The organism is Marseilla massiliensis, assembly GCF_023336985.1.
GTDB lineage: Bacteria > Bacteroidota > Bacteroidia > Bacteroidales > Bacteroidaceae > Prevotella > Prevotella intestinigallinarum.
On the sequence record NZ_JAMBLP010000015.1, the window covers coordinates 1 to 57,671 of the forward strand.

General features: G+C 57.4%; 36 protein-coding genes and 1 pseudogene (1 of these 37 running past the window's edge). 16 read left to right on the forward strand and 21 right to left on the reverse strand.

Annotated elements, in window-relative coordinates; genetic code table 11:
- The 3 genes from M3089_RS10740 to M3089_RS10750 all read left to right on the forward strand — a co-directional run.
- The coding region (locus M3089_RS10740) for a hypothetical protein (protein WP_249084059.1) at positions 1–354 on the forward strand (354 nt) is incomplete at its 5' end.
- 550 nt (positions 355–904) lie between these two features.
- Positions 905–2,398, forward strand: a complete 1,494-nt coding sequence (locus tag M3089_RS10745) for an endonuclease (RefSeq protein WP_249084063.1) — start codon at positions 905–907, stop codon at positions 2,396–2,398.
- 494 nt (positions 2,399–2,892) lie between these two features.
- Positions 2,893–4,473 carry a hypothetical protein gene (locus M3089_RS10750; protein ID WP_249084064.1) on the forward strand — a complete coding sequence of 527 codons (1,581 nt, stop codon included), beginning with the start codon at positions 2,893–2,895 and terminating at the stop codon, positions 4,471–4,473.
- A gap of 356 nt (positions 4,474–4,829) precedes the next feature.
- Here M3089_RS10750 and M3089_RS10755 read toward each other — a convergent pair whose 3' ends face one another.
- The 4 genes from M3089_RS10755 to M3089_RS10770 form a co-directional block, all read right to left on the reverse strand.
- Entirely contained in the window at positions 4,830–7,136 is a 2,307-nt protein-coding gene (locus M3089_RS10755; RefSeq protein WP_249084065.1) for an outer membrane beta-barrel family protein, read from the reverse strand.
- A gap of 247 nt (positions 7,137–7,383) precedes the next feature.
- Positions 7,384–8,139, reverse strand: coding sequence for a helix-turn-helix transcriptional regulator (locus tag M3089_RS10760; protein WP_249084066.1), 756 nt, complete (start codon positions 8,137–8,139; stop codon positions 7,384–7,386).
- Positions 8,140–8,551: 412 nt separating this feature from the next.
- Positions 8,552–9,424, reverse strand: coding sequence for an OmpA/MotB family protein (locus M3089_RS10765; RefSeq protein WP_249084067.1), 873 nt, complete (start codon positions 9,422–9,424; stop codon positions 8,552–8,554).
- Positions 9,425–9,655: 231 nt separating this feature from the next.
- Positions 9,656–9,943: a hypothetical protein gene (locus M3089_RS10770; RefSeq protein ID WP_205107878.1), complete on the reverse strand. Its 288-nt coding sequence runs from the start codon at positions 9,941–9,943 to the stop codon at positions 9,656–9,658.
- A 758-nt stretch (positions 9,944–10,701) separates the two neighbouring features.
- On the opposite strand from M3089_RS10770, the gene M3089_RS10775 reads away from it, so the two are divergent.
- Complete coding sequence (locus M3089_RS10775) at positions 10,702–11,976, forward strand: glycosyltransferase family 4 protein (RefSeq protein WP_249084068.1); 1,275 nt, start codon at positions 10,702–10,704, stop codon at positions 11,974–11,976.
- The gene (locus M3089_RS10780) at positions 11,973–12,791 is read left to right on the forward strand and encodes a glycosyltransferase family 2 protein (RefSeq protein WP_249084069.1); all 819 of its coding nucleotides are present in this window, start codon (positions 11,973–11,975) and stop codon (positions 12,789–12,791) included. Before M3089_RS10775 ends, M3089_RS10780 begins: the two co-directional genes overlap by 4 nt.
- 53 nt (positions 12,792–12,844) lie before the next feature.
- On the opposite strand, the gene M3089_RS10785 is transcribed toward M3089_RS10780, so the two are convergent.
- Positions 12,845–13,792: an alpha/beta hydrolase gene (locus tag M3089_RS10785; RefSeq protein WP_249084071.1), complete on the reverse strand. Its 948-nt coding sequence runs from the start codon at positions 13,790–13,792 to the stop codon at positions 12,845–12,847.
- Positions 13,793–14,101: 309 nt separating this feature from the next.
- Between M3089_RS10785 and M3089_RS10790 the strand changes: the two genes are divergently transcribed.
- Positions 14,102–14,665: a phosphatase PAP2 family protein gene (locus M3089_RS10790; protein ID WP_205107886.1), complete on the forward strand. Its 564-nt coding sequence runs from the start codon at positions 14,102–14,104 to the stop codon at positions 14,663–14,665.
- A 338-nt stretch (positions 14,666–15,003) separates the two neighbouring features.
- Positions 15,004–17,700, forward strand: coding sequence for a 4-alpha-glucanotransferase (locus M3089_RS10795; protein ID WP_205107888.1), 2,697 nt, complete (start codon positions 15,004–15,006; stop codon positions 17,698–17,700).
- A 467-nt stretch (positions 17,701–18,167) separates the two neighbouring features.
- Here M3089_RS10795 and M3089_RS10800 read toward each other — a convergent pair whose 3' ends face one another.
- On the reverse strand, positions 18,168–18,794 hold the full coding sequence (locus tag M3089_RS10800; protein ID WP_249084072.1) for a hypothetical protein: 627 nt from the start codon (positions 18,792–18,794) through the stop codon (positions 18,168–18,170).
- A 246-nt stretch (positions 18,795–19,040) separates the two neighbouring features.
- Between M3089_RS10800 and M3089_RS10805 the strand changes: the two genes are divergently transcribed.
- From M3089_RS10805 to M3089_RS10820, 4 genes are all read left to right on the forward strand, one after another.
- Positions 19,041–19,715 carry a SprT-like domain-containing protein gene (locus M3089_RS10805; protein WP_205107893.1) on the forward strand — a complete coding sequence of 225 codons (675 nt, stop codon included), beginning with the start codon at positions 19,041–19,043 and terminating at the stop codon, positions 19,713–19,715.
- A 256-nt stretch (positions 19,716–19,971) separates the two neighbouring features.
- The gene (locus M3089_RS10810) at positions 19,972–22,413 is read left to right on the forward strand and encodes a rhamnogalacturonan lyase (protein ID WP_249084074.1); all 2,442 of its coding nucleotides are present in this window, start codon (positions 19,972–19,974) and stop codon (positions 22,411–22,413) included.
- Between the two features lie 13 nt (positions 22,414–22,426).
- A complete protein-coding gene (locus tag M3089_RS10815; protein WP_249084076.1) occupies positions 22,427–25,366 on the forward strand; it encodes a glycoside hydrolase family 2 TIM barrel-domain containing protein in 2,940 nt (979 codons plus the stop codon).
- A gap of 116 nt (positions 25,367–25,482) precedes the next feature.
- Positions 25,483–27,942, forward strand: coding sequence for a carbohydrate binding domain-containing protein (locus M3089_RS10820; RefSeq protein ID WP_249084079.1), 2,460 nt, complete (start codon positions 25,483–25,485; stop codon positions 27,940–27,942).
- A 218-nt stretch (positions 27,943–28,160) separates the two neighbouring features.
- On the opposite strand, the gene M3089_RS10825 is transcribed toward M3089_RS10820, so the two are convergent.
- Entirely contained in the window at positions 28,161–31,775 is a 3,615-nt protein-coding gene (locus tag M3089_RS10825; RefSeq protein WP_249084080.1) for a hybrid sensor histidine kinase/response regulator transcription factor, read from the reverse strand.
- 199 nt (positions 31,776–31,974) lie between these two features.
- Between M3089_RS10825 and M3089_RS10830 the strand changes: the two genes are divergently transcribed.
- Together M3089_RS10830 and M3089_RS10835 are read left to right on the forward strand one after the other, a co-directional pair.
- Entirely contained in the window at positions 31,975–32,445 is a 471-nt protein-coding gene (locus tag M3089_RS10830) for a T9SS type A sorting domain-containing protein (RefSeq protein ID WP_249084081.1), read from the forward strand.
- A gap of 117 nt (positions 32,446–32,562) precedes the next feature.
- Positions 32,563–34,173: pseudogene (locus M3089_RS10835) on the forward strand (arabinan endo-1,5-alpha-L-arabinosidase); the annotation flags it as partial.
- Positions 34,174–35,244: 1,071 nt separating this feature from the next.
- Here M3089_RS10835 and M3089_RS10840 read toward each other — a convergent pair.
- The 4 genes from M3089_RS10840 to purL form a co-directional block, all read right to left on the reverse strand.
- Positions 35,245–36,222 (reverse strand): family 43 glycosylhydrolase, encoded by a 978-nt coding sequence (locus M3089_RS10840; protein WP_249084082.1) that lies wholly within the window; start codon positions 36,220–36,222, stop codon positions 35,245–35,247.
- A 355-nt stretch (positions 36,223–36,577) separates the two neighbouring features.
- Positions 36,578–37,153, reverse strand: coding sequence for a chromate transporter (locus M3089_RS10845; RefSeq protein WP_205108173.1), 576 nt, complete (start codon positions 37,151–37,153; stop codon positions 36,578–36,580).
- Positions 37,153–37,698, reverse strand: a complete 546-nt coding sequence (locus tag M3089_RS10850; protein ID WP_205107908.1) for a chromate transporter — start codon at positions 37,696–37,698, stop codon at positions 37,153–37,155. The genes M3089_RS10845 and M3089_RS10850 overlap by 1 nt, the downstream gene beginning before the upstream one ends.
- A gap of 127 nt (positions 37,699–37,825) precedes the next feature.
- The gene (purL, locus tag M3089_RS10855) at positions 37,826–41,557 is read right to left on the reverse strand and encodes a phosphoribosylformylglycinamidine synthase (RefSeq protein ID WP_249084083.1); all 3,732 of its coding nucleotides are present in this window, start codon (positions 41,555–41,557) and stop codon (positions 37,826–37,828) included.
- A 221-nt stretch (positions 41,558–41,778) separates the two neighbouring features.
- On the opposite strand from purL, the gene M3089_RS10860 reads away from it, so the two are divergent.
- Positions 41,779–42,312 carry a hypothetical protein gene (locus M3089_RS10860; RefSeq protein ID WP_249084084.1) on the forward strand — a complete coding sequence of 178 codons (534 nt, stop codon included), beginning with the start codon at positions 41,779–41,781 and terminating at the stop codon, positions 42,310–42,312.
- 424 nt (positions 42,313–42,736) lie between these two features.
- Entirely contained in the window at positions 42,737–43,204 is a 468-nt protein-coding gene (locus tag M3089_RS10865) for a nucleoside deaminase (RefSeq protein ID WP_249084085.1), read from the forward strand.
- 700 nt (positions 43,205–43,904) lie between these two features.
- Here M3089_RS10865 and ispF read toward each other — a convergent pair.
- The 10 genes from ispF to argS all read right to left on the reverse strand — a co-directional run bounded on the left by ispF (position 43,905) and on the right by argS (position 57,008).
- On the reverse strand, positions 43,905–44,384 hold the full coding sequence (ispF, locus tag M3089_RS10870) for a 2-C-methyl-D-erythritol 2,4-cyclodiphosphate synthase (RefSeq protein WP_205107916.1): 480 nt from the start codon (positions 44,382–44,384) through the stop codon (positions 43,905–43,907).
- A gap of 141 nt (positions 44,385–44,525) precedes the next feature.
- Positions 44,526–45,647 (reverse strand): type IX secretion system outer membrane channel protein PorV, encoded by a 1,122-nt coding sequence (gene porV, locus M3089_RS10875; protein ID WP_239483527.1) that lies wholly within the window; start codon positions 45,645–45,647, stop codon positions 44,526–44,528.
- Between the two features lie 126 nt (positions 45,648–45,773).
- The gene (gene porU, locus M3089_RS10880) at positions 45,774–49,346 is read right to left on the reverse strand and encodes a type IX secretion system sortase PorU (protein ID WP_249084087.1); all 3,573 of its coding nucleotides are present in this window, start codon (positions 49,344–49,346) and stop codon (positions 45,774–45,776) included.
- A 4-nt stretch (positions 49,347–49,350) separates the two neighbouring features.
- Entirely contained in the window at positions 49,351–49,968 is a 618-nt protein-coding gene (locus M3089_RS10885) for a fumarylacetoacetate hydrolase family protein (RefSeq protein ID WP_249084089.1), read from the reverse strand.
- A 719-nt stretch (positions 49,969–50,687) separates the two neighbouring features.
- A complete protein-coding gene (tsf, locus tag M3089_RS10890; RefSeq protein WP_205107924.1) occupies positions 50,688–51,680 on the reverse strand; it encodes a translation elongation factor Ts in 993 nt (330 codons plus the stop codon).
- 134 nt (positions 51,681–51,814) lie between these two features.
- Positions 51,815–52,672 carry a 30S ribosomal protein S2 gene (rpsB, locus tag M3089_RS10895; RefSeq protein WP_249084092.1) on the reverse strand — a complete coding sequence of 286 codons (858 nt, stop codon included), beginning with the start codon at positions 52,670–52,672 and terminating at the stop codon, positions 51,815–51,817.
- 291 nt (positions 52,673–52,963) lie between these two features.
- The gene (gene rpsI, locus M3089_RS10900) at positions 52,964–53,350 is read right to left on the reverse strand and encodes a 30S ribosomal protein S9 (protein WP_205107929.1); all 387 of its coding nucleotides are present in this window, start codon (positions 53,348–53,350) and stop codon (positions 52,964–52,966) included.
- A gap of 11 nt (positions 53,351–53,361) precedes the next feature.
- Positions 53,362–53,823 (reverse strand): 50S ribosomal protein L13, encoded by a 462-nt coding sequence (rplM, locus tag M3089_RS10905; protein WP_205107931.1) that lies wholly within the window; start codon positions 53,821–53,823, stop codon positions 53,362–53,364.
- A gap of 578 nt (positions 53,824–54,401) precedes the next feature.
- Positions 54,402–54,866 carry an RNase H family protein gene (locus M3089_RS10910; RefSeq protein WP_249084093.1) on the reverse strand — a complete coding sequence of 155 codons (465 nt, stop codon included), beginning with the start codon at positions 54,864–54,866 and terminating at the stop codon, positions 54,402–54,404.
- Positions 54,867–55,187: 321 nt separating this feature from the next.
- Positions 55,188–57,008, reverse strand: coding sequence for an arginine--tRNA ligase (argS, locus tag M3089_RS10915; RefSeq protein ID WP_249084096.1), 1,821 nt, complete (start codon positions 57,006–57,008; stop codon positions 55,188–55,190).
- A 646-nt stretch (positions 57,009–57,654) separates the two neighbouring features.
- Between argS and M3089_RS10920 the strand changes: the two genes are divergently transcribed.
- On the forward strand, positions 57,655–57,671 hold the beginning of the coding sequence (locus M3089_RS10920; protein WP_249084099.1) for a glycoside hydrolase family 28 protein. Its footprint extends 1,330 nt past the window's final position; 17 of the gene's 1,347 nt are visible here — the first part of the coding sequence; the start codon lies at positions 57,655–57,657; its stop codon lies off the right edge, out of view.

Genomic DNA, 57,671 nt, shown 5'->3' on the forward strand with positions numbered 1-57,671 from the left:
GGCATTTTTCTGACACCAACAAAGAATTGGCAAAGAAATCTTCATGTATTTAACTTTCGTTTGCATTTAACCAGCGTTACATCAAGCAAATGTGTGCGCACACATTATAATATAAATGCGAGTCAGACGAACCAGGCAACACATACATCTACGCTCCAGCATGCGCTGTGCATCGATGCGCGGCTTTTGTTGAAACCAACAACAAGCAGTTGCGGCACCTGGCTGGCACGAATTTTCAAAAAAACGGCAACCAGACCCGCCGGGCATGCTCCAAGGTTGCCTATGCAGGCTTACCTTGGGCTTCGCCATGCTGCGGGCATCCTGCCGGCCGACCACAGAGCCAAACCACTTTGACATATAACGACCGGCATGGGCCAAAGACACGGCGGGATGCAGGCATAAGAAGCCGTGGGGCGCGATGCAGGCCGTATAGCGTGGCGAAACGGCACATAACGCCGCGCCATACGCGCCCTCTTGCAAGCCGAAATGGCATATAGGGCAACCCCGCTGACAGACAATGACTTACAGACACGCGCCGCTGCCCTGCAAACATCACCCGGATTTTACGCCACAATGCGGCCAAACAACATTTAAACGCCTCGGCCACGGCTTGCCGCGGCGGCCGGAGGCAGAAGCCCAACCACTGCCGCAAGGGCGCCATCAGCCGGGCACGCATGGCCCGGGCTTGGGCCAAGGGAACATTAAGCACCACATCATACAGATGCGCCAACAACCGCCGGCATATAAGTAGCTGTTCAAAATTAACCAAAACACATCACCAACCGGCACCACCCCAATCGCGGGCGTACCCGCGTTATGTCGACACAAAGCATTGCCACATGGATAAAAATGACTATCTTTGCAAAATATATCAAACGGACATTACATAACAACATATTTACTAATGAAGAAAACTACCATTTCCAGAGCCATCGCAGCCATTGCGGTGGCCATGAACACAGCTCCTTCGGCGGCACAGATACCGGCCGGATATTACGATAACCTGAAAGGGAAAAGCGGGGCTGAGCTTAAGAATGCCGTGCACGAAACAATAAAAGACGCCAACGTGCTCGACTACGGCAAGGGCAAGGGCCACACTTGGGAGGGATTCTACACCACCGACCGCACAGCCGACAACCAAGTGATTGACAGATACAGCAACGACACGAGGTACTTCGGCTCAAAGGGAAGCTCGGTGGGCGGCATGAACATAGAGCACTCGTTTCCGAAAAGCTGGTGGGGAGGCTCAGAAAACCAAGCCTACAAAGACCTTTACAACCTGATGCCGAGCGAGCAGAAAATAAACTCGGCCAAATCGAACTACCCGATGGGCGAGGTAAGCAAGGCCACAACAGACAACGGATGCACAAAGGTGGGAACCGGCAGCAAAGGCTACAAGCTATGGGAACCGGCAGACAAATGGAAAGGTGACTTTGCCCGGGCCTACATGTACATGGCCACCACTTACCAGAACTTCACTTGGAAGGGCACGCAAGCCTTGCAGATACTTCAAAAGGGCGACTACCCCACGCTGCAGCCATGGGCATACAAACTGTATATAAGCTGGGCCAAGACCGACGCCCCCGACGAGACGGAGACATCGCGCAACGAGGCCGTAAGCCGCATACAGGGCAACCGCAACCCCTTTGTAGACTTCCCTAACCTGATGGAATACATCTGGGGCGACAGCACCGACTATGCCTTCGACCCCGGGACGACGCTGTGCACATCGGAATATACACCCGGCGGCGAAGCATCGGAACAAGGCACCATTTACATCGCCATATTCACAGACGGCACAGGCGGATGCACAATAAGCAACAAGGAGGTGCCACAAGACGGCTTCGAGGTTTGGAGGCTTGACAACAAATACGGCTGGAAGGGCACAGCCTTCGCAAACAACACCAACAATGCAGCCGACGCATCGGTGGTGACACCCGAACTGGACCTGACCGGATATGCCACCGCCACGCTCACATTCAGCCATGCTGCCAACTTCTTCGCTTCGCCGGCCGACGCTCTGGCGGTCGAGGTCATCTGCGACGGAGTGGCCACGCCGCTCAACGGCATCAACTGGCCGCGAGGCAACAGCTGGACATTCAACGAGTCGGGCGACATAAGCCTCAACGCCTTCGCCGGCAAGAAGATAAAGATTGCATTCCACTATACCAGCACCAGCCAAGAGGCCGGCACTTGGGAGATAAAGTCGATGACGGTAAGCGGCGAAAGACTGCCAAGCGACATATCGGCGCCATCAACCGGAAAGGCGGCTTTCGACCCGTCGGAACCATACGAGACATACACCATCGACGGCAGGAAAACAACAAATGCCGACCATGACGGCGTGACAATAATACGCCAAGGCGGAAACACATGGAAAGTGGCACCCCGCAAATAAACATCATGCAGGCTGACAGCCTTGCACCACACACACATTGAACGTGGATTACCGCTTGCCGCGCCGTGCGTTATGCACGGCGCGGCAAGTATTTTCCAGGGGCAGGCAATAAGGGAGGAGAGACGGAAACGCCCACGCCGGCAACCATGTCCCAACCGGCAACAAGACCGCACTGTGCCCGTCAAGCCGCCTGGCCCCATGCAACCCATAGGCCAACAGGCCCACCGAGGTACCTTGCGCCGACGCAAACAGCCGCCCATCAGGCAATGACGGCAAGCAACACGAACGGCAACAACATGCGATTGTTGCCCGACAATGGCCCCAAAATGGAAGAAACAGACAAAGCGACTGTTTTTATCGTTATGTGGAACACAGGGGTTTGACATATATTATATATATTTGCAGGCATAAACAAAGATATTTGGCAGCGGCATTGAAAACTTCCGCAGCATAGATACAGAACCATATCATTCACTTAATAAAAAGAAAAAGCTATGCAACAAATTCATTACTCATTTCTACAAGGCTTTATGCTTGCCGCCCTGGCCTTGCCAGCCCATGGCCAGCAAGCCCCGGTGAGCCCACAGACGCTGCCAGTCAAACACAAGTTGACCGCCGCCCCCAAAGTGATAATCTCAACGATTCCCGATGTGATACGCACACCGGAAGGCCAGAGGCACGACAACTGCATCAGGGCCGCACACGGTTTTTATGACAGCTACTACGACCTGAACGAATACGACAACACGGAGGCCGTGGGCAGCTATGTGACCGGGAGCGACGGAACGGTGTACATGCTCAACCCCATATCGTATATGGTGAGCAACACTTACATGAAGCTTGACCCGTACAACGGCGACACGCTGGTGGCACGCCTGCCACAAATCGTGGTGGCAGAAAGCTACGGCAACAGTTTTGTGGCAAAGATGAAGCAGAACGGCCAGGACAACTGGACGCTTAACGCAGACCAAAACATGTACTTCGTGCTGCGCAACGACACGCTGAAAGCCCTCGACGACACACGAGAGACGCCGCTGGGCTTCATCGACGAGTCGGAGTCTTGGTACGCCGTTGAATACGGCCACGTCTTTACCAAGAACCCCTACATAGCCGTGACTGTGCCTGAAGGGGCCCGCGACCAGAAGTACTCGCTCAACAGGCGCCTCGTGGTAAGCGCACGCCTCACCGACGACGCCCTGTTCATCAACGACCCGTCGACACCCGGACTATGGATGAAAGGCACCAAGGATGCAGAGGGCAACTACCACTTTGCAGCCAAAGAGTATATGGGAGTGAACGAGAGGTTCATTTCGCACCAGTTCCAGATGCCCGCCTGCTACGTGGTCAAGAGCGATGAATACGGCAATTACAACGACTACACCTACATGGACGAACTGGTGATGCGCCCTTCCGGCACCGACGGCATGCTGACAAGCGTAGGCAACGTGTCGCTGCTGAGCAGCCTGTCAACCACCAAGATAAACCCCGTTGGCATCATAGACAACCCGGTACTGATACCATACAATGAAGTAGCAGCCGAACCGGTGGCACCCAAGATAGAGAAAGTGGGTAGGTACATCGAGGATTACGGTGCAGAGATAATATTCACAATGGAGTTGGAGAGCACCGACGGCAAGTTTATCGACCCCGACAAGCTGTTCTATGAAGTATATGTAGACGACAACACCGAGCCCATACGGTTTGTGCCGGAGGAAGAGGGCGGCCCGTACCACCGCCTGGACTCTGCGATGACGCAGGTGCCCTATGCTTACTCCGACAACAACTACGACTTCATCTTCAATTACGGACAAGTGAAATTCTACATCTATGACTCCGAGATGCAGAAGGTTGGCATACGCACCGTGTACAAAGGTGGCGGCGAGGAGCATGCCTCTCCCATCGTATGGCAACCGACACCGGCCTCCATTGCCGGCGTTGGGGCCGACAGCCAAACGCGCACCGAATACACGACACTTTCCGGCATGCGCGTAGAGAAGCCCGCGAAAGGCATTAACATAAGGAAGGTGACAGACGCCAATGGCAATGTCAAGGTAGAGAAAATATTGGTGAAATAGTCCATTCGACAGAATGACGCATCACCGCTCAACCAAGTGTAAATAACCATAGATTCATTTTCAGACGATCAAGTAGCTGTTGAAAATTAACGGAAACCAAACCAATTTAGATGGTTATCTAATCTTTTCCATCATATTGCACGCTCTTCCGCGTTGTTTTCCAACGCCTCATCGGTCGTATAGCCCGCTACACTTCCACCTCGAACGTTGAAAAACATGCACGGAACTGCGCACAATCTGATGACAATAAATTTTAAACAGCAACTTATGAGCAGACGCAAAGATAGCCGCCCGGGTTCCGGACGGCTATCTTTATTTTACGACCCGCCATTGAATTGGCCATCTTCCGGTTCGGGTCAAAAACGGTTCAGCTCGTTTTTACCTGCCCCTTGGCCGCGATACCTGTCGCGCGTGGCGTTGAAAGTATATTGCAGGGTGAGCATGAAAGTGCGGTTGCTGATTGTGTTGAACCTCTGTATGGTGACGTCTTTGCTCATCATGGTCACGTCGCGGTTGCTTTTGTTGAATATGTCATTGGCCTCAAGGGTAAGGCTGAAACGGTTGTTGAAAAACGCCTTGTACAGCTTTGCGTTGAGATATGACGACTGCTCCTGATACGTGTTGTCGTCGTTGCCGGCGCTCATCCATTGCATGTCTACATTCATCCAGATGTCATAAGGCAAGTGGATGGCATTCTGCAATTGCACAAGGGCGACAGGCTTGCCCATGCTCTTGCGTGCGTCTGAATAGTCGATGGTGAGCCACTGCTTCATTATCCCCACGTTTACCCTCGGCTGCCATATACCGGCCTTGAACTGCCCGCCTACAAAAGCCTGCAGCCCCTGGACCTCAGGAAGATTGTCTTTCGTAACGAGCTTCACCTCGCCATCATCGCCATAAGGGCGTGCAATGTACATTATCGGGTCTTTTTTATAGGTATATGCAACCTGGGCGAAGAACTGGCGCCATGCTCCCATCAGCTCCAGCGAATGTATTTTCTCGTGCTTCAGAAACGGGTTGCCGCCCTCAAGGGTAAACCGGTTGATATAGTCTACCGTGCCGTCAAGGTCTTCATATCCTGGCCGTTGCGTCTTGTGTGTGTAGCTCAGCGACAGTTGCACATCCTTAATCGCCGCAGACAGCGACAACGAAGGGAAAAGATTGTTGTAACTGCGGCTTTGGTCTTCTTTCTTCCGGCCGTTTTCCAGATAATCGAAATTCACATGCTCATATCGCAAACCCACGCTGACATTGAGCTTGCCGAAAGACTGCCCTATCTCAAAAAAGCCGGCAATGTTGTTCTCATCCACCCTCGACGCGGAGCCGCCGACAATAGATGCGTCAGTGATGTAGTCTGACGAAAAGCGCGACGATGTGTATTCCTCGCCTATCTCTATGCCTCCTCTCCAGAACGGATAGCTGAAAACAAGGCGCTCGGCAAACAGCCTGCTCCTGTTGGAACCGCTGGAGCAGACCACAGCATTGTCATGGTTGGCGCTTGTCTCGTCGTTCCACATGTCGGTATTGTTCTTGCGCCACATGTAGTCCACGTTGAAATCCACTCCAAGTTTGCCCACTTCGCCATTGTAATAGACATTTGCATGGTGCTTGGGCAGGGAGTTGGTATTGGTGCGCTCGACAATTGTCAGGTTGTCATAAAGCACGCCGTCGGCAAACATCTGGCTTACGCCATTGTTGACAGCCTTTTGTTTCATGAGGCCATTGGAGTAATAAGCCCCTATTGAATGGTTTTCGTTGAACAGGTATGAAAAGCCCGCCTTGCCGAAAAACTCATTGGTACGCATGCTTCCTTCCTGCGCAATTACCTGGTTCCACAGCACAGACGACTGTGTGAGCATTTCCACTTTGTTGCCGCCTTCAAACTTGCCGCCGATATAGCCGAAGTTGCCAAACACCTCAAGTCCGCCCGTACGGTATTTGAAGTTGGCATGGTCGACGGTACGAAAATACTTTTGCACGACGCCCTGCGCGCGTATGTTGCCGCTGAATCCGTCGCCCTGCGGTCGCTTGGTCTTGATGCGGATTACCGACTTTACCGTAGCGCCATACCTTGCACCCGGGTTTGTTATCACCTCAATATTCTTGATGTCTGCCGAACTCAGCTGCGAAAGCTGCGTGATGTCCATAACCTCGCGCCCGTTGATGTATATGGCCGGAGAGCCTTTTCCAAACACCTCGAAGTTTCCGTCGCGCCCAAGCACCATCGGAACTTGCGCAAGGACATCGTTTGCCGTGCCTGCATGTTCAAGCTGCGAGCCTACCACATTGGTCACAAGGGCGTCGCCCTTGACTGTGGTCAGAGGGCGTTTTGACTTCACCACCACTTCACCCAGCATCACATCCTTTGCCTTCATGGTTATCACGCCCAAGTTGCCTGTAGCCGGAATGCCTATGGTCTGGTCTGCGTAACCTACAGAAGACAACCTTATTGATTTGGCGTCAACATGCTCTTCGCCGAACAGGAACGTTCCCGTTCCGTCAGTGACAGTGCCCGTTATGTATGTAGAGTCTGCCTTCTGCAATACAACATTGACAAACTCCATGGGCAAATTGCTTTCGTCTACCACCTTGCCTGTGATGCTTTGAGCCATGGCCTCGACCGACGCCAAGGCCATAATAACCGCATAGAATATGGCTTTCATATAGTTGATTTTATGATTTCCTGCTGCAAAGACAATGCAAACGAGCTCGATGTGAGCTTGCCCACTGATTGCCGAATGCAGCTTTTCTTATGCAAAGTTACGGTCTTTTTGTATTTTTAACCGTACCCAAAAGTGTACAAATGGGCATCGGAACATAAAAATACCCTTGTGGGTATGGTGCCGTGCAGGGGATAGACATACCTCCGCAAGGTAAAACCATCTCCAAAGACTTTACCTTTGCGGCAACTCAGAGTAGCTTGCTGTTCGTGGCCGCCACTATGGCTTCGGAGACATTGCGCACATTGAGCTTCACAAATATGCGCTGGCGGTATTTCTTGACCGTATCGGGAGAAAGACATATCCTGTCTGCAATCTCGGCCATGGTATATCCCTGGATTGAAAGCATAAGCACCGACTTCTCCCCGTCGGTGAGCACAGGCATCCGCTTCTTTTTCCATTTGCGGGAAACGACACTATATTCATAGAAGTCGGATGTGCCTGCATGGTGCATCTCTATGTGCCCGGCATCCGCATGTGTAGCCGCCGTCACTACGCACAACGCCAGCCATATACGGCCATCGGAAGTGAGCTCAAGCGGCGTCATCTTATGGTTGACAAGCGTTTTCCGCCCGTTATCCAGAATGTGAAAGTCGTATGAGATATACCATTCCTTGCGTTCCTTGACCGGAATGCCCTCGTAGAAAGCGAAACCAGCCCTGTTGATGGTCAGCAACAGCGGCAGTTCGCCCTCCGGGGCATAATCCAGATAAAACCGATAGCCCAGCTCCCTGACACGCTCTTGCGACAGTCCGCACAGAAAAAATCGGTTTGGCGACACATACAGGAAATCCCGTTTGAAATAGTCAATGATATATACACTTTGACAAGATGTCCGCGAAAGAGCATCCACTGCGCTGATATACAAATCCGCCCGGCCGTAATCAAGCTCCCCGGAGAGCTTTACCTCGTTGTCGGGTATGAAAAATTCGTCCGGCCTATTCATCTTATTATGCAGCTTGTGCCAGCCATCCCGATTCTTATCCGATGCCCCAATTGAAGTCGGCAACCTCTTGAACACATCGGGAATTTACCGAAATCGGTCTTGACCAGCTTGGTCATGATTGTTGATTGAATGACGATTAATTATCGTTTTCAAGCACAAATATATCAATAATAAGTTGAATTATAGCAACTGAAGCACACTTATTTTCTACCGAAAAGCCACATTGGCAAGGCGTCAGACACTTTGCCTGCCTACAAAACGAATAAAACAAAAGGCTACGACAAGACATGCCGCCGCCACACTCATGCCCCCCGGAAAACACACTGCGGGCCGCCCACAGTGCAGAGCAGAAGCCATCGGCTTCGCGCCCCACCCGGTTGGCGGCCCGCAGACATATCGGTACAGACAAATATCACTCCGTCTCGGGAGCCTGCCCTATAAGGTCCATGAACTGGTCGAGTTTCGGTGTGATGATAATCTGCGTGCGGCGGTTGCGCTGCTTGCCCACCTCTGTGTCATTAGACGTCACAGGGTTGTATTCGCCACGGCCTCCGGCAGTGAGCCTCTTCGGGTCGACGCCATACTGGTTTTGCAGTGCCTGTACCACGCTCGAAGCCCTGAGGCACGACAAGTCCCAGTTGTTGCGGATGTTCTTCATCGACGCAGCCGATGCGTTCACGGGCACATTGTCGGTATTTCCCTCTATGAGCACGTCATAGTCCTTGTAGTCCTTAATGATCTTGGCAATCTTGCTGAGCGTCTCTGCAGCCCTGTCGTTGATTTCATAGCTGCCGCTCTTGTAGAGCATGTTGTCGGCCAGCGAGATGTAAACCACGCCCTTGAGCACCTGCACGTCTACCTCCTTGAGCTCCTCCTTGCTCAGCGAGCGGGTCAGGTTGTTGGTAAGCACAAGGTTGAGCGAGTCGCTCTTGCTCTTCACCTCTACGAGATGGCGGATATACTGGTTCGACTCGTTGATCTGGTCAACCAGCTTCTCGATGCTGATGTTGTTCTGCCCGGCGTTGGCAAGACTCTTGTCGAGCGAGCCCTGCAGCGCTGCATAGTCTTTTTTCTGCTGTGCCAGTTGGTCTTCCAGGCTCGTCATGCGGGCTGTGCTGGCAGCCAGTTGCTCCTTGGCGTTCTGGTAGTTCTTGGCCATGTCGCGGAAATTCTCCGACAGTTTCTGGTTTTCCTCCTGACAGTTTTCCAACGACTTCTTGCTCACGCAGCTGCTCATAAGCACACAGCCGGCAATCACTGAAAACATTACTAAATTTTTCTTCATATTCTTTCTGTTTAATTGATATTCCGTGCAAAGTTATCTATATGACACATAACGCCGCCGAAAGTGACATCGGGTTAAGTTATTTTAACCCATATCGGCCGTCTTTGATGTTATTTCAGAAAAAAAACCTGCGCAGATGGCCATCTATCAAGACCATCTGCGCAGGCTGTTCCACTTGTGCCCTCGGACTCTGCCCCACCCCGTGAGCCATAATCCCCAAGCCCAATCAGCTCAATACTGGAATATCATGCGTACCTTAGCGATTGTCTTGGAATGCTTGATTTTCCAGGTTCCATACAGCTGACGAACGCCTTGTGGCAACAGATTCATGTCGCGCAGCCTGCCAAGCAGCAACTCCAATGGTTTACCCGGATGCGTCTGGTCATCCTTTAACAGGCCTTTGCGATCCAACTCTCGATTGGCTTCGATCGCGTCTATCTCCAATCTTCCCGTGCTAAGCATGTAATCATCCAGATCACTGAATATAGCACCTACGTTGAAGCTAAGATAATTAGTCATAAGCCCTGTATTTTAAGAATTAATGAATGGATGAATTAGTCTCTCTTTCAATCACAAAGATAGTAAATTTAGGAATACATTGTTACCAAAAGGAGCATTATTTGCATCAAATTAACACTATTAAAGCAGCGTAAACAAAAATCAATGAGACGCGCCTTAAAAACGGCACAAACAGCCCCGTATGTGCAACCCCCAACCGGCATGCAGGCAGCACGGGCGACACCGCTGCGGCACGGGCTGCCCGCCGGAAAGCCGACGGGCCGGATGCGACCCCACAGCGGTGGGCCCCGGCGCAACGGCCTGTGCGGCAACACCTTGCAAGGGCCACGCCGGCACCGCCAGCCGGGGTCACTCCCTTGGCCACAACCAAGCCACTCGGGCCACGCCAGGCGGCTGTGCTACAACAGGCCACAGCCGCGACACACACATCGCTGTCCGCCGCCACAGCCCCAACAGCGGCAGGCAAGCCGCCACCGCAGTTGCCGAAAGACAGCATTCAGGCATAAGTAGCTGCTCAAAATTAACCTATACAATAGCCCTTGCAGGTGTCTTCCATTATCTTTGCCACCATCTTGTGTGCTATTTGACGGCAATTGATTGTGAACACCTACTTAAAAATGGTGAAAATAATAGTCACATGGGGCTTCGGATTCAGAAATTTTAATTACATTTGCATCAACAACGGGCGGCCTCCGACCCCGACGCCGGCACGGCCTCGGCATGCGCCGGCCGCCCGCGAGCCACATTACCACACAGCCATGAGAGTTCTTATAGTAAACACAAGCGAGAAGACGGGCGGTGCAGCCGTGGCTGCCAACCGCCTGATGGAAGCCCTGAAAAACAACGGGGTAAAGGCCAAGATGCTGGTGCGCGACAAGGAGACAGACCTGATAACCGTCGTGGCCACGCCACACCAGCTGCTCATGCAGTGGCGGTTTCTGTGGGAGCGCCTCGTCATATTCCTCCACACCCACTTCTCGCGCAAGCATCTCTTCGAGATAGACATAGCCAACGCCGGTGCCGACATAACCGGCCTGCGCGAGTTTAAGGAGGCCGATGTAATACACCTGCACTGGGTCAACCAGGGAATGCTGTCGCTGTCAGACATCAGGAAGATACTCGACAGCGGCAAGCCCGTGGTCTGGACCATGCACGACATGTGGCCCGCCACGGCCATTTGCCACCTCACGCTGGGCTGCCGCAAGTTTACCACAGGCTGCTCGGCGTGCCCCCTGCTGCCGGCCGGGCTGTTTGGCGACACAGCCCGCCACGTATGGCGCAAGAAGCAGCGGCTGCTCAAAGGCGGCGGCAGGCTTATCTTCGTGGCCTGCAGCAAGTGGCTGGCCTCGGAGGCCAGGCAGAGCAAGCTGCTCGAGGGCAAGAGCGTGGTGTCGATACCCAACCCAATAGACCGCCGCGTGTTCTGCCCGGGCGACAAGGCCGAGGCCCGCCGGATGCTCGGGCTGCCCGAAGGGCGCCGCCTCATGCTGTTTGTGGCCCAGCGGGTGTCGAGCGGCAACAAGGGCGCCGCCTACCTCATTGAAGCCTGCAGGCTGCTTTCCGAGCGCCACCCCGACATTGCCGCCAACATGGGCATAGTGATGCTGGGCGGCAGCGGCATCGAACTGGCATGTCAGTTTGCCATACCGGCCTATCCGCTGGGCTATGTGTCGGACACAGGGAGGATTGTGGCGGCCTACCGCGCCGCCGACCTGTTTGTCATGCCGTCGCTGTCTGAAAACCTGCCAAACACGATAATGGAAGCCATGGCCTGCGGTGTGCCGTGCGTGGGGTTCAACACCGGCGGCATACCCGAGATGATAGACCACAGGCGCAACGGGTATGTAGCTGCCTACAAAGACGCCGCCGACCTGGCGGCAGGCATACGCTGGGCCCTGGCCGACGCCGATGCCGAAGAGCTGGGGCGCAACGCCGTCCACAAGGTCTCGGTGTCTTACTCACAGCAAAGCGTGGCCATCAAGTACATAGAGGTGTACAACCAAGCCGTGGCTTACAAACGCTACAGCCTATGATCAAGTTCAGCATAGTGACAATAACGTTCAATGCCGAGGGCGCCTTGCCCCGAACCCTCGAGAGCGTGCTGCGCCAAGGCTACCCGGCAATAGAGCACCTGATTGTCGACGGGGCGTCGGCAGACGGCACGCTGGGCGTGGCCGAAGACTACAAGAGGCGCTCCGACAGCGCCGCCAACGGCCATGCCGTGGCCATAAGCTCAGAGCCCGACCGCGGACTTTACGACGCCATGAACAAAGGGCTGGCCCGGGCCACGGGCGACTACGTGTGCTTTCTCAACGCAGGCGACTACCTGCCCGCTACCGACACCATAGGGCTGCTGGCCCGCACCGCCGCGTCGGCCGTGGCCGCCGGGGGCGGACTGCCTGCCGTGATCTACGGCGACACAGACATAGTTGACGACGCAGGCCGCTACCTCGGCCCCCGCCGCCTGCGCCCTCCGCGCAACCTGTCGTGGCGTTCGTTCCGCCATGGCATGCTGGTGTGCCACCAAGCCTTCTACGCCCGCACCGACATTGCCCGCCGCACGCCCTACGACTTGAAGTACAAATACTCGGCCGACGTCGACTGGTGCATCAGGGTGATGAAAGAAGCCGCCCGCCAAAGGCTGCCGCTGGCCAACGCCCGCGCCACCATAGCCTGCTACACGCAGGAGGGGCAGACCACGCTCCACCACCGCGAGTCGCTGCGCGAGCGCTTCAGCGTGATGGCCTGCCACTATGGGGTGGTCCCGACCACCATCATGCACGCTTGGTTTGTGGTGAGGGAGCTGCTGCGCCGACTCCGACCCCGCGCCGGCCGACAGCGCCGCTGAGAGGGCGCGGCCGGCTGCCGCCCGTGGCCCCGGGGCGCAGGGCGGCCACAGCGTCAGCGGCCAACGAAGTCGGCCACCACCCGCGTATACTCCACGGGGTGGTCGGCATACGACATGGCATGGGCCGAACCGCGCCCTATCCACAGCCGCTTGGGCCCCGGCTTGGCCGCATAGAGGCTGTAGACCATCTCTGTGGGCACAAACCTGTCGGCATCGCCATGGATGAAGAGCATGGGCCTGCGGCACCTTGTCACCTGGGCCAGGGGCGACGCCTCGCCGAAACGCCACCCGTTGACGGCGCCGCACAGCGCGCTCGTGGTATACATCAGCGGAAACGGCGGCAGGCCGAACTGCTCGCGCAGCTGGCAGGCAAACTCATCCCAAACCGAAGTGTAGCCGCAGTCTTCGACAAAGCACTTTATGTAAGCCGGCAATGGCTCGCCCGACATGCACATGACCGTGGCTGCACCCATCGACACACCGTGCACAACGACCCTCGACTCATGGCCCGCCACGCGGAACATGCGCTCGGCCACCTCAGCCCAACGCATCACGTCGAACCTGTCGTTCCAGCCCATGCCTATGCTCCCGCCGTCGCTCAGCCCGTGGGCATGCAGGTCGGGAAGCAGTATGTTGTACCCCAGGTCGCGGTGGTACATGCGCCCCAGGTACAGAAACTTGACAGCGCAATCCTTGTAGCCGTGCACTATGACGGCCGTGCGGCCGCATGCCGAGTCGGCCCGGAGCCACAGGGCATGGTGCCGCTCGCCACCGGGCATTGCCACAAACGTGTCGCGCAGCAGTCCGCAGCGGCGCAGGCTGTCGGCCCACGGCCTCATGTCGGGCATCCGGCTGTACAGTTGGGCGTAGGCGCTGTCGGTGTCGGCGCGGTTCGGGTCGGGGTCGAGCGAATAGCCGAGCATATAGAAGCTGCCGCCCGCAAGGGCCAGCACGACAATGGCCGCCAGCGCGGCGGCCGCCATCACAATCCGTCTTTTCATATCATTGAGCTTTGTTTTACATTGTTACAATGGCAGGCCGAGGGCCCCCACGGCCTGCACGGCACAGCGCGCGGCATGGCGCCCGGAACAAGCCGGCACTGCCCATACACACATTCCGGGCATTGGCAACCCAAAATATCGGGCAACCACAGTGGCAACAGCAGCGACAGCCGTAGCAGCCGCCTTCCCTGGACAGCCCGTTCAGACCACAAATTTACTGCAAAAAATCGGAAAGGCAATGACGGCAGGCCAAATCTTTCCGATGTCTACATGGCCAGCGGCCCGAAAAATATGCTTAACTTTGCAGCCATGAACACAAAAACTATGATCATGGCGGCACTGATGGCCGCCCCCGCGCCTGCCCTCGCCGGGGGCATAGGCGGCGAAACGACAGACGACGTGCTGCAACTCACGCCATGGGCGGCAGTGATAGCCCTCAAGGCAAGCGGCATAGACAGCCGCCACGAGTGGCCCAGGCTGGCAGCAACGGCAGCGGCGTCGATGGCCGTTTCGGCAGGGGTGGCCTACACCCTGAAGCACACCGTCAGCGAGCAGCGCCCCGACGGCAGCGACGACCATTCGTTTCCGTCGGGCCACGCCACCATCGCCTTCGCCGGCGCCACCGTGCTGCACAAGGAGTTTGGCAAGGTTTCGCCGTGGATAAGCGTGGCGGGGTATTCCGTGGCCACGCTGACGGCGGCCGACAGGGTGATGCGCGACCGCCACCACTGGTACGACGTGGCCGCCGGGGCCGCCATAGGCATACTGTCGACAGAGCTGTGCTACTTTGTGGGCGGCAAGTTGCTGAAAGACAAGGGTGTGGCCGTGGCTTTCAACGGGCGCGGGTTTGACGTGGCCATAAACATAAGGTGAACGGGCGGCGGGGCAAGCCTGCAGCCGTCGCCAGCGGGCGGAAAGGCCGCATGCGCCCCGGGCCCATACACCGCACAGCCCGTTTCGAGCTGCCAAGCGGCCCTTTTCGCGCTGCCATACAGCCCGTTTTGCGCCTCCATTCGGCATCAACGGCAACACTCTGGTATACAAGTTGTTACACCAACCGACCGGCACCATTGAAACACGGCGCGGCAGAGCAAGTGGCCAACAGCCCCCAACGGATAAAAAACATGCGAAAAAGCAGTGAAGTTTTGTTGGTTTTCCACATTTTATTATTAACTTTACGCCACCAATAACATCAAAGACAACCGAAACCAATGAAGCTTACATTCAACATTGACTACCTGACCGCATACGGCGAGGCACTGGTGCTCAACATCATCAGTGGCGAAGCCACCGCAAAGGCAGAGCGCCACCCCATGGAAACGCTCGACGGACGAAGCTGGACGTGCAGCCTGTCGAGGACGGTGAAGCCTGCAACATACATAGACTATTACTACAGTGTGGAACGGCGAGGCAGCGAGGCCAGGCGCGAATGGGACGCCATGCCCCACCGCCTGGAGTTTGCCAACTCGCGCAGCGCGTGCCACGTGATGTACGACAAGTGGATTGACATGCCCTCCGACGCCCTGCTCTACAGCTCGGCCTTCACCGAGTGCGTTGCAAGGCGCAAGCGTGAGCTGAGCGCCGTGGCCGACTTCGGCAAGATGATACGCCTGAAAGTGCGGGCCCCGCAACTGCGCGCGGGCCAGAGGCTGGCCCTGGCCGGCAGCGGCCCATACCTTGGCAACTGGCTCAAACCGGCGGGGCTGCGCATGGCCGAGCACACGCCCAACGAGTGGGTGGTGAGCCTCGACGCATCGAAGATAGACCGCCCGTTCATGGAGTTTAAGTTTGTCATCGCAGGCAACGACAACGACAATATAATAATGTGGGAAGACGGCGCCAACCGCACGGTCACGCTGCCCGACATGAAGGCCGGCGACGTGGTGACCTACGAGCTGCTGCAGGCCGAGTTCGGCATAAGCCTGTGGCGCGGGGCCGGCACGGTGGTGCCGGTGTTTGCGCTGCGCTCCGGCGGAAGCTACGGCGTTGGCGACTTCGGCGACCTGAAAGCCATGGTGCGCTGGGCAGCGTCGACAGCACAGCACGCGCTGCAGGTGCTGCCCGTCAACGACACCACGGCCACCCACACATGGCGCGACTCCTACCCGTACAGCGCCATCAGCACATACGCCCTGCACCCGCAATACACCGACCTGAGGCAGCTGGCGCCGCTCAAGGACGCCAAACGCCGGGAGCACTACGAAAGGCTGCGCCAAGAACTCAACGCGCTGCCACAGGTGGACTACGAAAGGGTGAATGCAGCCAAGACCGGATACCTGCGCGAACTGTTCGCGCAAGAGTGGCAGGCGGTGAGCCGAAGGGTTACTTACAAGCGGTTTTTCGAGGCCAACAGGCAGTGGCTCGTGCCGTATGCCGCCTTCTGCCACTACCGCGACAAGCACGGCACACCCGACTTCAGCCGCTGGACAGGCCACGAAAGGCCCGACGACGGCGAGCTGAAGGCCATGGCCAACCCGCAGACAAAGCTATACAAGGAGGTGGCTTTCTGGTATTACGTGCAGTACAACCTTGACATGCAGATGCGCGAGGTGCACGAACTGGCACGCGACATGAAGGTGATACTCAAGGGCGACATACCCATCGGGGTGAGCCGCACGAGCGTTGAGACATGGACGCAGCCCCGCTATTTCAACCTAGACGGGCAGGCCGGCGCCCCGCCCGACGCCTTCTCGGCCAACGGGCAGAACTGGGGCTTCCCCACATACAACTGGAACGAAATGATGGCCGACGGCTGCCTATGGTGGACGCAGCGCCTGGGGAAGATGGCCGAATACTTCGACGCATACCGCATAGACCACATTCTGGGCTTCTTCCGAATATGGGAGATACCGGCAGATGCCGTCCACGGACTGCTGGGCCAGTTTGTGCCTGCACTCGGCATGACCCGCGAGGAGATTGCTGCCTACGGACTGCAGGCCGACACCGGCCGGCTGACAAAGCCCTACATCACCGACAGCGTGATCGAGGCGCTATTCGGCGAAAGGGCCGACGAGGTGCGCTCCACCTATGTATGCCCCCTGGACGACGGCTACGCCATGAGGCCCGAATACGACACGCAGCGCAAGGTGGAGGCCGCCTTCGGCGAAAAACCATCGGAAGCCGACACCCGCCTGCGCGACGGCCTGTATGCGCTGATAAGCAATGTGCTCTTCGTGGCCGACCGCACCGACGCCAACAAGCTGCACCCGCGCATAGCCGCACAGACCGACATGGCCTACGCTGCGCTCAGCGACAGAGACAAGACGGCGTTCAACCGCCTCTACGACGATTACTTCTACCGCCGCCACAACCAGTTCTGGTACAACGAGGCCATGCGCAAACTGCCGCTGCTGGGCCGCGCCACGCGCATGCTGATGTGCGCCGAAGACCTGGGCATGGTGCCCGAATGCGTGCCGTGGGTGATGAACAGGCTGAACATCCTGAGCCTGGAAATCCAGACCATGCCCAAAGAGAGCGGCACCCGCTTCGCCCATCTGTCGCACTACCCTTACCTGTCGGTGTGCACCATGTCCACCCACGACACACCCACGATGCGGGCATGGTGGGACGAGGACCACGAGCGAGCCCAAGACTACTTCACAACGATGCTGCACCACGACGGAACGGCCCCCCACCCGATGCCGGGATGGCTCGCCAAGGACATCGTTGAGCGCCAGCTGATGAGCCCCTCGGCACTGTGCATACTCACGCTGCAAGACTGGCTGGCCACCGACGAGAAGCTGAGGCTGGCCGATGCCGGCGCCGAACGCATAAACATTCCGGCCAACCCGCACCACTACTGGCGCTACCGCATGCACCTGGACATAGAAGACATGGCGCAAGACCAGCAGTTCAACGCTTCGCTCAGGGCGCTGATAGACGGAAGCGGCAGGCGGCAGGAAGGCTGAACGCCCCGGCGAGGGCACGCAAGCCAAGCGGGGCACCCGACAAACACAGGGGGCTTAAACGTACAGGGAGTTATGGAGTTAGAGGACAATGGCATTATTCAAGGAATTGTTTTAGGAGTTAAGGAGTTAGGAAGTTAAGAAGTTAAGACAATTGTTGGGGTTTATTTGGGAGGCGGGAGACAGGAGTACAGACAATAGTTATGGAAACATGGGAGCTCTGGCAGCATGGGGAAAGTGTTGCAGGAAGATAGCCAAATACTATTGTCTTAACTTCTTAACTTCCTAACTCCTTAACTCCTAAAAAGCCCAATAGATTTATCCAGTGAGCAGGCCAAACGCGGCAGACATGGCCGCGCCACAATGCACAGCGCCCGCCATCAACCCAACAGGGGTGACGGCGGGCGCTGACGCGCTACGCCTCGGATGCCGGTGCTATGAGGCAGCCCCGCCTCCGGCGCGGCAAAAGGCTATTTCTTGAAATCAAACTTATTGAAAATGATGGTGTCACGCCCCGACTCCAGCCTCCTGTTTGTAAAGTTGAAGTAGGTGAACGTGGTGTCCATGTCCTCTCGGGCCTGCGGCGTGACCAGGTAGGAGGCCGAGCGCGTGGTGCGGTATTCGCCGTCGGCGTCGGCTTTCAGTATGCCCTGGCTCTCGCGGTTTGTAGCCCACGCCAGCATCATGGCGCTGCCATTTGAATACAATGTGTAAATGCCCGAGGTCAGGTCGACGGCAAAGTCATACTCGTTTTGGCTCATCACGGGGCTCTGCTTCGACGCGAAGCGGGCTGCAAGGCCGTATGTCTGCTCCTTGCCGCTGGGCATCACCACCGTCTTCTGCCACTCCTGGCCGTCCATAGTGTCTTCAACCTCCTTGCCTTCGGCGTCGATGTATGTAACAAGCACGTCGGCCACCTCGCGCACATTGGGGTCGGCCAACTTCATGTTATACTGCATCCTGTAGCCCGTGACCACCTTCTCTGTATAGTCAATGCCATCGCCGGTGGGCGGATCGTCGTTGCCGCATGAGGCCACCCCCGACGCCAAAGCCAGCGTGGCTGCGGCCAACAGCACATAACCATTCCTTATCATCATATCAATCTGTTGTTTGTTATCTCGGCTGCAAAGTTACTCCAAATTATCACACCAACCAACCCGAAATGCCGGTTTTATAATATCATAAGCCTTTTTTCCGGAATTTATTGCAATATAAACATATTTTTTTAGCCTTCTGTTGCTTCCGCCCGCCTTTTGTATTAACTTTGCCAAAGATAAGCGGCACTCGGGATATGGCAAGACGGCTTGCTTTACTCTCGCTCGCACTATCGCTGGCAAAAAGCTATGACGCCCACACAAGAATACCTCAGAGAGCAGTTCGGCACATTCAACAATGCTTATTTCGGCGGAAAACTGCCAGAACCGGAGTTTGTCGTCAGCAACGCACGCACCATCCTGGGGCAGTTTTGCTGCAGAAGCAGGCGTTCGGCAATACTGAGACGGCAGAAATTAGACCATTTCACCATCAAGGTGACAAAATACTACGACTTGCCCGAACGTGAATACCAGAACGTGCTGCTGCACGAGATGATTCACTACTACATTGCATACCAGCGCATAAAAGACACGTCGGCCCACGGGCAGGTGTTCAGGGCCATGATGAACGAGCTGAACTCCCGCCACGGCTGGAACATAAAGGTGAGGGTTGACACACGCCAATGGGCCGCCAACGACAAGCGGAAAGGCAAAAGGCGGCTCGTGCTCGCATTCAGGACGCACGACGGCAAGCACTACCTGGCCGTGATCAACGGCAGGTATTTCGACGCAATCGAAAAGCAGGTGAAGCGGTGCAACGCCATTCTCTCGCACCAATGGCTTGCTTCCGACGATGAGTTCTTCAGCAAATTCCCCGTCTCGCGCACACTCAGGGCCATGAAGGTGAGCCCCGAGACGTTTGCCGAAAAGACGTCGGCGACGCCCAAGGCCGACAGCGCCACCGGCACGGCAATCCATGATTGACAGACAAGACACAGCCGCACGACGCGGCAACACACAATCACCCAAAGGAAAAACACAACGAAAGACACAACAGCAGCTGCCCACAAACGGCCAAGGCCGGCCCGCCACGAGGCGACACGCCCATGCGGCGAGGCCGGCACATGCCTGAAACACAACGCCATGCACATATTTGTAATCAATCGTACGAAAGTGTAATGCCTCTCTCTTGCAAGCAAATTAACTTTGCGGCAAGAACAAACCAATAACCAACCTCGACATGAACATAAACAGATTATTACACCTTTTATGCCTCATTGCGGCAACGGCGGCACAGGTGACGACAACCGCAACGGCACAGAACGCCACCCCACGTAGCCAGATGGAAAGGCTCGGGCGCGGCACGGTGGCCATACACCACGACGGGGGCAACTTTGTCGGCTGGCGACTGCTCGGCGACGAGGGCGAAAACGTAACGTTCGACGTAATCAGAGACGGGCAGACAATAGCGCGCGACGTTTACGCCACCAATTACAACGATGCCGGCGGCGAGGCCGGAGCTGTCTACGAGATTGTGAAAAAGACCGGCGGCGAGGCCGGAGAGACATCAGAGCCGGCCACAGCATGGGGCAAGGAGTACAAGACTATGAGGCTTGAGCGCCCGCAGGGAGGCAGTTTCCATTACGCCGAAAACGACAGTACGGACTGCTACGCCTACTATGCGCAGGAGGGAAGCGTGGCCGACGTCGACGGAGATGGCAAGTATGAACTGCTCGTAAAGTGGGCCCCGTCGAATGCCAAGGACAATTCCGCCAGCGGGTTTACCGGCAACGTCTACTACGACTGCTACCACATAGAGCCCGGAACGGCCGACGAGCCTGCCCCGCAACGCTTGTGGCGCATTGACTTGGGCAAAAACATAAGGGCCGGTTCGCACTATTCGCAACCGATGTTTTTCGACTTCGACGGCGACGGCAGGGCCGAACTGATATGCAAGACCGGCCCCGGCACCACCGACGGCACGGGCCGCTACGTGACCGAGGCAGCCGACGACGAGGGCATAAGGGCCACCGACAACCTGGCAGACTACCGCAACGCCAGCGGCCACATACTCGACGGGCCGGAGTTCCTGACCGTTTTCGACGGACAGAGCGGGCGGGCCGTGCACACAATATGGTACAACCCTAACCGCGGCTTCACCTGCGGGCGCACGAGCGGATATGGTGCCTGGGGCGACGATTACGGCAACCGGGGCGAGCGTTTCCTGGCTTGCGTGGCCTATCTCGACGGTGCCGACAAGAACCCGAGCGCCGTGATGTGCCGCGGATACTACACCCAGGCATACTTGTGGGCCGTGGATTTCGACGGCATGAAGCTGCGGCAGAAATGGCTCCACGCCTCGCGCTCGAAGCAAAGGGTGGAGGTAAGCGATGCCAACGACAACAAAAGCATCTACAACTACAGCTCAAACACATCGGGCACAGGCGACAGCTACACTGCCTACGGACAAGGGTGCCACAGCATTGCGGTTGGCGATGTCGACGGCGACGGCTGCGACGAGATAATGTACGGGGCCGCGGCAATAGACAACGACGGCCGGCTGCTATACTCAACCGGCCTCGGCCATGGCGACGCCCACCACCTGGGAGTGTTCATGCCCGACCGACAAGGGCTGCAGTTCATGATGCCCCATGAAGACACACCATACGGATGGCACGTGCGCGACGCCGCCACGGGTGAACTGCTGATACGCCACAGCTCGGCTGGCGACAACGGACGGGGCATGGCTGCCGTCATATCGCCGCAACACAGGGGCGGACTGTTCTGGTCGGCGGCCAACTACGACGTCTACGACATCAACGACCAAGTGGTGGCTTCGGGCGAGGAAGCACGCCCGGCATATTGCTTCCGCATATTCTGGGATGGCGATGCATACGACGAACTGCTCGACGGAGTAAACATAACGAAGTGGAACAACGGACGCAGCACGCGCATTTACCAAGCCCCCAACCACTCGATGAAGAACGGGACAAAGGCATACCCGCTGCTGGCGGCCGACCTTTTCGGCGACTGGAGGGAGGAGGTGGTATGGTGCTGCGCCACCGACTCGGCCACCATCAACATCGCATCGACAACAACCGAGACGGCCCTGAGGGTGCCAACGCTGATGCACGACCACGTGTACCGCATGAGTGTGGCATGGCAAAACGTGGCTTACAACCAACCGCCCCACCTGGGCTACTACCTGCCCGACTCGGTGGCAGCCGGAATCATTGCCGTCGATGGCCTGAAAGAACAGACTGTAGAACTGGGCAACGCTATGAAAGCAGTGACTTGCAGGCTCAAGAACTGCACCGGGGCCATGCCATTCCAAACGTTCCTCAACGGCAAACGCATAAGCTCTTTTTCCGTTCCTGAAGGCTTCAGCTACGAACAAGACAGCAAGACAAGGCTGTTCACACTCAACGGAACGCCGCAGAAAGCCGGGCTGTATGAGTTTGCCATACGCACTACGGGCAGCTTCGACGGAACAAACATCACCGACACCATACGCATAAACGTAACCCAAGCCGACGCCATCGATGCCGCATGGCAGGACGAAGGCCACGGCGACCGAGGGCAGACATACACCATCGGCGGACAGCCGGCGACGGACCTGAGGCCGGGCAATGTGTATATCATAAGGAAAAACGGCAAATACTTAAAGACTACAACCAAATAAACACATGACGAAAATGGACAGAAACATCTTGGGCATGGTGCTCCTGATGGCCTCGACTACGGCCTCGGCGCAAGTGACCCTGCCCACAACAGAGAAGGCAACGTACACAAGGTCGCTGTCGGGGCAATGGGATTTCAAGTACATTGCAGGCAGCTCTGCCGGCAGCGACTCGCTGTTCTTCATGCCGGAATACGACACCGGCGCGTGGAAAACCATCAAAGTGCCGGGCAACTGGGAGCTGCAGGGGTTTGCAGGCATGACCTACGGCAAGAAAGTAAGGGCCGGACTGGGGCTGTACAGGCGCACCATCGACATACCGGCCGAGTGGGACGGGCGCGGCATATACCTGTGCCTCGAAGGCGTCAACTTCGGATATACGCTCTATGTCGACGGGCATGAGGCCGGCTCTTTCAACAGTTCGTACAACCGGCAGACGTTTGACATCACCCGGTTTGCACAACCCGGCCACACACATACGCTGGCAGTGAGGGTAGACACCCGCCCAAGGGGCTTTGAGTTTGACACAAACGACGACTGGTCGCTGTCGGGCATATCGCGCGACGTGCTGCTCTTCGCCCTGCCAAAGGTACACATCGACGACATAACCATACACACGTCGATGGACGGCCGGGTGGACATCGAGGCACTGGTTGCCGGAAAAGGCAAGAAAGGCAAGACCGTGATTGAAGGCGAAATAACCGATGCCGAAGGCAACAGGGTGGCTTCGCTGGCGTCAGCCGCCACCACCTCTGCCCGCCACAGGGCTGCAGCCGGTGTGCCGCAACCGCACCTGTGGACGGCCGAGACGCCCTATCTGTACACCGTGAGCCTGAGGCTGAAGCTCAACGGGCAGACGGTGCAAACCTACAACGGCAAGGTCGGGATACGCGAAATAGCCTGGGACGGAGGCATTTACCGCATCAACGGCCGCCCGGTGAAGTTTCACGGGGCCACACACCACGACCTTTCGCCCGTCAACGGGCGCAGCATCACCGACGAGGAGATGAAGCGCGACCTGCAGATGATGAAGGATGCCAACATGAACTTCCTGCGCACATCCCACTATCCGCCTGCCCCGAGACTGCTGGAGCTTTGCGACTCCATCGGCATGTACGTGATGTGCGAGGTTCCTTTCGGCTTCGGCGAAAGCAACCTGAAAGACTCTACATTCCTCGACGACCTGAAGAACAGGGCCCGCCTGACATTGCGACGCGACAAAAACCACCCCTCGGTAGTGGTATGGAGCGTTGGCAACGAGAACCCCGTGACCGACATAGGGCTCAAGACGGGGCTCTACGTGGCGTCGCTCGACAGCACAAGGCCATTCACATTCCCCATGACGCCCTCCGTCTACAAGGATTGGGCCGAGGGGCACAAGGCTTTCGACCGCGCCAACGGATTCAACAGCCGGAACACTCCATACATTGTCTCACCCCACTACCCTCGCCCGTCGGAAGTGGCGGCGTTCGCCAAGATGTACGACCGCCCCATGGTAGCCACCGAATATGCCCACGCTCTGGGCACCGACTTCGACCAGATGCAAGACATCTACGAGGTGATGGCCACGACACCGGGCATACTCGGCGGGTCGGTATGGGAGTTTTTCGACCAGGGAATACTCGTCGATACCGACAAGAAACCTACCCCCGGAAGCAAGTTTGCCGACTATGTGTGGCCCACGCCCGGCTCTTACTACGACACGTCGGGCAACCAGGGAACCGACGGCATGACGTATGCCGACAGGACACCGCAGACCGATTACTACCAGGCACGCAAGGTTTACTCGAACATCATCATACGCGAGGCTCCGCTGAGGGTGCTCAACAGGTTTGACTTCACCAACCTGTCGGACATCGACTTCGGCTGGCAACTGATGGGCGACGGCAAGGAGCTTGCCTCGGGTAAGCTCGATGTGGAATGCGCCCCCCACGACTCCACGCTGCTGTCGCTGTCGCCCCGGGTTCCGCAGCCGCTCTCGGCAAGCAAGTACTGGATAAGCATCACGGCCAAAGACAGGCAGGGGCGGCAGATATACGAGAAGTCGGTAAGGCTCCGCCCTGACGGTGCACCAGGCTTGGCCCAACGCATTGGCGGCAAGCCCGAAGGCCGCACAAAGGTGAAGAAGGGCGTGGTCACTGCGCCGGGATACACCTTCGACGGCAACACCCTGTCGCTCAAGAACGCCGACGGGGTGGAAATAATCAGTGACATGGCCTTGGCCCGCATAGGCCGCAAGCCCACACTGGCCTCAACGGCCACCCAGGCATCGAGGCGTTCGTCGAAGCTTCACAGCCTGTGGCCTGCCTACATGCCCGGCAAGACCGTCACCACCGTCGAGGCCAACAACCGCAAGGGGTGCACCGCCAGGGTGAGGTTTGACTGCGACTCCACGCGATACATCGACGGCACGGTGGCCATCGAGCACAAGCCCGGCGGCATCATAGGCTACACTTTCGACCTCACGGCCCATGGCAATGGCGAGACCGTCGAGGCGGGGGCCGCCCTGATGCTGCCCAAAGAGCTCACCAACATGCGCTACATGGGCAACGGCCCATACGCGGCCTACCCCGGACGCGACATGCTGAGCGAGTACGGACTGTGGAGCATCACCTCGGGCGACCTTTATTACCCGGGCAACAGGCAGCACGTTGACATAGCCCTGTTCACCGACGATGACGGCAACGGATTCGCCATTGTGGCCGACGACGCCGACATTGCCGTCGAAAACCACGACCGGGGCATCGTGGTGGGGATAAACACCCACGTGGCCTCGGCATACAACAAGTATGAATGGCCTGCCGGAATGACAGAGACCGACGGGCTGAGGATGAAGGGCAGCTTCGACATCATACCGCTGACAGGCCGGTGGAACGAGGCGATGAGGGCCATTTTCGGGCAGCCCGACGGTGAGATACCCACGTTCATGCCCTTCTACCACGCCTACGACCTGTGACGCTGCGGCCCGGCTTGGGCTGTGGCAGCCACATGCCACAACACCCGGCCAACCGGCGGAGCGACGGGCCGACGGCGGCCGGGACTACCAACAACAACCTAAAAACATCCATAAACATGAACAAGCTATTACTTACATTGACCGTGCTGGCCTGCGCAATGGGCTCGCACGCACAAGACGCCGGCGACTTCGTATATACGAAAGACGGGCGCTTCAAGATTACAGACGGCGTAAACATGCTGCAAAACGGCGACTTCGGGCAGGGCACGCAACACTGGACCACCGACGGCCAGACGCCGCTCAACCCCGACACGTTCTATGTAGACAACCTGGGGCCCGACGGAGGCCCCTGCCTGGTGGCCAACAAGAAAGACAACGGCCCCGGGACGGGCTGCTCGCTGATGCAGAAGGTCGAAGTGAAACAGGGCCGCACGTACTACATCACCTACAGCGTGGCGGCCGGCGAAGAGGTGACCACCACGACAACGGGCGGCAGCGGGGTGAAAAACTACCAGAACATTTTCTTCAACACCGACGGTTCGGCCACGCCGCAACAGCCCATAGCCACATCCAAAAGCTACGGGCTCGACTGGACCAAGATTGAATACTCTTTCACCGCGCCCGAAAACGGCTACGTGGTGTTCCACTTCTACGGCTCTTACGTGGGCACGACGTTCGACGACTTCAAGGTGCTGGCCGCCAACAAGGCCGTAGACGACCGCGAGGCCAACGCCATCATCGAGAGCCTCAACGGCTACCTGAGCAACCCGCTGCTGCCCAACGGCCACGACATACTGGAAGGGTTCATCGGCGACCTGAGGCTGTATGTAGAGCAAAACGACCTCGACAGCTACAACGGAATGCTGGGATTCCTCGACGAATGCGTGGCGCTGTTCCTCGACGAGAACTCGGTGAACGTCACCGGACACGTGAAGTGCCCCGACTTCGACGAGACTTCGGTAAGCCTGGGCAAGGATGTGACCAACGTTGGCGGGCCCGACGGATGGCAGGCGTGGGGCGGACGGTGGACGCAACGCGACATCACGGCCCCGTTCACATCCATCTGGATGAAGCGAGAGATTGACGGCAAGTACATACTTGAGCAGGGAGGACTGTACCAGGTGATGGAAAACATGCCTGCGGGCCAATACATGTTCAGCCTGAAAGTGCGCGCGGCAAAATACAAGAACAAGAACAACGACATCGACTACGACTGCGACTTGCGCGGACTCAAGATTTTCATCAACGAAGACTCGGTAGAGATGCACCCCATACACACCGAAAGGCTCACCACCTACTCGGCCTTCCACAAGCTCGACCAGCCCGGGACGGTGACCATAGGCATATACATCCCCGACAGCGTTTGCAACCGGGTAGACCTCGACAACGCCGACTTGCGCATCATCGGGGCCACACAGGAGGACATCGACGACTACTTTGCCCAGCGCGAAACGCAGGCCGCAAGGCAGCAACTGGCCGAGGCCATCGGCACGGCGGGCCAACTGCTCGGCTCTGAGCTATACCTCTATGGCAAAGACAACCTGCGCGACAGCATCGCCGCGGCGCAACAGGCCCACGACACGGCCGCCGACACCGAGACGCTGGTGGCTGCCAAGGCCGACCTCGACAGTGCCATGACCCACTTCAAAGACATCAACAAGGCATACACGGCTCTGGTGGGCGACATCGCCAACGCCGAGGCCCAGCTGTCAGACCCCGCATACACAGAGGGGCGCGACGCCCTGCAGCAGGCCATAAGCCAAGCCAAGGCTTTCGCCGAAGGGCTCACCACCGAGCATTCGGAAGAGACCGACCTGGCCATAGCCGAGCAGGGCAAGGCCCTGAAAGAGGCCGTCAACGGGTTTGTGGTTGCCAACATCCACGCCGACGAAAAATACATCTGGCTCAGCTGGGCCCAAAAAGAAGGGGCCTCATATACGCCGACCCCCGACTGGGGCAACCCGCTCACCACGAGCTCCGGAGCCACGATGTATGCCGAGACGGCCCTGTTCGCCGGCAACGACCTTAGCGGACGCATAGCCTTCAGCGAGAAGGCGCAGCCCACACTCGACCCCAACCATGGCCTGAGCGTGAGCTACCCGGGCAAGAACTCTACGGTGATGTCGGTGCTCAACCTCAAGGAAGGCGACCAAGTGACCATAGACTACAGCATGGGCAACAGCGGCCACAGCGTATATGTAACCTCGGCCAACGCATGGTATTACGATGCCTCCGGCAACAAGAAGCAGCTTGAAAGCGGCGGCAAGGTGGGCGCCAACCAGCTGGACAACTCGCTCAACGCCGACGGACTGGGCGGCAAGGCGCGCTACACGTTCAACATGACGGCCGATGGCACGCTCGACATCTACCTCGGCTCGTCGGCATCGACAATGCGCATATCTTACATAGGCATTACATACGCCGCGAATGTGGCCGACGCCATCAGCGAAATAATGACGGGCGACAACGCAGACGGCCGGATTTACAACCTTAACGGACAGTTAGTGGGCACGCAGGCCGCAGGCCTGCCCAAAGGCATCTACATCTGCAACGGACGCAAGTTTGCAGTAAAGTGAGCCGGACTGCAGCACGCTGTCAAAGCGAAGAGCAAACTGCCTGTATTCCAACAGCTTACAAAACGTGCCGTTTCGCAAGGCGAAACGGCACGTTTCCTTATGCCCAAAGGCTCTCCTTGCTATGCCCAACGGCCGCAACCGCCATTTCTTTTGCGGCCCACCGCCATCCGGGGCTGCAGCCACCACGCTGCCACGGCCACAGGCGGCCACAACCACCGTCAGCCGGCGGCATGGCTGTCGGCCGCAGAGCGCATGCCGGCCTGCCACTGGGCCGGGGTCACCCCGAAGCGTTTCTTGAAGCAGGTAGAGAAATACTGGGGTGTCTTCATTCCCACCTGGTATGCCACCTCGGCAGCAGTCACGGGCCCGGCCGACAGCAACTCGGCTGCACGACTGAGCCTCAGCTCGCGCAGGTACTCATTGGGCGACTTGCCGGTGAGCGACTTGAACTTGGCGAAAAAGGCCGAACGGCCCATGCCCATGCCGTCGGCAAAGCGGTCGGCCGAAAACTCTGCGTCGGCAATGTGGGCCTCGGCGTAAGCCACTATCTGCTCTTTCAACCTGTGGTCGCGCTCGTCGGTTACCACTGCCGCTGCCGGCTGCCCGGCCGGGGGCGCCCCTTGCCCACCAGAGTTGGCCCCGTCTGCCATGCCGCGCTCCATCAGCCGCCGGCACTGGGCCACCAGCAGCCGAAGGCTGAAAGGCTTGGTCACATAGGCATCGGCACCCACATCGTAGCCCTTTGCCTGCGTGCCCACATCGCCGAGGGCCGTAAGCAGTATCACCGGCAGCCCCCTTGTGCGGCTGCATGAGCGTATGTGGCGGCACAGTTCCATGCCGCCCATGCGCGGCATCCTGACATCGCTGACAACCAGGTCGACGGCCTTGCCGGCCCCGCTGTAGTGCCCGCCGCCGCCATCCAGCCCGAGGCGCACCATGGCCTCCTGCCCGTCGGCTGCGGCCACCACCGTGAAGTAGCGCCCGAGCTCGTGGGCAAGATACCCGCGCACGTCGGCATCGTCGTCTACCACAAGCACCGTCTTGTCGTTCATCGGCGGCATCTGCAGCTCGGCCACAGGCTCCACAAAAGCCTTGCCGGCGTTTGCCGGGCCCGGGGCCACCCCGTCAGCCGCCATGAAATCGCCTTCGGCGTAGGCTTCTCTCGCCACAGGCAGGCTCACGGTAAACACGCTCCCGCCCCCGGCATTGTCGTCGAGGCTTATCACTCCGTGGTGGGCTGCCACGAGCCCGGCCACCAGGTTGAGCCCAATGCCGAGGCTGCCGCGGCTTTGGTTGCCCGTGCTGTATCGGTCGAATATGCCTGCCCGCTTGTCGGCAGGCACCCCTACGCCAGTGTCGGCCACCATCACCACCATGCTTCCGCCATCGTTGCGCAGCCTCAGGTCGACGCTGCCGCCGGCCGGGGTATACTTGATGGCGTTGTTGAGCAGTTCATACACTATCTTGTCGAGAAACCCGCGGTCTACAAACACCTCCCATCTCTTGCACTGTGGGGCGAAGCGCAACGCCACGCCCTTGCCCTGGGCCACGTCGTGAAAGGAGTCGGCAATGCCGCGAAGGAAGCCCACCACCTCTGTCAGCTCGAGCGACAGGTGCAGCCGGTCTTCCTGCATGCGCCTGAATTCAAGCAGCTGGTTGACGAGCCTCAGCATGCGGTCGACACTGCGCTGCATCCTGTCGATGGGCATGCGCAGGTCGCCTATGCTGCCGCCCACCTGCCTTATGCGCTCCATGCTGCCGGCTATCAGTGTGAGCGGTGTGCGGAACTCGTGGGAGATGTTGGTGAAAAAGTCGAGCTTAAACTGCGTCAGGCGCTTCTCGACGGCTATGTCGCGCCGCAAGCGGTAGACGGTGTGAAGGTAGCGGTAGGCCACCATGGCTGCCAGAAACAGCACCACGCAGTAGACGGCGAAAGCCGCCGGCGAGGCCCACCACGGCGGTAGCACGGTGAGGGCAAACGCGGCCCGGGGCTCGGTCCACGTGCCGTCGTCGCCGAGGCAGCGCACCCTGAACACGTATTTGCCCGGCGGCAGGTCGTTGTAGGAAGCGAAGTTGAGCTCGGTGGCCGCGCTCCAGCCCTTGTCGCAGCCCTCCAGCATATATGAGTAATGCGTGGGCTGCAGGCGCAGGTAGTTGAAATTGGAAAAACGGAATACCACCGAGCTCTCGTCGTGGCCCACCACCAGGGCCCGCCCGCCGCCGTCGGCGCCGGCACGACCCGTCCGGGGCAGCGTCCACGACGGCACACCGTCGACCGACACCTCGGTCACGTCAACTTGCTGCGGCACCCTCGTCGCGGGCCTGAAGTCGCGGTCTACCACCACAAGCCCGCCCAGGGTGCCGAACAGCATGCGCCCGTCGGCCAGGCGCAAAGCACAGTTTTCGCTGAAGAAGTTGAGCTTGGGGTCGTTGTGGAAGTACAGGTATTCCATCTTGCGGGTAGATGGCGAATAGTAGACGGCGCCGTCTTGGGTGGTTATGCATATCCGTCCGTGGCGGTCTTCGCCCACCGACTGCACCACGTCGCTGGGCAAACCGTCTTTAGCAGTAAGTCGGATGTATCGGCCGCGGGCATCGGTCGTGAGCACGCCATGGCCGTGGGTGCCTATCCACAGTCGGCCCTTGCTGTCGGCGAAAAGGCTGTATACGGGATAAGGCAGCAGCCTTTGGTAGGCCGAGGTGTCGGCCAGCAGGCTGTCGGGCACAAAGCGGTAGAGGCCGGTCTCGGCGCCTACAAGCATGCTCCCGTCTTTGCCGAGGAGCATGGTGTGTGGGGTGAGCCCGCTGTTTCCCAACTGGAACGCACGCTCCGAGTACTCGCCGCCGGCCGTCAGCGCCGACATGGCTACAGCCCCGTGTATGCCGCACTTCCATATTCGGCCGCGGCTGTCGGCCGTCAGGCAGTCTACGCGCCCCGAGCCGTGGCGCACGCCATCGACATACACCCCGTCGAAGCGCGTGCCGAGCCACAAACGGCCCTGCCCGTCGGTGCCCGCCGAGAGCACCCCGCCCAAGGCCGGGCCGCGCTCGCGCAGTGAGCGCAAGTCGGGAGCGGCCTCGAAAAGCTGCCTCTTGTTGGCCACCAGTATGCTCCCGCCAGGCAAGCGGCTCACCATCCTTATGTCGAGGGCCCACTCTTCGGCGCACGCGCCAAGGCCGACGGCGGCATACTGACGGCGCACGGCACGCATGCATACAATCCCGTTGTTGCGTACGGCAAGCCAAATGTTGCCGTCGCGGTCTTCCATCATGTAGACCACGTAGTCGCTCCCGAGCAGTCCGCCAAGGCTTTCACGGGTGATGTGCGTCATTCGGCGGCTTGCCTTGTCGTAGACAAACACCCCGTTGCCATTGACAGAAACCCAGATGCGCCCGTCGCCATCGGTCACTACCTTGCACTTTATGTTGTCGGTCTCGCCAAGGAGCGAGGCATCGAACACCTTCATCCTGATGCGCCCGGAGCCGGCGCGGTCTACATACTCGAGCATCCCGTCAGGCGACACGGTGACGCCGTTGCCCCGGTTGTCGCTGAAATAGCCCCTGCCGAACGACTTGCGCTGCCTGGCCGCCGCCAGCCGCAATGGTTGCACCACCGAGTCGGGCACATAGCTGAATGCATAACCGTCGTAACGGTAAGATGAATAATGCGTGGAGAAATACATGAACCCCACGGAATCCTGGTATATCTCCCTCACATTGTTGTCGGGCAAGCCGCCCTGCGCCCTCGTGATGCGCACGCCCACAATCTCGTCGTCGGACGGACGGGCTGCCAGACTGACCAACGACAAAAGAAAAAACAAGAATTTCCTCATAACGACAACCGGCAGACTGGGCTGCCTCATGCCGCAAATTTACGAATAATATTCCGCAACCAGCAACGCAGAGCGGACAAAGTTGGGCCATGGCATGAAAAATACCAACATTCGGCCCGATTTGTTTTGTGCTTTACAACGATTTGAGTAACTTTGCCATGCAACAACCAAGGAAGTATAACCAACTAACCAAACGAAAATGAAAATGACATTATTGTCTTTGGCCGTCTTGTGTGCCACAGGCAGCCAAGCCCAGGACAACAATCTCAAGTGGGCCCTGGAAGAGCCCAAGAGCGGCGCGACCGTGCTCATGGGCGACGTTAGTTTCTTGCTGGCATCCGACTGGCAGGACACGTTTGCCATCGTATGCAAGGACGGAACGGTGGTGGCCGGCGCAGAAAAGGTGAACGTGGTCAAGGCCGAACCATCGGGGATAAATGGCGTGACCGGCACGGGCGCCACCCCGCAAGTGGCCATCAGCGCCTCGGGAACGCTCACCCTGACCGGCTGCAAGGCCGGCACGGCGGTCGGCATATACGACGCGGCGGGGCGCAAGGCATCAGGCTGCGTGACCGACGGAGGCAGGACCGACATCGACGTGAGCCGGCTCACACCGGGAATATATGTGTTCAAGGCCGGCGACACGGCGGTAAAGTTCATCAAAAAATAAGCGGGAGGAAGGCGTATGACAAGGAAAGCTATACTCTTGGCAGCCGCGATGACATGCATGGCGGCATCGGTGAGCGCCCAGTTCGTGGCCGAGAAGAACAACGGCGAGACGGTGACGATGGGCGGCAACAACATGACGATAACTCAAAAAGGCGACGCCGACGAGTGGACAATAGGCGGGACAGACATCAGCGACATCAAATCGATAAGCATAACACCGCTGTCAGAAAGGCTGGGCAACTACTCGGCGCCCGACTACGCCGACTATTACAGGGCCATATCGTCATGGGAGCAACGCGACAAATGGAACCTGGCCAACGTGCACGACCCCTCGGTGGTGAGGGCCGACGACGGGTATTACTACATGTACACCACCGATGCCAGCTTCGGCAACGTACACCACGGGCACGGGCACTTCATGTGCCGCCGCTCGAGAAACCTCGTCGACTGGGAGTTCATGGGCACCACCATGCCCTCGCTGCCGTCGTGGGTGGAGCCAAAACTGAATGAGATACGCGCCGCCATGGGCCTGGGCAAGAGCACGGCCGACTTCGGCGACGACACTCAGTTTGGCTTCTGGGCGCCCTGTGTGCGCAAAGTGAAAAGCGGGCTCTACCGCATGTACTATGCCATCACATGCCCGGGCACCATCGACGGCGACGGCACATGGACAGAACGGGCCTTCATAGGACTGATGGAGACGGCCACGCCGGGCGACGTGAACAGCTGGGTGGACAAGGGATATGTGGTGACCAACGCATCGGACAGGGGCCTGAACTACCACGTCAAGGCCGACAACTGGGCACAATGCTACTTCAAGTGGAACGCCATCGACCCCTCGTACATCATCACCCCCGAAGGGGAGCACTGGCTGATATACGGCTCATGGCACTCGGGATTTGCCGCCCTGCAGATTGACCCCGACACCGGCAAGCCGCAGAAGGAGCAGGGCAACCCGTGGGGAGGCGACATTTCGGCCTACGGACAGATGGTGAGCACGCGGCAGATGGGCAACCGCTGGCAGGCGTCAGAGGCTCCCGAGGTGGTATACCACGACGGCTACTACTACCTTTTCATGGCTTACGACGAACTGAGCGTGGCTTACAACACGCGGGTGGTGCGCTCGCGCAACATCACAGGGCCCTATGTGGGCATCGACGGCACCGACGTGACCAACCGCGGGGGCGAGGCCTACCCGATAGTGACCCACCCCTACAGTTTCTCCGAGAGCTGCGGATGGGTCGGGATAAGCCATTGCGCGGTGTTCGACGACGGCGAAGGCAACTGGTTTTACTCGTCGCAGGGCCGCCTGCCGGCCAATGTCTACGGCGACGCCTACAGCAACGCCATCATGATGGGGCAGGTACGACGACTGATATGGACTGAAGAGGGATGGCCGGTGGTGCTGCCCGAATGCTACGGGGCCGTGCCACAGGCCGCCATCGACGAGAGCGAGCTGGTGGGGCAGTGGGAAAACATTGCCCTCGACTATGGTTATCAGCACCAGGATGTGGCGACGGCCATCACGCTGAGAGCCGACCACACCGTTGGCGGGGCACCCATGGACGGGCTGCGATGGACTTTCGACGCCCGGGGCAATGTGCTCACCGTGGGCAGCACGAAGCTATATGTGGCGCGCGAGGCCGACTGGGAGACTGCGCCGAGGCGCGCCACGCTGGTGTATGCCGGCCTTGACGGCAAGCAGACGCTGTGGGGCAAGAAGTCGCAAAAGCATACTACGTATGGCGCAACCGACAATACGGCGGCGTTCTGGACGGCGTTCTCGCCGTATTACAGGGCCGACTCGGGCGACTGCACGTTCCACTTTGACTTCACAAACCATACCGACCGGGCCGAGGCATGGAACAACTGGATTCTCGTAATAACCAACGGCAAGGAGCGGGCGGCCAAAGACTACAAGGAGTATGCCGTGATTCGGGCCGACGCCTACGGATGGGGCGACTTTGCCAACGACGCGCAACGCAAGGCGGGCATGGCCAACGACTACGACTGGACTACGTTCAACGACGACATGGACGGCGCAAAGGTCGACCTTACGCTGGGCATCAAGGATGGCAAGATGGACATGACGGCGATAACAACCACGGCCGCCGGCAAGACGTTTACATACACATACACCGTCAGCGGACTGCCCGCCGGGGCCAAAGGGGCGTTCCTCACCATGGAGAAAGCGCACCTGGTGCTCAACACCGACGGATGCTATATGAATTAAAAATTAAGAATCAAGAATTAAGAGAACATGCACGGACGTACTCAAACGAAACGATTCTGAATTAAGAATTGAGAGTTAAGAGTTAAGAAAACATGCCCGGAAGTACTCTGTGGCGGCTATTTTGTCTTTTGCATTGTGCATTATGAATTAGCAAATCGTGTTTTATGAATAAACTCTCTTTGTTATAATATTTCTTGATGATAATCAGGGTATATCTCATTAAGGGTCATTTCAAGCTATGAAATGGCCCTTTTTGTTGTGCCAAAAGGGCCATACGGCAGGCCGTAACGTGCCGTTTTGCACGTCAAGGCACACTGCACAGGGAGACCACTGGCAATCAACGGATTAGCATTTCATACAAAAATCTTGTGCAACAAGCGCATTGTAAAGATTCCAGCAGATGATTAAGGAGTAAGAGCTAAGACTACTTGAAAAGACGACTATATTGAAATGAATAATCCACAATACACAATGGATAATTCATAATGCACAATGCAAAATTCAAAATAGCCGCCACAGAGTACTTCCGTGCATGTTTTCCTAACCCTTAATCCTTAACTCTTAATTCTAAAAAATCTTCGGCCATCCGTCTTCCGTCCATGCCATCGGGCGCTGCACAAGTATCGAGGCGCCACCGCGGGGTATGCTATAGCCGTGGCAGATGAATATGTCGGAATCGCCGAAACGGTAGGCTGCGCTGTGGCCGGCAGCCTCAAACTCCCTCTTGTCGCCCTCGAACACCAGCGTGCCGCCGCCATCGCGCATGTCGCGACCGTCTTTGTCGAGATACGGCCCGGCCACGGTCTTGCTGCGGCCCACGGCCACCCGGTATGTGCTCTCCATGCCGCGGCAACAGTAATCCCACGACACGAAAAGGTAGAAATAGTCGCCGTGGCGGAAGATAAACGGGGCCTCGATGGGGTTGGCGCGTCCCGTGGTGGTGCGGCGCGCTATGGTTTGCGGCCTGGCCCCTGCAGCCACGTGCATCGTAGAGTCGAGCCCGACGAGCTGTATGCCTCCCCAGAATGAGCCGTAGGCAAGCCACGGCCGGCCATTCTCATCGATGACGAAATTCGGGTCGATGGCATTCCAGTTGTCACGGCCCTCACGCGAGCACACCAGCGGCCCCTCGTCGCGCCACCGTGCCCCCACGGCAAGCGTTGGCGACGACGCCAGCCCTATGGCCGAGGTGCGCTTGCCAAACGTTGAGCAGCTGTAGGCCATCCACCAGCGCCCACGGTAGCGTATGACGTCGGGGGCCCACACATGGCGGCGGAAGCCCGGCACGGAGTCGTGCGTCCACTGCGGTATGCTGTCGAGCACAGGCTCAGCGTGCACCGTCCATGTGCGCCTGTCGGCCGAAGTGGCGTGCTGCAGGCCGTTGCCAGTGCTGAACACGTGATAAACGCCGTCTTCAACGGCCATCACGGGGTCGTGTACCATTAGCGTGTCTGTGGTGAATGAGTGCCGCCCGTGCGGCTTACGGTCTTGCGCCACGGCCGCAACAGAGGCAAGCGCAAGCATTGCTATCAATGTATTTCGCATGAAACAGTTTTTTGTTTTGCACCATACATACCGCCTGCCCCCGGCACAATGGCACGCGATTGGCGTGCAGATGGCCTGCCGCCATTGCCCGAGGCGCCGTCGGCCAGGTCGGGGCGAGGCTGCAGGCAAGATGCCGGCAATGGGCCGCTATCGCTTTGAGGGCATAACGCAGATGTCTGAACAAACATCATTCGGTATAATGTACGGTTTGGTTTGAATATGGTCTATAGAAAAGGCAGGGCCACAGCGGATGCCCGCAAGGCCATCGGCCCAACAGCATCCCGGGCGCGGCAGGGCACGACCGGCCGCCGAGGAGCCCCCGGCAACGGCTGTACGGTATTTAGGCCACTGCGTGTCAATACAGCAAGACAAGTCCGGCAACGGCACTGTAGAGTATCATCCGTATCGGGTTTATCTTGAGAATCTTTGTCCCTATGAACGTGGCGGCAAAGAGGGCGACGCTAATCCAGAACTGCCAAGGGTTCTCGTCGGGCGACGAGAAGTTTTCGCGGGTCATCAGCAACAGCGTTGCCGCGCCGAGCAAGCCCACCACCGCAGGGCGCAGACCGGCAAAAACCGACTGCACGGCCTGCGTGTTCATATACTTGATGAACAGCCGGCTGATGAGAATCATCAGTATTATGGACGGCAACATGAGCGCAAAGGTGGCCAAGGCGCTGCCCACAACCGACATGGAATAGCCGTAGCCGGCGTTGTGGACGGCCGTGAAGCCACAATAGGTGGCGCTGTTGATGCCTATCGGGCCGGGCGTCATCTGGCTTATGGCCACTATGTCGGTAAACTCGCTCGTGGTCATCCAATGCCAGTGATGCACCACCTCGCCCTGTATGAGCGACAGCATGCCATAGCCTCCGCCAAAGCCGAAAAGGCCGATAAAGAAAAAGGTGACAAACAAATTGACGAATATCATCATTCTGTGGGTTTGATATACTTGCCGTAAACATAGCCGCCAAGGCCGGCCAGGATAATGATCAGGATGGGCGAAACGCCGAAAGCCCATATCGCCAGCGCCCCGGCGATGGGTATCCAACAGTTGGCCCAGCCCACCTTGGCGCTGCGCGCCAAGTCGAAAGTGGGCACGGCAATGAGCGCAACCACCGCCGGGCGTATGCCGCGGAATATGGCGGCCACCACGGGATTGTCGTCAAACTGATGGAAAAACATGGCTATGAGCAGTATGCAAAGAAACGACGGCATGGCTGTGCCTATCGATGTGCACAGCGCTCCGCGCGTCTTGCGCAGCCTGTATCCTATGAACGTGCTCAGGTTGATGGCAAAAACGCCGGGGCAACTCTGGGAGATGGCTATGAGGTCTATCATCTCTTCCTTGGTCACCCAGCCGCGGCGGGCCACCACCTCCTGCTCTATGAGCGGTATCATGGCGTAGCCTCCGCCCAGGGTAAACATCCCTATCTTGAAGAAAGTGGCAAAACTCTCGATGTAAATGTTGCGCATTGGCTAAGTGAATTTAAGCAAACGCTGAAGCCACGGGCCACCCGGGGCATGGCAAAGCCCCGGGTGCCACATGGTTTCAACGGCCTCCGCAGACATTCATGTCACGAAGGCCACTATATTGTATGCCTCACCCCCTGTGGCTCTCCACCCACTTGCGGGCATTGACGAATGCCTCAATCCAAGGCGTCACCTCGTCGCGGCCGCGGCGGTTGAGCGGATAGTAGGCGTTGTTCCAGGGGAAGCAGGCACGCTCCAGGTGGGGCATCATGGCCAGGTGGCGACCATCCTTTGATGCTATGCCGGCCACGCTGTAGTCTGAACCGTTGGGGTTGCCCGGATATTCGCTGTAGGCATATTTCAGCACCACGTTGTAATGGTCTTCGGGATAGGGCAGCGAGAACTTGCCTTCTCCGTGGGCCACCCATATGCCGAGCTTCGAACCGCTGAGCGAACCGAACATGACGCTGTCGTTGCGGGGCACGTCTACGCCGAGGAAAGCCGACTCAAACTTGTGCGAATCGTTGTGCAGCATCCTGCCCTTCTTGTCGTCGTCGGGCGTTATCAGGCCCAGTTCCATCATCAGCTGGCAGCCGTTGCACACACCGAGCGACAGTGTGTCGGGGCGCGCATAGAACCTGTCGAGAGCCTCCTTTGCCTTGGGGTTGAAGAGGAAAGCGCCCGCCCAGCCCTTTGCCGAGCCCAGTACATCGCTGTTGGAGAAGCCTCCGCAGAACACAATCATGCTGATGTCGTCGAGCGTTTCGCGGCCGCTGATGAGGTCGGTCATCATCACATCCTTGACGTCGAAGCCCGCAAGGTAAAGCGAATAGGCCATCTCGCGCTCGCCGTTGGTGCCTTTCTCGCGTATGATGGCAGCCTTGACGCCGGTCGGCGTGCGCCGGTCGGGGCTGATGCCATACGTCGACATGAGTCCGGTGAAGCTGTGGTTGAAGCGCAACTGCAGCGGTTGCTTCTTGTAGTTGGCGTAACGCCGGTCGGCACAACCGTTCATGCTCTGGTCGCGGTCGAGCAGGTAAGACGTCTTGTACCACACGTCACGCAGGGCGTCGATGTCGAAATCGTGCTCAAAGTCGCCGCAGACAACTGTCAGCTTGCGCTCCTTCGGCATCGGGTAACCAATCTTGGCATACCCAACCCCCATGTCTTCCATGAAGTCGCGGAACTCAAACTTGTGCTCGTCGGACACCTCGATGACCACGCCGGGGTTCTCGGCGAAGAGCGCCTTGACCACGTCGCCGTCGGTGCAAAGGTCGTGCAGGTTGATGTGCAGGCCGCCGGTGGTGTTTGCGAAGCACATCTCGAGCAGCGTGGTGACAAGTCCTCCGGCCGAGATGTCATGGCCGGCCATCACCCATCCGCGCCTTATCAGCTCCTGCACGGCGTTGAACGCATCGCAGAAGTAGTCGGGGTTCTGCACCGTGGGCACGTCGTCGCCCACCCGGCCCAGGCTTTGTGCGAAGGCGCTGCCGCCGAGCCGCTGCCTGTCAAAGGAGAAGTCGATGTGGTAAAGCGACGCGTTCTTGTCGTTGACGAGCACGGGCGACACCACCTTGCGCACGTCGCTGACCTCGCCTCCGGCCGACACGATGACCGTTCCGGGTGCTATCACCTTGGTGCCGTCGGGATATTGCTGGCTCATGGATAGCGAGTCTTTGCCCGTGGGAACGTTGACGTGGATGGCGCAGCAGAAGTCTGACAAGGCCTTTACGGCCGAGTAGAGGCGCGCGTCCTCACCCTTCTGCGAACGGCATGGCCACATCCAGTTGGCCGAAAGGCTGAGGCTCTGCATCCCGTCGGCCAAAGGCGCCCACACGATGTTGGTAAGTGCCTCGGCCACAGAGAGCACACTGCCCGCCTCGGGCGATGCGAGCCCGGCCTGCGGGGCGTGGCCCAGTGCGGTGGCTATGCCGCTGCGGCCGCGGTAGTCGAGCGCAACCACGCCGCAGTCGCTAAGCGGCAGCTGCAGTTCGCCCTGGCATTGCTGGCGCGCAATCTTGCCGGTGACCGACCGGTCGACCTTGTTGGTGAGCCAGTCTTTGCAAGCCACGGCCTCAAGCTGGAGCACACCGTCGAGGTAACTCTCTATGTCGGCGCCGCTGGCATTCTGCTTTTTATATTCAACGTCGGCATAATGGCGCTCTACAGTCTCGTCGACCATCACCGTCTTTGGCGAATGTCCGAACATCTGGGCCACGTCGAGGTCGAACGGCTTGACGCCGTCGCCCTGCACAAACGAGAAGTGTGCGTCGCCGGTGGTCTCGCCAACGACATACATCGGGGCGCGTTCGCGCTCGGCAATGCGGCGTACGTGGTCGATGTGCTTCTCGTCGATGAGCAGTCCCATGCGCTCCTGGCTCTCGTTGGCAATTATTTCTTTCGAGCTTAGAGTCTTGTCGCCGATGGGCAGCTTGGTCATGTCTATGCGGCCGCCGCATTCCTCTACGAGCTCCGAGAGGCAGTTGAGGTGGCCTGCCGAGCCATGGTCGTGGATGCTCACCACGGGGTTCACGTCTTCCTCGCATAGCGCCCTGACCAGGTTGTAGGCCCGTTTCTGCATCTCGGGGTTGGCCCGTTGCACGGCGTTGAGCTCGATGCCGTTGGAGTAGCGGCCTGTGTCTACCGACGACACCGACCCGCCTCCGAGCCCGATGCGGTAGTTGTCGCCACCCACCACAACAATCTTGTTGCCTGCCTGCGGCTCTTTCTTCAGGCAGTCGCGCCGCGTGCCGTAGCCCACGCCGCCGGCGAGCATTATCACTTTGTCGTAAGCGTAGCGCTCATCGCCCTCCTTGTGCTCAAACGTGAGCACGCTACCGCAGATGAGCGGCTGCCCAAACTTGTTGCCGAAGTCGCTCGCTCCGTTCGACGCCTTTATCAGAATCTGCTCCGGTGTCTGGTAAAGCCACTTGCGCACCGGCAGTATCGACTCCCACGAGCGGTCGCCGCCGTCGGCCAGCCTGGGGTAGGCCGTCATGTAGACTGCCGTGCCTGCTATGGGCCACGAGCCCACGCCACCGCCCATGCGGTCGCGAATCTCGCCTCCCGTGCCCGTGGCGGCGCCGTTGAACGGCTCTACGGTTGTCGGGAAATTGTGGGTCTCGGCCTTCAGCGAGATGACGCTCTCGATGTCTTTCACTGCAAAATAGTCGCTCGTCGACTGGTCGCGGGGTGCAAATTGCTCCACCACGGGCCCGCCGGCAAAGGCAACGTTGTCTTTATAAGCAGAGAGAATCTTGTTTGGGTTTTCCTTGGTTGTCTTCTTGATAAGGGCAAAGAGGCTCGACTCCATCTCCTTGCCGTCTATGATAAACGTGCCGCCGAATATCTTGTGGCGGCAGTGCTCCGAGTTGATTTGGGCGAAGCCGAATATCTCGGAGTCGGTAAGCGGGCGCCCCAGCTCGCCTTCAATCTTGTGCAGATACTCAATTTCTTCCTTCGAAAGGGCCAGGCCCTCCTGCTCGTTGTACTCTTCAAGGTTTTCGACGTGCTTTATCGGCTCCGGCTCGTGGTTGACGGTGAATACGGTCTGGTCGAGCCCGTCGTACATCCGCTGCAACATCGGGTCGTGGTCGGCATCCTTGCCCGACACGGGGAAATACTCTTCGATGCGGGATATGCCATGGAGGTTCATGTTTTGCGTTATCTCCACGGCATTGGTACTCCACGGAGTGACCATCTCACGGCGCGGTCCGACGAAGAAGCCTTCAAGACTTGAGGCGCTCTCGAGGGCGGCCCCGCCATAAAGCCAACACAATTCTTTGATTTCGTCCTGACCCAACTGATGGTCAGTCTCTGTTGCAATCACGCTCTGTTGCGGAGTTCTGAAAAAAAGTATCATGCCTTTATATATATAAAATGTTTCAATGCTACGAGTGGCGGACGGCATGGATGCGACCCGCCGGATTGCGCGCGGCCGTGGCTGCGGCGGCCAATGCGCTGACAAGACCGCCCTGCCTTCGTCGGGCCGAGCGCAGATTGCCTTATTAAAAGACAACGCAAGCAAGGGGAAAGCAAGCTGACTTGCTATTTCCCGAGCGCAGCTTATCTTATGCAAAGATAATGCAAGCGAGAGGAAAGCAAGCTGACTTGCTATTTCCCGAGCGCAGCTTATCTTATGCAAAGATAATGCAAGCGAGAGGAAAGCAAGCGGGCTTGCTATTTCCCGAGCGCAGCTTATCTTATGCAAAGATACAACATTTTATTGCGTCAACCAAATGTTTGGCCATTTTTAGAAGTGGCAACACCAAAAAGCTGGTGCACGACGCCGAAGCCAACGCCAACACATGGCATGGCGGCAAGGCCGAGAGCACATATCCGCACACAGGCAGCCGCTCACGAAACAGGCTGGGAACAACCGCCAACCGCCAGACACGCCAGGCCACCATAGGTCTCGCGACAGCACATCGGTGTAAAATCCTTTTACCACCCTGGCCAGTTTCTGCAACAAACTGGCCTTCAACTGATTGCAAGACAACCGAAAACAGATTGCAAAACGGCCCATGCGGGCATGCAGAACGGCAGGTCTTGGCCGGTGAAAAGGGCCGTTTGGCAATGCAAAACGGCATCGACACCAACAACACCGGCCCTCTGTAAGCATATTTCACCACGGTTGCAAGCGCATCACGCGCTGAACATGAAACAGCAACCATACGGCTGCCACTGAGAAGCAATGGCGCGAAACGATTGTTTGAAGAAAACATTTTGAAATTACAACGGTTTGTGCTACCTTTGCATAAGATAAGCTGCGCTCGGCAATCGGCTGGCAAGCCCACATTGCCACCGCACGCATTACATTCAAACAAGATAGAATGCAAGTGGCAACAAACGGGCTGGATTGCCCGGAAAATGGCGGCCAAACTGCCAAAATGGGCAAACCGGGCACGTTGCTGCCATGACTTGGCATGGCGGGAACAGCGGCAACAAAACACTAACGACAGCGCCACGGCTCGCCTCGACAACATCAGGCCAAGGCTACGACGGCGGAACGGGCGGACGAACAAAACAAAAACGAGACAAAATGGACAAGAAAGAACTGATGATGAGGGCCATCAGGCTCTCGGAAGAAAGCGTAAGAAACGGTGGCGGACCGTTCGGCGCAGTGATAGCGCGCAACGGCGAGATTGTGGCTGAAGCCTCAAACAGCGTTACGCCCGACTGCGACCCGACGGCCCATGCCGAGGTGAACGCAATAAGGATGGCTGCACGCAACACCGGCAGCTACGACCTGAGCGGATGCGAGATTTTCACATCGTGCGAACCATGCCCCATGTGCCTCGGGGCCATATACTGGGCTCACCTCGACAAGATTTACTATGCCAACGACAGGAAGGATGCTGCCGGCATAGGATTCGACGACGATTTCATTTACAAAGAACTGGAACTGAAACCGGCCGAGCGCCATAAGCCGTCGGAAATATTCTTGTCCGAAGAGGCCAAACGGGCTTTCGAGATGTGGAAGGAGAAAGACGACAAACGCGAATACTGACATTTGGCCCGGCCCGGAGGCTTTCACCCCGGGGCCGGGCCTTTGCATGGCATAATGACACAAGGGCCATGCAAGCAAATTATATTATATCTGGAAAACACCACCGAAACCTTTTATAACGCAAGCCCATGGCCACGCTACAACGGAGGCGCGGTAGGCCGAAAAGGGCATCAATATGCCTTTTGAAGGCCACGCCATCCATGCCGCCTTCTGGGCTGAACGACATCAAACTTCCATTCTTATCCTGTTTGCGCACACAAAATATTGATTTACGTCAAGAATAACGCAATTAACCAACACTTTCCGCTTCAAAGTGTTGGCCAATCCGCAAAAAGGCAGTACCTTTGCAACGTCAAAAGGTTAATAGATTGTTTTAGGTTAGTAATAATATTTATAGTTTTAGGTTTTTAGTTATTGGTAGAAAGAAAGTTTCAAGTGTGATAACAAAGGTCGTCGTGAGACGCTCTTAACTTTCAAAAGGTTAGTATTAGTATTAGTTATGATTCCTGCTTGCCATTATTATTTAATGGCAGCGGGACTCTGGCTAATAAAGCCGGAGTAACAAAAATGACAAGGATTTTTAGTTAAACATAGGCTTGGACGTCGCTGCCCGTTGATGGGTGGTGACGTTTTTTTTGTGCCGCCCGCGCGCCGGGGCTGCCTCACGGCATAGCCTGCGGCCCACGGGCGACACTGCATTTCATGCTTTCTCTATCAGCACTGTGGCGTAGGCGCTGATGCCTTCCTCACGCCCGGTAAACCCAAGGCGCTCGGTTGTTGTGGCCTTTATCGACACGTCATCCTCGTCAATGCCTATGATGGCGGCCATGCAACGCTTCATCTCGGGTATGTGCGGGTTCATCTTGGGCCTTTCGGCGCATATCGTGGCATCGATGTTGCCCACGGAGTAACCCTTCGTGGCTATCAGTTCCACTGTCTTGCGCAACAGCACCTTGCTGTCAATGCCGTCGGTCTCGGCCGCCGTGTCGGGGAAATGATAGCCTATGTCGCGCATGTTGGCAGCGCCAAGCAGCGCGTCGCAGATGGCATGGATAAGCACATCGGCGTCACTATGCCCCAGCAATCCGAGACTGTGGGCTATCTTTATTCCGCCAATCCAAAGCTCGCGGCCTTCCACCAGGCGATGGACATCATATCCGAACCCTACTCTTATCTTCATATTCCTTATAGTATTGATGAATGTATGTAACTCAAAAAAATTGCCGGAACGGCACGGCAAGCAGCCCGAAGCCACCTTGCCGCACCGTCCCGGCACCAGGCCATGCCTCGCCGAGGGCAACAGGTGCCATACCCGGTGGCATCACCTGCGGAACAGGTCTTTTATCCCGTCCATGTCAAACGCCAGCGAGAAGCGCAGCGTCTGGTCGAGCGGGTTGCTCTGCGCCGTAGATATGACGTAGCCCACGTCAAGCGAGAACACGCTCATGCGGAAGCCGCCGCCCACGGTAAAGTACTTGCGGTTGCCCTTGTTCTCGCTTTCGTGGTGGTAGCCTGCACGCAACGAGAACTGGTCATGGTAGACATACTCGGCTCCAACGCTCCATTGTATCTCCTCAAGCTCTTCCTTGAACCCTCCGGGAGCATCGCCAAAGCTCTTGAAAATGCCCGAGATGGAGCTCACATCGTTGTATTCCTCAATGACGCGGTTCCTGTAGTCGGTGGCCGACTCGCCCTCGTTTTGCAACGGAACGGTGGGCACAAGCAACTTGTTGGCGTCGGCCGATATCGAGAAACGGTTGTACTCGTCGATTGGCACCATCAACGAGGCACCTATGCGGAGGTTGGCCGGCAGGAACTGACTGCGGTTGTCGCCGTAATAAGTTATCTTGCTGCCCACGTTGCTTATGTTCATTCCGAGTCCAATCTGGCACTCGCGGCTGCCCATGGTGAAGTAATTGTTGTAATAAAGCGCCAGGTCGGCGGCGAAAGCCGAGGCCGGCGACGACTCTTCGGTGTAGTCGTAGCGCAGGTCGGAGTATATCCAGCGTATCGCCGCGGCAATTGAGAAGTAGTCGCTGAGCATGAGCGAGTAAGCCACATCGATGGACATCTCATAGGGTTTGACGCTCATGGCGTTCTCCTCGGTCGAGGTCATGACCTCGCCGAGCGAGAAGTAACGCAGCGAACCCGACACGGCGCTGTAGTCGCCTATGCGGTAATAGCCGGCAACGTAAGCCAGGTCGATGTCGTTGACGAGCTGGCGGAGCCACGGGGTGTAGTTGAGCGACACGCCCGCCCGGCTGATGCAAAAAGGATATTTGGCCGGGTTCCAGTACTGCGAATTGACATCCGGGTCGGTGGCAACACCCACATCGCCCATTCCCGCAGCCCTTGCGTCGGGCGCAATGGTCTGCGATATGACCGCATGATCAACAGGATTAAACTCGCTCAGCTTGTCTTGCGCATGACCGGCGAGGGCCATCGACACGCACAACAGCGCAGCGTATATTCTCGGATTATGCTTCATTGAATGTTGGTGAAATTACTTTTTATTTGGTGAACACTAAACATAAAACGCCGCCATGGGCCCTTTTATTGCTCATTGTCATCATTTATTGCTTATTATTATCAGTTTCTTGGTCTTCGACGTGTAGCTGCTGCCATCGCAACTTGCGCGCACCCGATACAGGTAAACGCCCGTGCCGAGGCGCCGGCCGCCGCCCACGGTGAGGTCCCAGTCGATGGTCAGCACGTTGTCGGTGGGCACGTCGGTCTCTGAATAAGACCACAGGTGGCGCCCGCTCATGTCGAACAAGTCGAGCACTACGTCAAGCTCGCTGCCGATGCGGTCGTGGATGATGCGGAATGTCGTGGCCGTGACGGCGGGATTCTCGGTGCATTCAACATCGATGATGGACGGTTCGACGCCTCGCGCCACCCTGAACGTAAGCTCGGAGGTCGAAGAGTTGTTCAGCACATCCCACGCCCTGAACTGCAACCTGTGCTCCCCTTCCGACAGGGTTGGTATGCTGAAGCCTATCGTTCCGCTCTTGTAACTGCCGAAATCAAACGAGAAGTAATCGTTGAGCACGTAAGTCTGCGACATGTCGCCGTCGATGATGAGCTGCAAATCATGGCCCACGCCACCGCCGGAAGCGTTGATTCCGTCTTCGTCAGACACCTCAGCGACGAAATACGGCGTGGGATTGACGTACGACCCGTTTGTAAACGACGACGAATTGAGGTAACAGTATATCGCCGGGCCGACGGAGTCAGGGCTGAGCTCGGCCGAGCCGTTGAACGTAATGGCCGAGCTTGCGCCGGCGGCAGTCTTGGTGCAGTCGTCGTTTACGGCATAGATGTTTATCAGACCGTTGCCGTCGCTATACATAATGTCCTTTGGCACGACGAAAGAAAACTCAAATTGGCCGTCCGACACAGTGTTTGAACCTTTGAAAACCACGCTTGAACGGTCGGTAAACACAAACGCCTCGTCAGAGCCGTCGTTCGGATCGGTGTTGTTCAGCTTGCATACGACCTCTTGCTCCGCATCGCTCACCGTTGCCGTCAGGGTGCCGTTGAAGCCCGAAGCGGTGGCATTGCGGTCGAGGATGCGCCCCCTTACCACAACCTCCGAGCCGGCCCCGAGGCGAACAGTGCCGCCTTCGCCAACGGCAACGCCACCGATGCTGTCGACCACAGCACCCAGAGTGGGCATTGCCAGCTTCATCGCCGGGTCGCCGAGCAGCGTAAACTGCAATTTGTTTACGGTAACGTCACCCCCCGACTGGGCCTCGACGAGATACACCTTGGCCCTGCGAGCCGCCTCGCCGACAGAGACCAAACCCTCCGAATCGTCGAGCAGCTCGCGCATGAAGGCCATGTTCATGTTCTCGTTGTAGCTTGTGAATACAGTGCGGGTGGTTCCGTAGAATGCCACGGCGCCACCTCTCGGGTTGAGGACGGCAGCTTCTCCGATGTTGTCTTCAAGCCCGTCATAGGGCAGGATGTCGCATGCCGCGGTCACCCAGAGCGGAAGGTTGGACGAGACAGCGCTCTGGAAGTCGCTCAGCACAAGCACCTGCTCGTGAGAAATGCTGTTGGCTGAGCCATGTCCGTTGTAGTTCATCACAAGCGCCCCGTTGGCCATGTACTGCTTTACCAGCCTCACCACATCGGGATAACTGTTGCCCGTAGAAGTGACCTCGCGGTTGTAGGCATCCCACATTATCTTCCTCACATTGTACTGCGGATGGTCTGCCATCACCATGTTGGCCACCCTGTCGGCCGTGACCATGTGCACATTGTTGTTTCCGTCGTCGCCCATGAGCACAATAGTGTTCTGCCACGCCCCTGCATTGGCATTGCTCATATACTGCTCGAGCTTGTCGAGCATTATGCCGGCCTCGGTTGCCGTCCTGACGGGGAAGCGGCCGACAGCCACGTCGGGCTTTCCGTAGCACGAATAGCGGCTGTTGCCGTCCTGGATGGTCTCGCCATCGTCGAGCATGCAATAGAAATCGTCAGACACATAGCAGTCTATGTGGTTGTAAGAGTTGTCACTCTCGAAACAGAGCAGGAAGTCGTCGGGCGAGTATCCCCGCCATCCCTGTGTGACCATGCGGTTGTCCCAGGCGCCATCGCCGAACAAAACGAGATACTTGGGCATGTCGGCCTCTGTCTCGGCACGGTCGTACAGCATCTTCATATAGCGCCTGTAGGCAGTGGCATCAGGCGTTCCGCTCGAAAACTCGTTGAAAATCTCGTCGGCAGGCACTATCCTCACCCGCATAGAATCGGCCTGCTCATGCAATGCGGCCAACCTTTCGGCCTGCTCGCGCAAGTGTTGCGACGTAGAGATGATTATCACCATGTCGGCCGGCCCATGGGCATGCAGGTCCTGGTTGGTGATGTTATAGACATACTCTGGCACCGGGAACGACGCCGACGACAGCCTCGGGGCCTCTTTGGGCTCATTGCTGTGAAGAGCGATATAGTCGAGGCGCATGGTTCCGCCCGACGTCTCGGTGATGGTAATTTTGTTAGACGAGGTGAGGTTTGACACGCTGTACTGCCCCGAGCTCACCCGCATGGCATCGTATTCGCCGGAAGACGATATGTTGATTGTGCCCACAACACTGTCGTTGACGCTCACCGTGGCCGACGATGCGCCATAGGCCGACAGCACGACGCGCACCGAACCGCGCCCCGAAGTGGATGGGCTCGACAGCTGGTAGTCGCAGGCTGTGCCCAGGGGCAGCACCTGTGAGTCGTAAAGGTTGCGCCCGCCTTGATACCAAGCATAGTCGTCAACCTCGTAAAGGGTGTTGTAGTCGTCGCCCGAAGGATAGAAAGAGCTTGCGAATGCCGCGCTGTCGAGCGTGGCGGCAGGCTCATCGCCCTCTGTAAGGAAGTAATAGCCGTAATCAGAATAATAGTTTCGCACACGGTCGTTTGATGACGACCAGCTCACAGGGCCGCGCGCATAGAACAGCCGGCGTCCGCCAACAGTGCACGTAGGCAGCTGCTTGAGGTCGTCGGTCTCGGTGAGATAATCGCCCGTGAGCGCCTCGGGCTGCAGTTCGCCGCCATACCCGTATATCCTGACACGCTCAAGCGAAGAGAACCCCGCGCGCCTGACAAGCTCGTCGGTAAGCTGATATACGCCGCTCGAAGGAACGCGAATCTTGGCCCACCTACCGCTGTTCAATACTGAATGCTCAGCATATCGAGAGGCCGCAGAAGCCACCGAAGCGCGCGAAGAGACTCGTTTCATTGCCGTATTGGCTGCTTTCGCAACGATGTTCAGCTTAAAACTCACCAGCTTCTGGTATTTACCGTCGCGGAACACGAGCGGTATGAACGACACGTCGAGCGAGCCCTGCTTGCGCTCAACGCCTATCTTGGAAGTCACCACGGGCATGGCCGGCAGCGAATCAGACGTGATTGCCTTGTAGCGCCGCACGTCGGCTTCGGTCATGTCTACAAATTCGGGATATTCTATTGTTACGTCATAAATCGAATCTCTGTAGTTGCAGCCTATCTTATGCGAATAAGCAAAGCGCGGCAAGAGCGTATCGATCTTGACATGCTCGGCAGTCAAGTCGAAGAAACCCTGCGCGGCGGCATGGCCCGAACACCACACAAGAGCGGCAAACAACAGGAAACAGAATCTATTCATCACATCATTTACAATTAAATTCAAGCACCTTGCGGTCGGCAATGTATCCCTCAAGGTGGTCGTCGATGCTCACCGGCGTGGCCTTGGCGGGCGCGCCGGTAAATATCATGTCGCCCGTCTTCAGCGTGAAAAAGCGGCTTATGTAAGCAATCAGGCCATCGATGGGGCAAAGCATGTCGCCGGTGTAACCCTCCTGGGCCGTCTTGCCATTGACGTCGAGGCGGAAACAGAGCGACGCCACATCGATGAAAGCCGCCTTGTCAACCCACTGCCCTATGGCCGCAGAGCCGTCGAAGCCAGTGGCCAGTTCCCACGGCATGCCACCGGCGCGCAGCCTCTCGAGCACATCGCGGGCAGTAAAGCCTACCCCGACGGTCACGGCATCATAGTAACGATGGGCAAACCTCTCGGGAATGCACTTGCCGAGGCGGCATATCCTGACCACGAGTTCGGCCTCGAAATCCACCCGCTCGCACCAATCGGGCACGAAGAAGGGCTTCATGTCCTTAAGCAACGCCGAATCGGCCTTGGTGAACACCACCGGTTCTACATTATTATATAACGCTGTTTCAGCCCCGATATTGTGTTGGGGATAGTTCATTGACAAAGCAAAAATCTTCATATAGTCATCATCTGAGTACAATACCTTTGCGCCGGCTGGGCCAACGCCGGGCCAAAGTTATTTAAAATTTCCGAGAAAGTGACAACAAACGGCAATGTTTTTTAATGCCGCCATCGCTACAGCCGTCCTACCACTGATGTGCAGTGGCAATTGGCGGGCAGGGCCGCCGAAATTAGGCGACCTTGCAAAATACGACACTGCCCAATGGCAAAACTGCCTGACGGCATTGCGAACAGACTACAAACAAACCCGCAGAGCAACAATTCGCTGAAACAATACGGTCAATCAGGCCTTGCAATAGCCACTGCCCCGCAATTTGAAAATAACGGACACAGATTGCACAAACATGCATACGCACAGGCCAAACGGCACATACTGGTCTGCAAAACGACCCGTCCGGCCTTGCAGAACGGGCCTTTCCGGACAACAAAACGGCCCGTTTTACAACACTCAGCAACACAAGCCATTGGGCGAGACACACCATGCGGCAAAATATTCTTACATCCCTTTACGCCACACCGCCCCATGGCGTGCAGACTGCCACACGCCCGTCGGGTGGAGGCAGGCATTAGTTTGGCCGCCAAAACAAAGTCGGGTACAAGCCGGCATACGCAATTTACACTGCACGCCATGCCACTGCGATTGGAAAACAAAACCACGGGCAGGGTTTACGAAAGCCCCTGCCCGTGGAAGATATGTTATGAAAAAAATTACAGTCCTTACTCGGCGCGGAGTGTGAAACGCTTGAACGCAACCACAGTCAGGTCCTTGTCGGCAGCCTTCAGGTAGTCTGAAACGCTCAGCTTGCTGTCCTGTATAAACTCCTGGTTGAGCAGGCAAGAGTCCTTGTAGAACTTAGCCATACGGCCCTTTGCGATGTTCATCACCATCTGCTCGGGCAGGTTGGCAGCCTTCTGCTCAGCTGTAGTCTTCTTGAGCTGGCGAATCTCTTCGGCCTGAGCCTCGGTGATGTTGCCCTTCTGGATGCCTTCGGCCAAGTGTTCCTCGTTCTCAGCGATGTAAAGGTTGAACCCGGCCTTCTTCAGAGCGGCCTCAACAGCCTTCTGCACCTGCTCTTCCTTTGTCTTCTCGATGGCCACCTTCAGCTCAGTGTCCTTCACTTCCTGGGGTACGCTGGCCTCGTCGAGAGCCACGGGATTCATTGCAGCCACCTGCATGGCAACGGCGTGAGCCTGCTCCTCGGCGGGTTTGTTTGTCTGAACCATGGTGCAGAGCAAGTGCTTGTTCATGTGGTCGTAAACCGAAACGTTGTCACCCTCGATGAAGTTGTAGCCATCGAGCTCCATCTTCTCGCCGGTGATGCCGGAGCGAGCGATAACGGCGTCCTGAACCTTTGTGCCGTCAGCAATGGTAAGTTCCTTTACCTCGTCGAGCGACTTGGCCTTGGCAGCCACGGCAGCATCAAGTATGTCTTGTGTCAGCTTGATGTAATCAGCGCCATTTGCAACAAAGTCGGTCTCGCACTTCAAGGCGATGATGGCGGCAAAGCCCTCGCTTGCCTTTACGAGCACGCATCCGTTGGAGGTCTCGCGGTCGCTGCGCTTGGCTGCGATGGCCTGACCCTTCTCGCGGATTATCTCCATTGCCTTGTCGAAGTCGCCCTCAGAATCGGTCAGGGCCTTCTTGCAATCAGACAGACCGGCACCGGTCATCTTGCGGAGTTTCTGTATATCTGCTATTGAAACAGCCATAATTATTCGTTGATTAATGGTTTGTTGTTATTTGCTTTTGTTGTAAGCAACAGGCCGTGGGCGCCGTTCCCCGACGCAAGGGTGGCCCCTGCGCCGTCATGACAGCCAGCGGCGGCCTGCAGCAAAGACTCTCGTCAAGCCTCGGCGGGAGCTTCCTCGGCAGCCTCCTCCTCGGCGGGAGCGGCAGCAGCGGGAGCGTCCTGGGCAGCCTTGGGGGCATCCTTGCGGGCCTTGCGGGCACGCTTGGGCTTGTCCTCGCCGGCCTCAGCCTGTGCCTGTGCGGCAGCCTCGTCGGCCTTCTCGGCCTTGCGCTCCTCCAAGCCCTCGGCGATGGCGGCGCAGCAAGCATTGAGTATCACCTCAACGCTGTCCTTGGCGTCGTCGTTGGCCGGTATCACGAAGTCGATGTTCTTGGGGTTAGAGTTGGTGTCCACGATGCCGAACACAGGTATTCCGAGGCGGTTGGCCTCCTTCACAGCGATGGCTTCCTTGAGCACGTCGACCACGAAGATGGCCGACGGCAGGCGGGTCAGGTCAGCGATAGAGCCAAGGTTCTTCTCGAGCTTGGCGCGCTGGCGCGAAATCTGCAGCAACTCACGCTTTGAAAGGTTGGCGTATGTGCCGTCGTTCATGAGCTTGTCGATGTTGGCCATCTTCTTTACAGCCTTGCGGATTGTGGGGAAGTTGGTGAGCATGCCGCCCGGCCAACGCTCTATCACATAAGGCATGTTGACGCTGGTAGCCTTCTCGGCAATCACGTCCTTTATCTGTTTTTTAGTAGCTACGAACAGGATCTTCTTGCCTGAACGTGCAATCTGCTTCAGCGCATCGGCAGCCTCGTCAATCTTAGCCACCGTCTTGTGGAGGTCTATGATGTGGATTCCGTTACGCTCGGTGTAGATATAAGGAGCCATTGCGGGGTTCCACTTACGGTGCAAGTGGCCGAAGTGGCAGCCAGCCTGCAGCAGCATATCAAAGTTTGTTCTTGACATTGTTCTCTAAAATGTTTTGTTTGTTGTTTACTTTCTTTTTTATTCTATGATTAGAATCAGCCTGCCGGTAATCGGTTGCGGTTGCCCTGCCCTGCCCATCGGCGTGAGCCTGTCGGACGGCGGGCATGGTCTGGCCTGACCGGCCGCAGCAGAGTCCTGCAGGTTTAGATACTAAACGATGTCCAGTTTTCCTTGTCCCGGCCATGGCGGTTGCCCGTCTGTCAGGCAGCTTGGCCCGGCATGCGGCACTGCCCACAGCCCGTGGCACCCAAGCGGGACGCCAACGAGGAATTAACGCTTACTGAACTGGAAGCGACGACGTGCCTTCGGACGACCCGGCTTCTTGCGCTCTACAACGCGAGAGTCGCGTGTGAGGAATCCGTGATCCTTGAGGTTCTTCTTGTCTTCGGCATTAACCTTTACGAGGGCGCGTGCGATTCCGAGGCGCAGAGCCTGGCTCTGTCCGGTGAATCCGCCACCGTCGAGGTTGGCCTTTATGTCATACTTGCCCTCAACCTCGAGCAGCTGCAGGGGCTGCTTAACCACATACTGGAGTATGGCAGAGGGGAAATATTCAGTTAAGTCTTTCTTATTGATAGTAATCTTGCCTGTGCCTTCGGTGAGATATACACGAGCCACGGCGGCCTTGCGGCGGCCAATTGCGTTAACTACTTCCATTATCTGAATGCTTATTTATACTGGTTAATATCTATTGTCCTTGGCTTCTGAGCCTCGTGCTTATGCTCTGTGCCCTCATATATATAGAGGTTGTTCATCAGGCTGCGGCCTAACGGGCCCTTGGGGAGCATTCCCTTCACGGCATGGCGCAAGATTTTCTCCACACCGTCCTTCTGCTTGCGCAGCTGGGCGGGCGAGTTGAAGCGCTGGCCTCCGGGATAACCAGTGTAGCGAGTGTAGACCTTGTCGGTCTCTTTCTTGCCGGAGAACACCACCTTGGCGGCGTTGATGATGATAACGTTGTCTCCACAGTCAACGTGAGGAGTAAAGTTGGGCTTATACTTTCCACGCAACAGCTTTGCCACCTTTGAGCAAAGGCGACCCACTATCTGGTCGCTTGCGTCGAGCACAACCCACTCTTTCTTGGCTGTTTCCTTGTTAGCGGAAATAGTCTTGTAACTTAAAGTGTTCATTTTAACTTTTAATTTTACTACTAAAAAACATTTGTTCATTATCGCCTGCGGCGTTGCCACAGGGTTGGACGGCGATTCACTAACCGCCAGGCCTGGCCAAAGACATGGCTATTAACACACCGCCCTATGGGGACTCTAAGGATTATCCCCGCAATAATCGGTCTGCAAAGGTAGTATTTTTCTCCATAATAAAATGTGATTGGACGCCGGCGCGACCTTTGTTTTATATTTATTTAACCTTTGCCGGGCGGTTTATGACCTGCGGCGGGGCTTCGGGCGTTGCGCCAAGCATGTTGCGATGGCAGCCCGGAATGCTGCCGCGGCCATGGTGCAAAAGCCCTGCGGCAGCTTGGCCAGACTGTTCAGACGTAAACAAACATTACCTACACGACGGCTGCCGCGCCCACCCGGGCAACGCGCTGTGGCACAAGCACTTGAACAGACATGCCGGAATGCCTTGCAATACGGGCCATACTGACGCGCCAAACGGGCCATACGGCAGTGCGAAACGGGCCGTTTCGGAGCGCCATTTGGCCGGCACGGCCCGGCCGGCCGCAAGTTGTAAACAAACAAGACGGTCAGCCCTTGCGCCCGAAGTCGGCGGGCACCTCGCCCCACTTCTTCGTTTCCCACTTTATTATGGGCGTTGTGTAGGCGTGGGTGGCCAGCCAATGCTCCGCCCTGGCTATGATATCAAAGAGCTGGGCGGTTTGTGGCGTGCGCTCGAGCTTGGTCTTGCACTTCCGCTTATTCACCCAAAGGATGGCGTTGTAGCTGTCTGAATAGATGGCCTTTCGCAACTTATGGCGGTCCATGAGGGCAAGGGCATGCACTATGGCGAGAAACTCGCCGATGTTGTTAGTGCCGTACACAGGCCCGAAATGAAACACCTGGGCGCCTGTGGCCAGGTCGACGCAACGGTACTCCATGGGCCCCGGATTGCCGCTGCAAGCCGCATCGACAGCCCAGGCGTCTGCCCTCACCTCCATCGGCAACGGCAACACGGTGTCAGTCCTGTAGTCCGGAGGATTCTGATAATTCATAATTCACAATTCACAATGCAAAATTAAAGGACGGGGCAATTGATGATTCACCATGCACAATGCACAGTTTATCGATGGAACAATTGATAATGCACAATTCATAATGCGCAATTGGATTGATGACAGCGCGTGACAACCACGTGCCTTGCGGTTAAGCATGCCACAACCGCTTGCCACGACAACGCCTATGATGCGGGCGCCATGGTGCGGAGCAAGTCGTCAAGCGCGCTGTTCACCGCCTAACGACAAACAGCCGGCTTGCTACTCTGCAGCTTACCGCGCAGCCAATCATGCATTATGAATTGTGCATTATGCGTTGACTCACATTCTTTCGGGCACCTCTATGCCGAGCAGTGCCATGCCGTTCTTTATGGTCTTGGCCACATTGCGTGCCAGGACGAGGCGCAACACCTTCTTTGCGGCATCTGGTTCCTTAAGGATTGAGTAGTCGTGATAGAACTGGTTGAACTCTTTCGTGAGCTCGTAGCAGTAGTTGGCAATGCCGCTCGGGCTGTAGTCCTTGCCGGCCTGCTCCACCGCAGCGCCAAACTCGTTGAGCTTCTGTATCAGTTCCACTTCCTTGTCTGCCAGCTCCGCCCCTGCGGCATCGAGCTTTTCGGGCACAGCTACGCCTTCGGCCTCGGCCTTGCGCAGTATGCTGCGTATGCGCGCATGGGTGTATTGTATGAACGGGCCGGTGTTTCCGTTGAAGTCTATCGACTCTTCGGGGTTGAAAAGCATGTTCTTGCGGGCGTCAACCTTGAGTATGAAATACTTCAGCGCGCCCATGCCCACGATGCGCGCAATCTCGTTTCGCTCCTCCTCGCTGATGTCGTCAAACTTGCCGAGCTCCTCGCTTGTGCGGCGGGCCTGCGCAATCATCTCGGCAATCAGGTCGTCGGCATCGACCACGGTGCCCTCGCGGCTCTTCATCTTTCCGTTGGGCAGCTCCACCATTCCGTAGGAGAAGTGCACCAGTTCCTTGCCCCACTTGAAGCCAAGCCTGTCGAGCAGTATCGAGAGCACCTGGAAATGGTAGTTCTGTTCGTTGCCTACCACATATATCATCTTGTCTATCGGGTAGTCGTTGAAGCGCATCTCGGCCGTGCCTATGTCCTGTGTCATATATACAGACGTGCCGTCTGAGCGCAGCAACAGCTTCTGGTCGAGCCCGTCGGCGGCCAGGTCGGCCCACACGCTGCCGTCTTCGTGGCGCTCGAAGAGGCCCTTTGCCAGCCCTTCCTCTACCTTGGCCTTGCCCCTCAGGTAAGTGTCCGACTCATAATATATCTTGTCGAAGCCAACGCCGAGAGCCTTGTAGGTCTCGTCGAAGCCGGCGTACACCCACGAGTTCATCTTGCGCCACAGCGCACGTACGTCCTCGTCGCCCTGCTCCCACTTCACCAGCATCTCGTGGGCCTCCTTTATCAGCGGTGCCTCCTCCTTGGCTTTCTTCTCCGCTTCGTCGGCCGCCATGCCCTCGGCCACATACTTTGCCGCAAGCTCCTTTACCTCTTCGCGGTAGTGTTTGTCGAAGGCCACATAGTAATCGCCTATCAGATGGTCGCCTTTCTTGCCGCTCGACTCAGGCGTTTCGCCGTTTCCCCACTTAAGCCACGCCAGCATCGACTTGCAGATATGTATGCCTCGGTCGTTCACGATGTTTGTCTTCACCACGCGGTTGCCGTTGGCCTGCATTATCTGGGCAAGGCTCCAGCCCAGCAGGTTGTTGCGCACGTGGCCCAGGTGCAGTGGCTTGTTGGTGTTCGGCGACGAGTATTCTATCATCACCAGGGGCGCGTCGGCAGCTGCCTTGCGCTCTCCGTATGCCGGGTCGGCGTCGATGTCGTTGAGCAGCTCCACCCATGCCGCCTTTGACACTACAAGGTTGAGGAAGCCCTTGACCACGTTGTAGGATGACACTGCGGTGCAATTGTCAACAAGGTAACGGCCAATCTCCTCGGCCGTCTCTTCGGGTTTCTTCTTTGAAACCTTGAGGAATGGGAACACAACCAGTGTCAGGTTGCCTTCAAACTCACGCTTGGTCTTCTGCAACTGAACCATCTTGTCGGGCACGTCCTGCCCATATATGGCCTTGATGCCGGCTTTCACGGCATCGGCAATCATTGCTTCAATATTCATAAATGGTATACCTTATAATATATTACGTTCCGGAATGTGCCTGCAAAATTACGAAAAATATGGCAAACAGCAGCCATTGCACACTGTAAAAATGCAGCCCCGGCCTACGCCCACGCCTCAAGCGGCCCGTCGGCCAAGGGGCGGGCGGCAGCCAGCGCCACCGGCCATGGCTGGCGGCATGTGCAGGCTGTGGCCACATAGATGCCACCCTGGCGCCCCCGGCCGCAATCCACCATGCCCTCTGGCAGCACCCGGCATGACGCCGCACCGCCCAACGCCACCAACACACTGGCACTCAATGCGTTACAATACGGGCCGTTTTGAGTTGCGAAACAGCCCGTATTACATTGCCGAACGGCCCGTATTGCAACGCCGAACGGCCGATATTGCAACGCCCCCCTGCAAGGACAGGCCCACCACTTGGTGCCGCCGGGGCTGCGGTTTACCCCCGGGCCATGCGCCCGCAGGCTTGGGCAGGGTGCATGCAACAATGTTTCGGCCGCACGCCAAAAGCCCATGGCGGCCCTGCATAAGGGCGGCAAACGTACGATAATGCAAGTTTTTGTACGATATTACACAACCAATGGGCATTTATTGACGTATATTTGCAACCACAACCATAAACAAACGAACAACAACAAACGCAATGAAGAAACTACTAAA

Excerpts from the sequence above, each read along its gene's own strand:
- M3089_RS10745 (WP_249084063.1), top strand. The coding sequence starts at position 905 with ATGAAGAAAACTACCATTTCCAGAGCCATCGCAGCCATTGCGGTGGCC.
- M3089_RS10750 (WP_249084064.1), top strand. The coding sequence starts at position 2,893 with ATGCAACAAATTCATTACTCATTTCTACAAGGCTTTATGCTTGCCGCC.
- M3089_RS10755 (WP_249084065.1), bottom strand. The coding sequence starts at position 7,136 with ATGAAAGCCATATTCTATGCGGTTATTATGGCCTTGGCGTCGGTCGAG.
- M3089_RS10760 (WP_249084066.1), bottom strand. The coding sequence starts at position 8,139 with ATGAATAGGCCGGACGAATTTTTCATACCCGACAACGAGGTAAAGCTC.
- M3089_RS10765 (WP_249084067.1), bottom strand. The coding sequence starts at position 9,424 with ATGAAGAAAAATTTAGTAATGTTTTCAGTGATTGCCGGCTGTGTGCTT.
- M3089_RS10770 (WP_205107878.1), bottom strand. The coding sequence starts at position 9,943 with ATGACTAATTATCTTAGCTTCAACGTAGGTGCTATATTCAGTGATCTG.
- M3089_RS10775 (WP_249084068.1), top strand. The coding sequence starts at position 10,702 with ATGAGAGTTCTTATAGTAAACACAAGCGAGAAGACGGGCGGTGCAGCC.
- M3089_RS10780 (WP_249084069.1), top strand. The coding sequence starts at position 11,973 with ATGATCAAGTTCAGCATAGTGACAATAACGTTCAATGCCGAGGGCGCC.
- M3089_RS10785 (WP_249084071.1), bottom strand. The coding sequence starts at position 13,792 with ATGAAAAGACGGATTGTGATGGCGGCCGCCGCGCTGGCGGCCATTGTC.
- M3089_RS10790 (WP_205107886.1), top strand. The coding sequence starts at position 14,102 with ATGAACACAAAAACTATGATCATGGCGGCACTGATGGCCGCCCCCGCG.
- M3089_RS10795 (WP_205107888.1), top strand. The coding sequence starts at position 15,004 with ATGAAGCTTACATTCAACATTGACTACCTGACCGCATACGGCGAGGCA.
- M3089_RS10800 (WP_249084072.1), bottom strand. The coding sequence starts at position 18,794 with ATGATGATAAGGAATGGTTATGTGCTGTTGGCCGCAGCCACGCTGGCT.
- M3089_RS10805 (WP_205107893.1), top strand. The coding sequence starts at position 19,041 with ATGACGCCCACACAAGAATACCTCAGAGAGCAGTTCGGCACATTCAAC.
- M3089_RS10810 (WP_249084074.1), top strand. The coding sequence starts at position 19,972 with ATGAACATAAACAGATTATTACACCTTTTATGCCTCATTGCGGCAACG.
- M3089_RS10815 (WP_249084076.1), top strand. The coding sequence starts at position 22,427 with ATGGACAGAAACATCTTGGGCATGGTGCTCCTGATGGCCTCGACTACG.
- M3089_RS10820 (WP_249084079.1), top strand. The coding sequence starts at position 25,483 with ATGAACAAGCTATTACTTACATTGACCGTGCTGGCCTGCGCAATGGGC.
- M3089_RS10825 (WP_249084080.1), bottom strand. The coding sequence starts at position 31,775 with ATGAGGAAATTCTTGTTTTTTCTTTTGTCGTTGGTCAGTCTGGCAGCC.
- M3089_RS10830 (WP_249084081.1), top strand. The coding sequence starts at position 31,975 with ATGAAAATGACATTATTGTCTTTGGCCGTCTTGTGTGCCACAGGCAGC.
- M3089_RS10840 (WP_249084082.1), bottom strand. The coding sequence starts at position 36,222 with ATGCGAAATACATTGATAGCAATGCTTGCGCTTGCCTCTGTTGCGGCC.
- M3089_RS10845 (WP_205108173.1), bottom strand. The coding sequence starts at position 37,153 with ATGATATTCGTCAATTTGTTTGTCACCTTTTTCTTTATCGGCCTTTTC.
- M3089_RS10850 (WP_205107908.1), bottom strand. The coding sequence starts at position 37,698 with ATGCGCAACATTTACATCGAGAGTTTTGCCACTTTCTTCAAGATAGGG.
- purL (WP_249084083.1), bottom strand. The coding sequence starts at position 41,557 with ATGATACTTTTTTTCAGAACTCCGCAACAGAGCGTGATTGCAACAGAG.
- M3089_RS10860 (WP_249084084.1), top strand. The coding sequence starts at position 41,779 with ATGCAAGCGAGAGGAAAGCAAGCTGACTTGCTATTTCCCGAGCGCAGC.
- M3089_RS10865 (WP_249084085.1), top strand. The coding sequence starts at position 42,737 with ATGGACAAGAAAGAACTGATGATGAGGGCCATCAGGCTCTCGGAAGAA.
- ispF (WP_205107916.1), bottom strand. The coding sequence starts at position 44,384 with ATGAAGATAAGAGTAGGGTTCGGATATGATGTCCATCGCCTGGTGGAA.
- porV (WP_239483527.1), bottom strand. The coding sequence starts at position 45,647 with ATGGCCCTCGCCGGTCATGCGCAAGACAAGCTGAGCGAGTTTAATCCT.
- porU (WP_249084087.1), bottom strand. The coding sequence starts at position 49,346 with ATGAATAGATTCTGTTTCCTGTTGTTTGCCGCTCTTGTGTGGTGTTCG.
- M3089_RS10885 (WP_249084089.1), bottom strand. The coding sequence starts at position 49,968 with ATGAAGATTTTTGCTTTGTCAATGAACTATCCCCAACACAATATCGGG.
- tsf (WP_205107924.1), bottom strand. The coding sequence starts at position 51,680 with ATGGCTGTTTCAATAGCAGATATACAGAAACTCCGCAAGATGACCGGT.
- rpsB (WP_249084092.1), bottom strand. The coding sequence starts at position 52,672 with ATGTCAAGAACAAACTTTGATATGCTGCTGCAGGCTGGCTGCCACTTC.
- rpsI (WP_205107929.1), bottom strand. The coding sequence starts at position 53,350 with ATGGAAGTAGTTAACGCAATTGGCCGCCGCAAGGCCGCCGTGGCTCGT.
- rplM (WP_205107931.1), bottom strand. The coding sequence starts at position 53,823 with ATGAACACTTTAAGTTACAAGACTATTTCCGCTAACAAGGAAACAGCC.
- M3089_RS10910 (WP_249084093.1), bottom strand. The coding sequence starts at position 54,866 with ATGAATTATCAGAATCCTCCGGACTACAGGACTGACACCGTGTTGCCG.
- argS (WP_249084096.1), bottom strand. The coding sequence starts at position 57,008 with ATGAATATTGAAGCAATGATTGCCGATGCCGTGAAAGCCGGCATCAAG.